The sequence below is a fragment of the Amycolatopsis sp. NPDC050768 genome, assembly GCF_040654155.1.
Lineage (GTDB): Bacteria > Actinomycetota > Actinomycetes > Mycobacteriales > Pseudonocardiaceae > Amycolatopsis.
In genome coordinates, this window is sequence record NZ_JBFAHL010000010.1 from 12,444 (window position 1) to 68,596 (window position 56,153).

The 56,153-nt window shown below is 71.7% G+C and carries 55 protein-coding genes and 1 pseudogene (1 of these 56 only partly in view); 39 read left to right on the forward strand and 17 right to left on the reverse strand.

Translation table 11 applies throughout. The features are described from left to right. Positions 1-192: 192 nt before the first annotated feature. Positions 193-426 carry a hypothetical protein gene (locus AB0H62_RS27615; RefSeq protein ID WP_360589079.1) on the reverse strand — a complete coding sequence of 78 codons (234 nt, stop codon included), beginning with the start codon at positions 424-426 and terminating at the stop codon, positions 193-195. A 35-nt stretch (positions 427-461) separates the two neighbouring features. On the opposite strand from AB0H62_RS27615, the gene AB0H62_RS27620 reads away from it, so the two are divergent. Further along, on the forward strand, positions 462-1,619 hold the full coding sequence (locus AB0H62_RS27620) for a M50 family metallopeptidase (protein ID WP_360589081.1): 1,158 nt from the start codon (positions 462-464) through the stop codon (positions 1,617-1,619). Positions 1,620-1,700: 81 nt separating this feature from the next. Continuing rightward, positions 1,701-2,531 (forward strand): tRNA (adenine-N1)-methyltransferase, encoded by an 831-nt coding sequence (locus AB0H62_RS27625; protein WP_220240789.1) that lies wholly within the window; start codon positions 1,701-1,703, stop codon positions 2,529-2,531. Between the two features lie 3 nt (positions 2,532-2,534). On the opposite strand, the gene AB0H62_RS27630 is transcribed toward AB0H62_RS27625, so the two are convergent. Together AB0H62_RS27630 and AB0H62_RS27635 are read right to left on the reverse strand one after the other, a co-directional pair. Continuing rightward, complete coding sequence (locus tag AB0H62_RS27630; RefSeq protein ID WP_360589083.1) at positions 2,535-2,987, reverse strand: hypothetical protein; 453 nt, start codon at positions 2,985-2,987, stop codon at positions 2,535-2,537. A 10-nt stretch (positions 2,988-2,997) separates the two neighbouring features. Next, positions 2,998-4,023 (reverse strand): hypothetical protein, encoded by a 1,026-nt coding sequence (locus AB0H62_RS27635; protein WP_360589085.1) that lies wholly within the window; start codon positions 4,021-4,023, stop codon positions 2,998-3,000. A 350-nt stretch (positions 4,024-4,373) separates the two neighbouring features. On the opposite strand from AB0H62_RS27635, the gene arc reads away from it, so the two are divergent. After that, complete coding sequence (gene arc, locus AB0H62_RS27640; protein WP_220240786.1) at positions 4,374-6,176, forward strand: proteasome ATPase; 1,803 nt, start codon at positions 4,374-4,376, stop codon at positions 6,174-6,176. Positions 6,177-6,233: 57 nt separating this feature from the next. On the opposite strand, the gene AB0H62_RS27645 is transcribed toward arc, so the two are convergent. Then, a complete protein-coding gene (locus tag AB0H62_RS27645) occupies positions 6,234-6,533 on the reverse strand; it encodes an EamA family transporter (RefSeq protein ID WP_266117901.1) in 300 nt (99 codons plus the stop codon). 239 nt (positions 6,534-6,772) lie between these two features. Between AB0H62_RS27645 and AB0H62_RS27650 the strand changes: the two genes are divergently transcribed. The 3 genes from AB0H62_RS27650 to AB0H62_RS27660 all read left to right on the forward strand — a co-directional run bounded on the left by AB0H62_RS27650 (position 6,773) and on the right by AB0H62_RS27660 (position 8,830). Next, positions 6,773-7,114, forward strand: coding sequence for a hypothetical protein (locus AB0H62_RS27650; RefSeq protein ID WP_360589087.1), 342 nt, complete (start codon positions 6,773-6,775; stop codon positions 7,112-7,114). A gap of 89 nt (positions 7,115-7,203) precedes the next feature. After that, on the forward strand, positions 7,204-8,127 hold the full coding sequence (locus AB0H62_RS27655; RefSeq protein ID WP_360589089.1) for an aldo/keto reductase: 924 nt from the start codon (positions 7,204-7,206) through the stop codon (positions 8,125-8,127). Between the two features lie 76 nt (positions 8,128-8,203). After that, complete coding sequence (locus AB0H62_RS27660) at positions 8,204-8,830, forward strand: hypothetical protein (RefSeq protein WP_360589090.1); 627 nt, start codon at positions 8,204-8,206, stop codon at positions 8,828-8,830. Here the strand turns inward: AB0H62_RS27660 and AB0H62_RS27665 are convergent. After that, positions 8,821-9,333, reverse strand: a complete 513-nt coding sequence (locus AB0H62_RS27665; protein WP_360589092.1) for an NUDIX domain-containing protein — start codon at positions 9,331-9,333, stop codon at positions 8,821-8,823. The two genes, AB0H62_RS27660 and AB0H62_RS27665, sit on opposite strands and share 10 nt — an antisense overlap. A 40-nt stretch (positions 9,334-9,373) precedes the next feature. Here AB0H62_RS27665 and dop point away from each other — a divergent pair, with 40 nt between their 5' ends. The 4 genes from dop to prcA all read left to right on the forward strand — a co-directional run bounded on the left by dop (position 9,374) and on the right by prcA (position 13,090). Next, on the forward strand, positions 9,374-10,876 hold the full coding sequence (gene dop, locus AB0H62_RS27670) for a depupylase/deamidase Dop (protein ID WP_220240780.1): 1,503 nt from the start codon (positions 9,374-9,376) through the stop codon (positions 10,874-10,876). Positions 10,877-10,975: 99 nt separating this feature from the next. Continuing rightward, complete coding sequence (locus AB0H62_RS27675; RefSeq protein ID WP_220240779.1) at positions 10,976-11,170, forward strand: ubiquitin-like protein Pup; 195 nt, start codon at positions 10,976-10,978, stop codon at positions 11,168-11,170. A gap of 208 nt (positions 11,171-11,378) precedes the next feature. Next, entirely contained in the window at positions 11,379-12,245 is an 867-nt protein-coding gene (gene prcB / locus AB0H62_RS27680; RefSeq protein ID WP_220240778.1) for a proteasome subunit beta, read from the forward strand. Between the two features lie 68 nt (positions 12,246-12,313). After that, on the forward strand, positions 12,314-13,090 hold the full coding sequence (gene prcA / locus AB0H62_RS27685) for a proteasome subunit alpha (RefSeq protein ID WP_220240777.1): 777 nt from the start codon (positions 12,314-12,316) through the stop codon (positions 13,088-13,090). Between the two features lie 64 nt (positions 13,091-13,154). Here the strand turns inward: prcA and AB0H62_RS27690 are convergent, their stop codons facing one another. Both AB0H62_RS27690 and AB0H62_RS27695 read right to left on the reverse strand, forming a co-directional pair. Further along, the gene (locus tag AB0H62_RS27690; protein ID WP_360589095.1) at positions 13,155-14,342 is read right to left on the reverse strand and encodes an alpha/beta hydrolase-fold protein; all 1,188 of its coding nucleotides are present in this window, start codon (positions 14,340-14,342) and stop codon (positions 13,155-13,157) included. Between the two features lie 154 nt (positions 14,343-14,496). Beyond that, a complete protein-coding gene (locus tag AB0H62_RS27695; RefSeq protein ID WP_360589097.1) occupies positions 14,497-15,996 on the reverse strand; it encodes a phosphatase PAP2 family protein in 1,500 nt (499 codons plus the stop codon). Positions 15,997-16,142: 146 nt separating this feature from the next. Between AB0H62_RS27695 and pafA the strand changes: the two genes are divergently transcribed. Both pafA and AB0H62_RS27705 read left to right on the forward strand, forming a co-directional pair. After that, positions 16,143-17,501, forward strand: a complete 1,359-nt coding sequence (gene pafA / locus AB0H62_RS27700) for a Pup--protein ligase (protein ID WP_220240774.1) — start codon at positions 16,143-16,145, stop codon at positions 17,499-17,501. 160 nt (positions 17,502-17,661) lie between these two features. Then, complete coding sequence (locus tag AB0H62_RS27705; RefSeq protein WP_360589493.1) at positions 17,662-18,696, forward strand: oxidoreductase; 1,035 nt, start codon at positions 17,662-17,664, stop codon at positions 18,694-18,696. Here AB0H62_RS27705 and AB0H62_RS27710 read toward each other — a convergent pair. Next, positions 18,693-19,312, reverse strand: a pseudogene (locus tag AB0H62_RS27710) (SDR family NAD(P)-dependent oxidoreductase). The gene AB0H62_RS27705 and the pseudogene AB0H62_RS27710 overlap by 4 nt on opposite strands. A gap of 75 nt (positions 19,313-19,387) precedes the next feature. Between AB0H62_RS27710 and AB0H62_RS27715 the strand changes: the two are divergent. The 11 genes from AB0H62_RS27715 to AB0H62_RS27765 all read left to right on the forward strand — a co-directional run bounded on the left by AB0H62_RS27715 (position 19,388) and on the right by AB0H62_RS27765 (position 30,800). Beyond that, entirely contained in the window at positions 19,388-20,380 is a 993-nt protein-coding gene (locus AB0H62_RS27715; protein ID WP_360589099.1) for a WYL domain-containing protein, read from the forward strand. Beyond that, positions 20,377-21,357 (forward strand): WYL domain-containing protein, encoded by a 981-nt coding sequence (locus tag AB0H62_RS27720; protein WP_220240771.1) that lies wholly within the window; start codon positions 20,377-20,379, stop codon positions 21,355-21,357. The genes AB0H62_RS27715 and AB0H62_RS27720 overlap by 4 nt, the downstream gene beginning before the upstream one ends. Positions 21,358-21,367: 10 nt before the next feature. Continuing rightward, positions 21,368-21,595: a bacteriophage holin gene (locus AB0H62_RS27725; RefSeq protein ID WP_220240770.1), complete on the forward strand. Its 228-nt coding sequence runs from the start codon at positions 21,368-21,370 to the stop codon at positions 21,593-21,595. Between the two features lie 21 nt (positions 21,596-21,616). Next, positions 21,617-21,913 (forward strand): Sec-independent protein translocase subunit TatA, encoded by a 297-nt coding sequence (tatA, locus tag AB0H62_RS27730; protein WP_220240769.1) that lies wholly within the window; start codon positions 21,617-21,619, stop codon positions 21,911-21,913. Between the two features lie 89 nt (positions 21,914-22,002). Continuing rightward, entirely contained in the window at positions 22,003-22,968 is a 966-nt protein-coding gene (tatC, locus tag AB0H62_RS27735; protein WP_220240768.1) for a twin-arginine translocase subunit TatC, read from the forward strand. Positions 22,969-22,978: 10 nt separating this feature from the next. Beyond that, positions 22,979-23,926 carry a YegS/Rv2252/BmrU family lipid kinase gene (locus AB0H62_RS27740; RefSeq protein WP_220240767.1) on the forward strand — a complete coding sequence of 316 codons (948 nt, stop codon included), beginning with the start codon at positions 22,979-22,981 and terminating at the stop codon, positions 23,924-23,926. 67 nt (positions 23,927-23,993) lie between these two features. Then, positions 23,994-26,759, forward strand: a complete 2,766-nt coding sequence (locus tag AB0H62_RS27745; RefSeq protein WP_220240766.1) for a DEAD/DEAH box helicase — start codon at positions 23,994-23,996, stop codon at positions 26,757-26,759. Between the two features lie 187 nt (positions 26,760-26,946). Beyond that, entirely contained in the window at positions 26,947-27,798 is an 852-nt protein-coding gene (locus AB0H62_RS27750; RefSeq protein WP_360589103.1) for a DUF4333 domain-containing protein, read from the forward strand. 80 nt (positions 27,799-27,878) lie between these two features. Then, the gene (locus AB0H62_RS27755) at positions 27,879-29,081 is read left to right on the forward strand and encodes a GNAT family N-acetyltransferase (protein WP_360589104.1); all 1,203 of its coding nucleotides are present in this window, start codon (positions 27,879-27,881) and stop codon (positions 29,079-29,081) included. 45 nt (positions 29,082-29,126) lie between these two features. After that, positions 29,127-29,528 (forward strand): DUF4333 domain-containing protein, encoded by a 402-nt coding sequence (locus AB0H62_RS27760; RefSeq protein WP_360589105.1) that lies wholly within the window; start codon positions 29,127-29,129, stop codon positions 29,526-29,528. 54 nt (positions 29,529-29,582) lie between these two features. Next, on the forward strand, positions 29,583-30,800 hold the full coding sequence (locus AB0H62_RS27765; protein WP_360589107.1) for a GNAT family N-acetyltransferase: 1,218 nt from the start codon (positions 29,583-29,585) through the stop codon (positions 30,798-30,800). A 7-nt stretch (positions 30,801-30,807) separates the two neighbouring features. Here AB0H62_RS27765 and AB0H62_RS27770 read toward each other — a convergent pair whose 3' ends face one another. Then, positions 30,808-31,758: a 5'-3' exonuclease gene (locus AB0H62_RS27770; protein ID WP_360589109.1), complete on the reverse strand. Its 951-nt coding sequence runs from the start codon at positions 31,756-31,758 to the stop codon at positions 30,808-30,810. 111 nt (positions 31,759-31,869) lie between these two features. Here AB0H62_RS27770 and AB0H62_RS27775 point away from each other — a divergent pair, with 111 nt between their 5' ends. The 4 genes from AB0H62_RS27775 to AB0H62_RS27790 are packed head-to-tail and all read left to right on the forward strand — an operon-like array spanning position 31,870 to position 34,996. Beyond that, the gene (locus AB0H62_RS27775) at positions 31,870-32,757 is read left to right on the forward strand and encodes an NAD(P)H-binding protein (RefSeq protein ID WP_360589111.1); all 888 of its coding nucleotides are present in this window, start codon (positions 31,870-31,872) and stop codon (positions 32,755-32,757) included. After that, complete coding sequence (locus tag AB0H62_RS27780; protein WP_360589113.1) at positions 32,757-33,368, forward strand: CPBP family intramembrane glutamic endopeptidase; 612 nt, start codon at positions 32,757-32,759, stop codon at positions 33,366-33,368. Before AB0H62_RS27775 ends, AB0H62_RS27780 begins: the two co-directional genes overlap by 1 nt. A gap of 36 nt (positions 33,369-33,404) precedes the next feature. Continuing rightward, the gene (locus AB0H62_RS27785; RefSeq protein WP_360589114.1) at positions 33,405-34,547 is read left to right on the forward strand and encodes a Xaa-Pro peptidase family protein; all 1,143 of its coding nucleotides are present in this window, start codon (positions 33,405-33,407) and stop codon (positions 34,545-34,547) included. Next, a complete protein-coding gene (locus tag AB0H62_RS27790; protein ID WP_009078207.1) occupies positions 34,544-34,996 on the forward strand; it encodes an Lrp/AsnC family transcriptional regulator in 453 nt (150 codons plus the stop codon). Before AB0H62_RS27785 ends, AB0H62_RS27790 begins: the two co-directional genes overlap by 4 nt. A 48-nt stretch (positions 34,997-35,044) precedes the next feature. On the opposite strand, the gene AB0H62_RS27795 is transcribed toward AB0H62_RS27790, so the two are convergent. Further along, positions 35,045-35,782, reverse strand: coding sequence for a hypothetical protein (locus AB0H62_RS27795; RefSeq protein WP_360589117.1), 738 nt, complete (start codon positions 35,780-35,782; stop codon positions 35,045-35,047). A gap of 272 nt (positions 35,783-36,054) precedes the next feature. Here AB0H62_RS27795 and AB0H62_RS27800 point away from each other — a divergent pair, with 272 nt between their 5' ends. Both AB0H62_RS27800 and AB0H62_RS27805 read left to right on the forward strand, forming a co-directional pair. Further along, on the forward strand, positions 36,055-36,282 hold the full coding sequence (locus AB0H62_RS27800; RefSeq protein ID WP_220240756.1) for a hypothetical protein: 228 nt from the start codon (positions 36,055-36,057) through the stop codon (positions 36,280-36,282). After that, the gene (locus tag AB0H62_RS27805) at positions 36,269-36,568 is read left to right on the forward strand and encodes a hypothetical protein (RefSeq protein ID WP_220240755.1); all 300 of its coding nucleotides are present in this window, start codon (positions 36,269-36,271) and stop codon (positions 36,566-36,568) included. Before AB0H62_RS27800 ends, AB0H62_RS27805 begins: the two co-directional genes overlap by 14 nt. 9 nt (positions 36,569-36,577) lie before the next feature. Here the strand turns inward: AB0H62_RS27805 and AB0H62_RS27810 are convergent, their stop codons facing one another. Next, positions 36,578-37,657, reverse strand: a complete 1,080-nt coding sequence (locus AB0H62_RS27810; protein WP_360589119.1) for a GDSL-type esterase/lipase family protein — start codon at positions 37,655-37,657, stop codon at positions 36,578-36,580. A 92-nt stretch (positions 37,658-37,749) separates the two neighbouring features. On the opposite strand from AB0H62_RS27810, the gene AB0H62_RS27815 reads away from it, so the two are divergent. The 3 genes from AB0H62_RS27815 (at position 37,750) to AB0H62_RS27825 (ending at position 38,638) form a co-directional block, all read left to right on the forward strand. Further along, entirely contained in the window at positions 37,750-37,872 is a 123-nt protein-coding gene (locus AB0H62_RS27815) for a hypothetical protein (protein WP_360589121.1), read from the forward strand. Positions 37,873-37,875: 3 nt separating this feature from the next. Next, positions 37,876-38,304 (forward strand): hypothetical protein, encoded by a 429-nt coding sequence (locus AB0H62_RS27820; protein WP_360589123.1) that lies wholly within the window; start codon positions 37,876-37,878, stop codon positions 38,302-38,304. A 142-nt stretch (positions 38,305-38,446) separates the two neighbouring features. Further along, positions 38,447-38,638, forward strand: a complete 192-nt coding sequence (locus tag AB0H62_RS27825) for a hypothetical protein (RefSeq protein ID WP_360589125.1) — start codon at positions 38,447-38,449, stop codon at positions 38,636-38,638. Positions 38,639-38,717: 79 nt separating this feature from the next. On the opposite strand, the gene AB0H62_RS27830 is transcribed toward AB0H62_RS27825, so the two are convergent. From AB0H62_RS27830 to AB0H62_RS27840, 3 genes are all read right to left on the reverse strand, one after another. Continuing rightward, positions 38,718-39,935 (reverse strand): RNA polymerase sigma factor, encoded by a 1,218-nt coding sequence (locus tag AB0H62_RS27830; protein ID WP_360589127.1) that lies wholly within the window; start codon positions 39,933-39,935, stop codon positions 38,718-38,720. A 2-nt stretch (positions 39,936-39,937) separates the two neighbouring features. Beyond that, positions 39,938-40,285: a YciI family protein gene (locus tag AB0H62_RS27835; protein ID WP_220240751.1), complete on the reverse strand. Its 348-nt coding sequence runs from the start codon at positions 40,283-40,285 to the stop codon at positions 39,938-39,940. Positions 40,286-40,426: 141 nt separating this feature from the next. Next, complete coding sequence (locus tag AB0H62_RS27840) at positions 40,427-42,535, reverse strand: hypothetical protein (protein WP_360589129.1); 2,109 nt, start codon at positions 42,533-42,535, stop codon at positions 40,427-40,429. Between the two features lie 232 nt (positions 42,536-42,767). On the opposite strand from AB0H62_RS27840, the gene AB0H62_RS27845 reads away from it, so the two are divergent. The 3 genes from AB0H62_RS27845 to AB0H62_RS27855 all read left to right on the forward strand — a co-directional run bounded on the left by AB0H62_RS27845 (position 42,768) and on the right by AB0H62_RS27855 (position 46,064). Continuing rightward, positions 42,768-43,997 (forward strand): S8 family serine peptidase, encoded by a 1,230-nt coding sequence (locus AB0H62_RS27845; RefSeq protein WP_360589131.1) that lies wholly within the window; start codon positions 42,768-42,770, stop codon positions 43,995-43,997. 107 nt (positions 43,998-44,104) lie between these two features. Beyond that, entirely contained in the window at positions 44,105-44,725 is a 621-nt protein-coding gene (locus tag AB0H62_RS27850) for a hypothetical protein (protein ID WP_360589133.1), read from the forward strand. Between the two features lie 181 nt (positions 44,726-44,906). After that, positions 44,907-46,064, forward strand: coding sequence for a serine hydrolase domain-containing protein (locus AB0H62_RS27855; RefSeq protein ID WP_360589135.1), 1,158 nt, complete (start codon positions 44,907-44,909; stop codon positions 46,062-46,064). A 292-nt stretch (positions 46,065-46,356) separates the two neighbouring features. Here the strand turns inward: AB0H62_RS27855 and helR are convergent, their stop codons facing one another. Continuing rightward, entirely contained in the window at positions 46,357-48,561 is a 2,205-nt protein-coding gene (gene helR, locus AB0H62_RS27860; RefSeq protein ID WP_360589137.1) for an RNA polymerase recycling motor ATPase HelR, read from the reverse strand. Between the two features lie 179 nt (positions 48,562-48,740). Here helR and AB0H62_RS27865 point away from each other — a divergent pair, with 179 nt between their 5' ends. Then, a complete protein-coding gene (locus tag AB0H62_RS27865; protein ID WP_360589139.1) occupies positions 48,741-49,544 on the forward strand; it encodes a hypothetical protein in 804 nt (267 codons plus the stop codon). Between the two features lie 73 nt (positions 49,545-49,617). Here AB0H62_RS27865 and AB0H62_RS27870 read toward each other — a convergent pair whose 3' ends face one another. Then, complete coding sequence (locus AB0H62_RS27870; protein ID WP_360589141.1) at positions 49,618-51,003, reverse strand: lysine 2,3-aminomutase; 1,386 nt, start codon at positions 51,001-51,003, stop codon at positions 49,618-49,620. Positions 51,004-51,137: 134 nt separating this feature from the next. Further along, a complete protein-coding gene (locus AB0H62_RS27875; RefSeq protein WP_360589143.1) occupies positions 51,138-52,556 on the reverse strand; it encodes an FAD-binding oxidoreductase in 1,419 nt (472 codons plus the stop codon). Between the two features lie 214 nt (positions 52,557-52,770). Here AB0H62_RS27875 and AB0H62_RS27880 point away from each other — a divergent pair, with 214 nt between their 5' ends. The 3 genes in view from AB0H62_RS27880 to AB0H62_RS27890 are tightly spaced (at most 23 nt apart) and all read left to right on the forward strand, a layout consistent with a single transcriptional unit that may run on beyond the window. Continuing rightward, a complete protein-coding gene (locus AB0H62_RS27880; RefSeq protein WP_360589145.1) occupies positions 52,771-54,387 on the forward strand; it encodes an amidohydrolase in 1,617 nt (538 codons plus the stop codon). 10 nt (positions 54,388-54,397) lie between these two features. Then, positions 54,398-56,023: an apolipoprotein N-acyltransferase gene (gene lnt, locus AB0H62_RS27885; RefSeq protein WP_360589147.1), complete on the forward strand. Its 1,626-nt coding sequence runs from the start codon at positions 54,398-54,400 to the stop codon at positions 56,021-56,023. Between the two features lie 23 nt (positions 56,024-56,046). Further along, positions 56,047-56,153: the 5' portion of a polyprenol monophosphomannose synthase gene (locus AB0H62_RS27890; protein ID WP_220240743.1), read on the forward strand. Its footprint extends 661 nt past the window's final position; only the first 107 of its 768 coding nucleotides appear in the window; the start codon lies at positions 56,047-56,049; its stop codon lies off the right edge, out of view.

The window sequence follows — 56,153 nt, forward strand, 5'->3', positions numbered from 1 at the left end:
CGCGCGGGGGCCCATTTCCTTTCTTCTGGGGTGTTCGGGGGGGGGGCGGCGGCCGCGGCGGGGCCCCGCCCCCCCCCCCCCATACAAACCCCCGACGCGATCTCGCTGGCGGGTCGGCTTCCGGGGTGGGGAATCGGCGTTCATGGTCGGGCGTGTCGGGGTGGCGGGGAGGGGAGGGGAGTTGCTGCTCGGTCAGTGGCCGAGTTCGGCAGGCTGCCAACCGCGCAGTGCCGCCCTCGTCACGCTGTCGAGGCGACCCACCAGCGAGATCGCGCCGGCGTTTCGATCGAGCGGTGCGATCGGCCCCCGGCCGATCAGACCGCTCGATCGAAACGCCGGCTCAAAGGCGATCTCGCACGCCTCGGCGGAGCCGAGGCAGACAACACAGCACGCCACGCCGTGGGCGGGGCAAAAGACACAGGTCACTCCCTTCCCACACCTTGACCCCTACTCTTGCCCGCATGGCCGCGACCCGACAGCACGGTGCCGGGCCGTCCCGGCGCGCCACGCCCGGCGACGGCGGGCTGCTGCTGTTCCGGGTGGCCGGGGTGCCGGTGCTGCTGGCGCCGTCGTGGTGGATCGGGTCGCTGATCATCGTGGTGCTGTACGCGCCGCTGGTGGGGCGGCTGCTGCCGGACGCGTCGACGCCCACGTCGTGGCTGCTGGCGGCCGCGTTCGCGGTGTTGCTGGGGCTGTCGGTGCTCGCGCACGAGCTGGGGCACTGCCTCGTGGCGCTGCGGTTGGGGATTCCCGTGCGCCGGCTGCGGCTGTTCTTGCTCGGTGGGCTGTCTGAGGTCGCGCGAACGCCGCGCCGGCCCGGGCAGGAAGGGCTGGTGGCCGCGGCCGGGCCGGCGGTCTCGCTGGTGCTGGGCGGGTTCTGTGCCCTGCTGATGCTCGCCGTTCCGCCGGACGGTGCGGTGTGGCTGCTGGTCGCGGAGTGCGCTGTGGCGAACTTCGCGGTGGGCGTGTTCAACCTGCTCCCCGGGCTGCCGCTCGACGGCGGCCGCCTTGTGCGGGCCGGCGTCTGGGCCGCGACGGGGATGCGCGCCAAGGGCACGCGCGCCGCAGTGGCCGGGGGCGCGGTGGTCGCGACGGGCCTGATCGTGTGGGCACTGTTGGGCCTGGCCACCCAGAGCGAGGACCGCTGGCTGCGGCTCGGCGTCTGCGTGGTCACGGCCTGGTTCGTGATCCTCGGCGCCCGTTCGGAGCTCGCGGCCGAAGCCCGGCGCAGCTGGCCCGACGGCCTCGAGCTGGCTGCGCTGGTCCGCCCCGTTCTGCAGCTGCCCGCGGAAAGCCCGGTGTCCGACGCGCTCGCCGCCTCGGCCGGCCGCGGGGTCGTCCTCGTGCGCGCCGACGGGGTCGCTGCGGGGCTGCTCGACGAGCAGGCCGCCGAACAGCTGGCCGGGACCCACCCGCACGCCCCGGCGGAGCTCGCGGCCGAGCCGATCCGTGCCGAAACGGTGCTGCTGGCCTCGGAGCCGGGGGAGGAGATCGCCGAGCGCGTGCGCGAAACCCCCGCGTGGCAGTTCCTCGTGGTCGACGACGAGGGCCGCCCCGCCGGCGTGCTGCGCCGCGAAGACCTCCGGGCCGCGCTCGTGCGCGGCCGCCACGCTCACTGAGAGTGCACCCGACCGGCGACCCGCGCGGACGACCTGCGAGGATCTGACGCCAGCGTTTCGCGTGTGAGGTGGAGGAAGAAGTTGTCGGTCAGCGGACCGTTTCGCGCAGGAGACCGGGTTCAGTTGACGGACTCGAAGGGCCGGCACTACACCCTCACGCTCGCCGAGGGCGGCGAGTACCACACGCACCGCGGTGCGCTCGCGCACGACGAGCTGATCGGGCTCCCTGAGGGCTCCGTGGTGACCTCGGCCGGCGGCAGCAACTACCTCGCGCTGCGGCCCCTGCTGCCGGACTACGTGCTGTCCATGCCGCGCGGCGCCCAGGTGATCTACCCCAAGGACGCGTCGCAGATCGTGATGTGGGGCGACATCTTCCCGGGTGCGCGCGTGCTCGAAGCCGGTGCCGGCTCGGGCGCGCTGACGCTCTCGCTGCTGCGCGCCGTCGGCCCGGCCGGGCACGTGTCCTCCTACGAGATCCGCGACGACCACGCGGAGCACGCCGAGCGCAACGTCGTGAAGTTCTTCGGCGAGAAGCCGGACAACTGGACGCTCACCGTCGCGGACCTGGCTACGCACGCCGGCGAGGTCGACCGGGTCGTGCTCGACATGCTCGCGCCGTGGGACCAGCTGCCGAACGTCGCCGCGCACCTCGTGCCGGGCGGTGTCCTCACGGTGTACGTGGCGACCGTCACACAGCTTTCCCGCGTGACGGAGTCGTTGCGGGAACAGCAGTGCTGGACCGAACCGGAGTCGTGGGAGACGCTGATGCGCCCGTGGCACGTCGTCGGCCTCGCGGTGCGGCCGGACCACCGGATGGTGGCGCACACGGCGTTCCTGCTCACCGCGCGCCGGCTCGCCGACGGCACGGTGTCCCCGCGCGTGTCGCGCCGGCCCGCGAAGGGCAAGGGCTGAGGCCTAGCCCGGCACGCACCATCGGCCGTTTTCCCGGTGCATCGGGAACGGCGTGTCCTTGCGCCCGCCCGCGCCTTCCACGTGCACGGTGACGCCGGCCGAGTCCCCGGCCACGTTCGGCGGCCCGGCGAGGGTGACGGTGAGCGGTCCCGCCGCGTCCCACTGGGACTGCAGTCGGGCCAGAGCCTGGGAAGTCTGCGGTTCGCACGTGAGCCGGCCGAACTCCGTGGCGTCGCCGCGCTTGATGGCGTCGACGATGGCGTTGGCGAGCACGTTCGTGGCGGCGACGTCCGCGTCGCTCGCGGGCAAGGAAAACGGGGGGACGCTCGCAGGCTGGGAAGGCGCCGCAGGCGGTGGCGGTGAGGGCCCGGCCGGTGCGACCAGCACCAGGCCGAGCACCGCGCCGGCCACCAGAGCGCCGAGCACGACGAGCCCGGCGGTGAGTCTGCCACTCACCGCCGGGGTCTCACTGCTTGTCCGCCTGGGCGTCGACCAGGCACCAGACGCCGGCCTCGCGCTTCGAGGTCATCGTCCCGTTCGCCGTTTTCGCGCCCTGCGTGGCCTTGTACCGCACGGACGCAGTGTTGCCGTTCTCCTGTGCGGCGCCCGTGAGCTGGATCTGGGTGGTCGGGATGTCCACGGCGCCACCGTTGTAGAGGCTGCGGCAGGCCAGTCCGGCGAGCGCGGCACCGTCGCCGCTGGTGAAGTCGTCCGCGGCGGCCTGGAACAGCTCCTGCGCGCTTTGTTTCCCGCCGGGTGCGGGCGAGTTGCTGCCGGAGGCCGACCCCGTCGACGGGGTCGAACCGGTGCTCGTGCTGGGTTGGGTCGGCGCGCCGGTGTTCGGCAGGCCCCCGCCCGGGCTGCTCACGGCCGGGGGCGCCGGCGGGGCCGCGGTGTCGGTTTTGTCCTTGTCGTCACCCGAAAGCCCGATGACGAGACCGATCGCGGCACCCACCACGACCACCACGCCGACGGCGATCCCGACGATCAGGCCGGTCTTCTTTTTCTTCGGAGGCTGCTCGTTGTAGCCGCCGAAGGACTGATAACCACCCAGTTGGCCGTACTGATCGCCGAAACCGCCCTGCTGGTGGCCCTCCGGCTGCCCGAACTGCTGCGTTCCACCCTGCTGGTACGGATCTTGCTGCCCGTACTGCTGGGGCCCGCCGTGCGGCTGGTAGGGATCTTGCTGCCCGTACTGCGGCGGCTGGGAGTACGGATCTTGCTGCCCGAAGGGCGGGGGCTGCTGAGCCGGGTAGCCCGGCTGCTGCTGCGGACCGGACTGCGGGTACCCGCCCTGCGGGGGCCAGGTGCCCGGCTGCTGCTGCCCGCCGTGGGGCTGCCCGCCGGGGTAGCCGGGCTGCGGCTGAGGGCCGGACGGGGGCTGACCTGGGCCCTGCTGGGACTGTCCGTAGGGATTCGGCTGCTGCCCGTAACCTCCGTAGCCACCGCCCTGCTGGCCGTGACCACCGGGCTGCTGCGGCGGGTAGGTCATGTGTGGTGCCCCCTAGTGTTCCTTCGCGTGCCGACCTGGCCACCGGGTGAGGTGAACCCCGGGGGATGCTAGCCAGGCCGCCCGGGATCCGTGCGCTCAGGCCGGAATCCGGCGAAACCGGGGTTGCCGGCGGGGCCGAGGGGTACCTGCACCGTGCTCGCTTTCGCCTGGTGGAACACGGCGTGACGGCCTCCGGTGTCCGGGCACCGAATCGGCCGCTTGCGCATCCGTGACGACCGTGCTGAGCGGGTGCGGAAATCGCGACGCGCCGATCTTGTGATGCGGAAAGGCCTTTTATTGTCGGTGATCGCCGGTACCGTGGAATGAAAAGCACTCCGAGGAGGTGCCCGATGCATCATGACCTTCCCGGAGGTCGGCGCGAGGAGGCCGACCCTTCAGCAACAGGCGGAGCTGGGCAGACGGCGGAACAACAAGCCCGGCAGATCCGTTTTCTCGAGGAGGAAGTGGCGCTGTTGCGTCGCAAACTCACCGATTCGCCGCGGCAGAACCGAGTTCTCGAACAGCGCCTCGCCGAGGCGTCCGAACGGGTGAGCCAGCTCACCGAGCGCAACACGAAACTGGTCGAGACCCTGCGCGAGGCGCGTGGTCAGCTGCTTGCCCTCCGCGAAGAGGTCGACAGGCTGGCCCAGCCGCCGAGCGGCTATGGGGTCTTCGTCACCTCGTACGAGGACAACACGGTGGACGTCTTCACCGCGGGCCGCAAGATGCGGGTCTCGGTGTCGCCGGCCGTGGAGATCTCGTCGCTGCGCCGTGGTCAGGCGCTGCGTCTCAACGAGGCACTCACCGTCGTCGAAGGCGGCGATTTCGAGCGCACCGGTGAGGTGTGCGCACTGCGTGAGGTGCTCGCACCCGAGGACGAGGGCGGCGTGCCCCGTGCTCTCGTGGTGGGGCACGCGGACGAGGAGCGGGTTGTCCTGATCTCCGAACCGCTGGCCGAGCAGCCGCTCAAGCCTGGCGACTCGCTGCTCGTGGACACGAAGGTCGGGTACGCGTACGAGCGCGTGCCGAAGGCCGAGGTCGAGGACCTGGTGCTGGAGGAGGTGCCCGACGTCCGCTACGAGGACATCGGTGGCCTGAGCAGGCAGATCGAGCAGATCCGCGACGCGGTGGAGCTGCCGTTCCTGCACGCCGATCTCTACCAGGAATACCAGCTGCGGCCGCCGAAGGGTGTGCTGCTCTACGGGCCTCCGGGCTGCGGGAAGACACTCATCGCCAAGGCGGTGGCCAACTCCCTGGCCAAGAAGGTCGCGCAGGCGCGGGGCGACAAGGAGGACGGGAAGTCCTACTTCCTGAACATCAAGGGCCCCGAGCTGCTCAACAAGTTCGTCGGTGAGACCGAGCGGTCCATCCGCCTGATCTTCCAGCGGGCTCGGGAGAAGGCCTCCGAGGGCACTCCCGTCATCGTGTTCTTCGACGAGATGGATTCCATCTTCCGCACCCGTGGTTCGGGCGTGTCCTCCGACGTGGAGACCACGATCGTGCCGCAGCTGCTGTCGGAGATCGACGGTGTGGAAGGGCTGGAGAACGTCATCGTCATCGGCGCCTCCAACCGTGAGGACATGATCGACCCGGCGATCCTGCGGCCGGGCCGGCTCGACGTGAAGATCAAGATCGAGCGTCCGGACGCCGAAGGCGCGAAGGACATCTTCTCCAAGTACCTGGCCGAAGGCCTGCCGATCCACGCCGACGACCTGGCGGAGTTCGGCGGGGACCAGAAGGCCACGTTCGACGCGATGATCCAGCACACGGTCGAGCGCATGTACGAGGAGAGCGACGAAAACCGGTTCCTCGAGGTGACCTACGCCAACGGGGACAAGGAAGTCCTGTACTTCCGCGACTTCAACTCGGGCGCGATGATCCAGAACATCGTGGACCGGGCGAAGAAATCGGCCATCAAGTCGGTGCTGGAGACCCAGCAGCCCGGCTTGCGCGTGCAGCACCTGCTGGACGCGATCGTCGACGAGTTCGCAGAGAACGAGGATCTGCCGAACACCACGAACCCGGACGACTGGGCCCGGATCTCCGGCAAGAAGGGCGAGCGGATCGTCTACATCCGCACGCTCGTCACCGGCAAGAACCAGGACTCGGGGCGGGCGATCGACACCGCCACGAACACGGGTCAGTACCTGTAGAAAACGCAGTACCCCGACGTGGGGCCGCCGGTTCGCCGGCGGCCCCACGCCTGCGTTTCACACCTTTCCGGCCACGCTCGCGGTCTGCCGTCGACGAAGCGAGAGTTTCCCGTGCGACGCGAGGATTCCGAGCACCACGCCCACCCCGGGTGTGAGGTAAGTCACCGACGATGCGTGTGCCGCGCCCCAGGCCGCTACTACGCGTGTGTTCCACACGTACGCGATCCTCGTTCCCAGCACGCTCAGCGTGAGCATGCTGACCACCACGGCGGCGCTGAGGTGCATCGGCTGGGTCGCCACCAGGGGGGCCAGCAGTAAGAGCAGCACGGTCGCGAAGCCGACCTGCCCGAACGCCACTGTGTTGTCTGCCCCGGCTCCGCCCTGCCGGAGGCGGGGCAGACAACTCAGAACAGGAAACTCGCGCCCCACACCACTGCCAGCGCGACGAATCGCGCACTGATACCGAACTGCCCGGTCATGCCCCTCCTGATCGACTGCCACACTCGTGGCCAGTCAACGGCTCGCCACGCCGCGAGACCAGCGGTTATCGGCCATCTCATCCAAGTCTGGTGTATAACGACCTATACTTCACGGCTGTGAGCACCGACGACACGCCGCGCCCGCGCGCCCCGATCACCGAAACCGACGTCCTGACCTGGCTGGAGACGACCGCGGCCGCCGTCCAGGCGGGGGAGCTGAACGCCAACGACCTCATCGACCTGCTGGGGGAGTTGCGCCGCGCGTCCGCCGCCTGTGCCGACGCGTCCGACTGGGCCCTGCTCGCCGCCCGCGAGGAAGGCGCCAGCCTCCGCCAGATCGCCCCGGTCTTCGGCAAGGGCTACGTCCGGGCGCCCGCCGCCCGGCTGGAAAAACTCCACCGCCAAGCCCAGAACTCCGGACAATGGCTCGCCATCCTCCGACACAAACAAACTGTATAACGACCTATACATCTGGCCTGGGTCGCAAAAACCGTGGCCAGCAACGCATTCGTGTCACCACCCCGAACCAGCACAGACAAGGACACCGAATGGAGCGCATCGCGGTCGGGCTAGCCGCTCTCGGCCGGCCCGCGTACATCAACCTGGGCCGGGAGCTGCCGGGGACACGGGACGTGCCGGCGATGCGCGCCGCGACCCACGAGGTGCTCGACGCGGCCTACGCGGCGGGCGTGCGCTGGGTAGACGTCGCGCGTTCCTACGGGCTGGCCGAGGACTTCCTCGCGAGCTGGCTCGCGGAGACCGGCCACACCGACGTGACCGTGTCGAGCAAGTGGGGCTACCGCTACGTCGGCGAGTGGCGGCTCGACGCGCCGGTGCACGAGGTCAAGGAGCACTCGGCGGCGCGGTTCGCCGAGCAGTGGGCCGAGACGCGGGCCTTGCTGGCCGACCACGTGAGTCTGTACCAGGTGCATTCGCTCACTGTGGACAGTCCGTTGTTCTCCGACGCGGCGCTGATCGACGCGCTGGCAGGATTGTCCGATCAGGGCGTCGAGGTCGGGTTCTCCACGTCCGGGCCGGCGCAGGCGGACGCGGTGCGGCGCGCGTTCGAGCTGGAAGCGGCGGGGCGGCCCGTGTTCTCGTCGGTGCAGTCCACTTGGAACGTTCTGGAGCCGTCGGTCGGCGGGGCGCTCGCCCAGGCGCGCGCGGCGGGGAAACGGGTGCTGGTCAAGGAGACGCTGGCCAACGGCCGCCTGGTCGTGGAGGCGCCCGAGCCGCTCGCGCGCATCGCCGCCGCGCACGGGGTGGGTCCGGACGCGGTCGCGGTGGCCGCGGTCCTGGCGAACGACTGGGTTTCTGCGGCGCTGGTGGGTCCGTCGAGCACTGCGCAGCTGGCCGCGAACCTGGCCGCCACGCGGGTTTCGCTGACCGCGGACGAGGTGGCCGAGCTGGCGGGTCTGGCGGAGACGCCGGAGGAGTACTGGCGGCACCGGTCCCACCTCGGGTGGGACTGAGGGGCTGCATTACCCTCTCTGCAGCGCGCGCCCGGCGGGTGGGCCGCGGTTCTCGGCTCTTCCGGAGGGGCGGCAGGTGCGTCATCGGCAGGTGCTCGCGGTGGCGGCGGTAGCGCTGGTGGGGCTCACGACCGCGTGCGGCAACCGGCCCAACGATCTCGAGACGTACTACGACGATCCGACGCCGGTGAACGACGCGACGACGTCCGCGCCGGTGACTCCGCCGCCTGCCGCGCCGCCGAGTTCTCCCACGTCCGCCGCGCCCGATCCTCGGATTCTGGCCGCTGCGGCGGCTTCGGCCGCGTTGCTGTCCGATGAGGACGTTGCGGAGGAGGGCGTTTCGCCCGGGCCGGGCAAGGCGTCGGGGTGCTTGTCGGGGTTGGCTCAGGGGGAGCGGCGGTCGGCGAGCTGGGTGTACCCGAGTGGTTCGGGGATCACGCACGAAGTCACGGCGTACGCGAGTGGGTCGGGTGCCGACGTGGTGTCCGCTGCGGACTGTGCCGGTCAGGTGCTCGCGATCGCGCCGCAGCCGGGTGTTGCGCAGCAGCGGGCGTGGTGCGACGGGTCGACCTGCACGGTGCTGCTGGCGAAGGGTGAGCTGGTTTCGGCGTTGAGCGTGGTGGCGAGCACGCCGGCGCGGGCGGCGGACGCGGCGAAGCGGTTGCTGCCGAAGGTCGTGGCGAAGCTGGTTGCTCAGCTGTAGCGGCGGAACCACTCCTGCACGCCTTCGCGGCCGTCGGGGATGAAGGGGCTTTCGGGGTCGTCGACCCAGGCGCGCAGTTCGGTCAGGGGGAGCCAGCGGCCTTCGGCGATCTCTTCGGCCTGGTGGTGGATGGGGCCGTCCCAGCGGACTTCGTAGGCGAAGTTGTGGCAGTGGACGGTGCCCTGGTCGTAGATCTTGGTGAACAGGGGTTCCGGTTCCACTCCGTGGACGCCGAGTTCTTCGGCGAGCTCGCGGCGGGCGCAGTCGGCGGGGGTTTCGCCCGCGGCGACGACACCGCCGGCCCAGCAGTCCCAGGTGGACGGGAAGATGTCCTTGTCCGCGGTGCGGAGGTGGACGTACACGGATTCGCCGTCGCCCGAACGGACGAGCACCACGCCGGCGGCGTGCCACAGACCTTGGGCTCGGACGCGGGAGCGGGGTGCCTGGCCGACGACGTGGCCGGCGTGGTCATAGAGGGCAACGAGTTCGTCACTGCCTGGCATGGGGGCATCGTCGCACGGCCTTACCCCGTAGGGTGGTGGTATGCGTCGGATCATGGGAACCGAAGTCGAGTACGGCATCGCCGTGCCTGGGGACGCCACGGCGAACCCGGTGCTCACCTCGACTCAGGTGGTGCTCGCCTACGCGGCGGCTGCTGACATTCCGCGGGCTCGCCGGGCCCGGTGGGACTACGAGGTGGAGTCGCCGTTGCGCGACGCGCGCGGGTTCGACTTGACGGGTCCTGGTGGGCCGGGGCACGACCCGGACGTGGAGGATCTGGGCGCCGCGAACGTCATTCTGACCAACGGCGCGCGCCTGTATGTGGACCACGCGCACCCGGAGTATTCGGCGCCTGAGGTCACGAACGCGCGGGACGCGGTGATCTGGGACAAGGCCGGCGAGCGGGTGATGGAGGAGGCGGCGCTGAAGGCGGCGTCCGTGCCGGGTCAGCCGCCGTTGCAGCTGTACAAGAACAACGTGGACGGCAAGGGTGCGAGTTACGGCACGCACGAGAACTACCTGTGTTCGCGGTCGACGCCGTTCACCGCGATCATCGCCGGGTTGACGCCGTTCTTCGTGTCGCGGCAGGTGGTGACGGGCTCGGGGCGGGTCGGGATCGGCCAGCAGAGCGAAGAGGCCGGTTTTCAGCTGTCGCAGCGGTCGGACTACATCGAGGTCGAGGTCGGCCTGGAGACGACGCTGAAGCGCGGGATCATCAACACGCGCGACGAGCCGCACGCGGATGCGGACAAGTACCGGCGGCTGCACGTCATCATCGGTGACGCGAACCTGTCGGAGTACTCGACCTACCTGAAGGTGGGTACGACGGCGCTGATCCTGGACCTCATCGAGTCGGGGATCCGGTTCGACGAGCTGAAGCTGGACGAGCCGGTGCGGGCCGTGCACAAGATCAGTCACGACCCGACGTTGAAGACGAAGGTCGAACTGGCGAACGGGAAGAAGTTCTCGGGGCTGGACCTGCAGTTCGCCTACCACGAGATCGCGTCGGCGAACCTCGAGCGCACGGGTGCGGACGAGGCGTCGAAGGAGGTCCTGCGGGTCTGGGGCGAGGTGCTGGACGCGCTGACGCGGGATCCGCAGGAGTGCGCGGATCGGCTGGACTGGCCGGCGAAGCTGCGGCTGCTGGAGGGGTACCGAGAGCGGGACCAGCTGGCGTGGGGTGCGCCGCGGTTGCGGCTGGTGGACTTGCAGTACTCGGACGTGCGGCTGGCGAAGGGCCTGTACAACCGGTTGGTCACGCGTGGGTCGATGAAGCGGCTGGTCACGGAGGAGGAGGTCCAGGCGGCGATCACGACTCCGCCGTCGGACACCCGGGCGTACTTCCGGGGCCGAGCTCTGGAGAAGTACGCGACGTCGATCGCGGCCGCGTCGTGGGATTCGGTCATCTTCGACGTGGGCAAGGAGTCGCTGGTGCGGATCCCGACGCTGGAGCCGCTGCGGGGCACGAAGGCGCACGTCGGGAAGCTGCTGGACGCGGCGGCGACGGCCGAGGAGCTGGTCGAGGCGATCACCGGTTCGGACTAGTCCGAACCGGCACAGGGCCGCGGATCGGGATCACGGCGTTGCCCCGAATGTCGGGGCCGCTGGGTAGGCTAGGAATCATCGGCCACACCGGGAGGCGATATGGCGCAGGAGAAGATCGAGAAGCACGGCGGTGGAGACTCCGACGAGGAGTTCGAAGCCACCGGAGCGGCGGGCCAGGAACGGCGCGAGAAGCTCGGCGAGGACGTCGACACGATCCTCGACGAGATCGACGACGTGCTGGAGGAGAACGCCGAGGACTTCGTTCGCGCCTACGTGCAGAAGGGCGGCGAGTAGTCGTTCGCGGCCGGTAGCCGCCCTCGGGTTTCCGGGGGCGGTTGTCGGTTGGCGTGCCGCTGCACGACTTCGGCGGTGCGGGCGACATACTGCGCGGCGACGGGTTGCGCGGCAGAGTTCGTCTCGGCACTGTGTCGGGTTGCACGGCTTCGGCGCGCGGCCTCAGCGTTGTTTCTTCAGCCGATACAGATGGGAACCAAGAGCACGTATGGACAACACCTTCCCTCGGGCGGGTTTTTCGGGACCCGGCCTGCCTGCTTCGTACTTCTCGCCGGCTTCGTCGTCGTTCGCGGACTTCGTGCGGGCGCAGGCGCCTGAGCTGTTGCCGGCGCGGCGGGTGCCGTCGTCCGGGGCGGGTGAGCTGGCGGTGCCGCACGGGACCACGATCGTGGCGCTGACGTTCGCCGGGGGTGTGCTGATCGCGGGTGACCGGCGGGCGACGTCGGGGAATCTGATCGCGAGCCGGGACATCGAGAAGGTGCACGTCACGGACGAGTACTCGGCGGTGGGGATCGCGGGTACCGCGGGCCTGGCCGTGGAGATGGTCCGGTTGTACGCGGTGGAGCTGGCGCACTACGAGAAGATCGAGGGTGTGTCGCTGTCGCTGGACGGCAAGACGAACAAGCTGGCCGGGATGGTGAAGGCCAACCTGGAGATGGCGATGGCGGGCCTGGCGGTGGTGCCGATGTTCGTGGGCTATGACCTGGAGGCCGAGGACGCGAAGCGCGCCGGCCGGATCATCTCGTACGACGCCGCCGGTGGGCGCTACGAGGAGAACGCCGGGTACGCGGGTGTCGGTTCGGGTTCGCTGTTCGCGAAGTCGGCGCTGAAGAAGCTGTATGACCCCGACGCGGATGTCGACGCCGCAGTGCGCGCGGCCGTGGAGTCGTTGTACGACGCCGCGGACGACGACACGGCGAGTGGCGGGCCGGACCTGGTGCGGCGCATCTTCCCGAGCGTTGTCACGATCACCGCCGAGACCGGTGCGGTGCAGCTGCCGTCGGAGCAGACGGCGGCGGTGGCGGAGGCCGTGGTGGCCGGCCGCGCCGAGCGCACGCACCACCGGCCGAGCTGATCGCCGGTGACTTTCCCGAACGCAGAACCTTCGACCGCCGGTACACCGGAGAACGTGGAGCCGACACCGTGACGATGCCGTTGTATGCCTCTCCCGAGCAGCTGATGCGGGAGCGTTCCGAGCTGGCGCGCAAGGGCATCGCGCGCGGCCGGAGCGTGGTGGTGCTGAAGTACTCCGGCGGGGTGCTGTTCGTGGCGGAGAACCCGTCGGCGACCTTGCACAAGGTGTCGGAGATCTACGACCGGATCGGGTTCGCCGCGGTGGGCCGCTACTCGGAGTTCGAGAACCTGCGGGTGGCGGGGATCCGGCACGCGGACCTGAAGGGCTACCAGTACGACCGGCGTGACGTGAGCGCCCGGGCGCTGGCGAACGCGTATGCCGCGACGCTGGGCAGCATCTTCACCGAGCAGCTGAAGCCGTTCGAGGTGGAGGTGTGTGTCGCCGAGGTCGGGGCGAACCAGTCGGAGGACCAGCTGTACCGGCTGACCTACGACGGGTCGATCTTCGACGAGTCACCGTTCGTGGTGATGGGTGGCCAGACCGAGCCGATCAGCACGAAGCTGAAGGACACCGTCGACCCGGAGCACGATCTGGCGACGGCGCTGGCGACGGCGATCGAGGGCCTGCGGGCGACCGCTTCGACGGCGAACGGCAACAACGGTGCGGTTGCCGAGCCGGACCAGATCAAGCTCGAGGTCGCGGTGCTGGACCGGGCGCGGCCGCGGCGGGCGTTCCGCCGGCTGACGGGGGCGGCGCTGGACGCGCTGCTGCCCGAGCCGCCGGCGAAGGACGACGCCGAGAAGCCGGCCGAGGGTGACTCGAACGGTGACTCCGCCAAGGAGTGAAGTAGTCGTGCGAGAGTGGGCCGTCCGGGTTTCCGGGCGGCCCACTCGGCGTTTCAGGACTGGTTCAGGACGCCGGCGTGGGGCTGCGGAAGTTCTGGTCGGCGAAGGCCAGGAGGTAGGGCAGCGTCGCGCGGGCGGTGTGCCAGGTGTGGTTGAAGCCGTGTTCGGTGTGGACGACGGCTTCCTGGCCGCGGCGGTGCAGCGCGTCGGCGATGCGGTGGGCCGTGGTGACGTCGGTGGGGGCGCCGGTGCCGGCCGCGAGGAGCACGGAGATCGGTGCGGTGAACGTCATCGTCGGCAGGTAGTGGCGTGGCGTGTTCGCGGCGATGGCTGAGGGATGGCCGTCGAGGACGCCGATGGAGTCGTTGAGGTCGTCGTAGGGCAGGGCGATCACGAGGGTGGCGAACTCGTCGAGGTGGTGCAGGCCGGTGTTGAGGGCGGCGAAGCCGCCGCCGGACATGCCGCCGAGTGCGCGGTGGCGGCGGTCGGCGAGGGTCCGGTAGTGGTGGTCGACGCCGGTGACGACGGTTTTGGCGAGGTAGGTCTCGAGTTGCGGGCCGCCGGGGACGTCGAGGCCTTCCCAGTCCTTGCTGGGCATGCCGGCCGTGAGGTCGACGCTGACCACGATCATCGGGGCGATCACGTGGTCGGCTTCGAGGTTTCTCAGCGCGTCGGGCGCGGCGCCGGAGGTGAGCCAGTCGCGCGGGCCGCCGTAGGGGTAGCCGTGGATCAGGTAGACGACGGGGTAGCGGTGGTCGGCGTTGGCCGGGTCGTCGTAGCCGGGCGGCAGGATCACGTAGTTCTCGCCCGAGGGCACGGCGTCGGCGGGGTCGGGCAGGCTGAGCACGTCGACGCGTTGCCCGGTGCTCACCACCGTGGGGTGGTGCTGCGCGGTGGCGGCGGTGTCGGCCGGCGCATCGGGTTCGTCGGCGCCGTCGTCGAGCAGCATCCCCACGGCGTCGGCCGCGCCGGAGCCGCGTTCGAAGAGCCGGCCGAGGTCGCCGGGGGTGCGGACGTAGCCGACGTAGTTGTTCACGGCGGTCACGGCCGCGAGGAGGAAGAGCACCACCGCGCCGCCGGTTCCCCAGCGGCGGGCGCGCCGGTGGTGCCCGAGCACGATGGTCACGGCGAGCACGGCGACGGCCGCGCCGGCGGCGGTCAGCCAGATCGCCGGTGACTCGAGCGGGCCGAGGTCACGCGCCTGCGCCGTGATGTCGGGCGGCAGTACCGGGTCGACCGCGGCCTGTGGCATCACGACCGCACCGCCGGGCGCGTGGCATCGCATGAGGAAAAACGCACGAGGGGGTTCCCTGCCGTGAACGGAAGCGGGCAGGGTCGCCCGCACCTGACGTGATCACGCTAGGGACGAGGCGCTGTGGATTCACTGTGAGCGGGTAAAGCGCTGGTCAAGCCCGGTTGTCGGGGTTGCGGTAGATCGTCAGGGCGCTGGGGCGGGCGCGGAAGGTGAACTCGTTGCCGAGTGGCCCGACCTCGCCGTCGGTGGCGACGCGGCGGTTGCCGCCGAGCAGCTTCACGCGCAGCTCCGGCAGGTCCAGTTGCTGGTAGACGTGGCTGGCGTTGAGGCTGTTGGTCACCATCGCGAGCAGGAACCGGGCGCGGGAGTACGGCACGTCGGCGCGCAGGTAGCGCACGTCGAGCAGGCCGGTGTCGAGGGCCGGGCGGCGCGACGGCGCGAAGCCCTTGGGGGAGTAGGTGCCGTTGCCGACGAAGATCAGCCAGACGTCGGCGGGTTCGTCGTTGAGCAGGATGGGCAGGGGTTTCGCGCGGCGCAGCACGCGGGCGAGTGCCAGCGCGGCCGCAGGCCATTTCGGGTGCTTCTGCTGCAGCTTCTCGCGCAGCCGGACCATCTCGGGGTAGCCGCCGAGGCTCGCGGTGTTCACGAACCAGCGGTGCTCCGGCTCGCCCGCGCCGTGGACCTCGACCTCGCCGAGGTCGATGCCGACGGCGTTGCCGGCTTCGGTGGCCGCGTCGGCGTCGGGCATCGAGCGCACGCCGACGTCACGGGCGAAGTGGTTGAGCGTGCCCGCGGGGATGAGCGCGAGCGGCAGGCCGCGTTCGGCGGCCACGGACGCGACCGCGGCGACCGTGCCGTCACCACCGGCCACGCCCAGCGCGCGCACGGTGCCGCCGCGGGCGTCGATCTCGGCTGCGAGCTGGTCGCGCAGGTCCTGCTGCGGGTCGGGGTAGAGGAGCGTGGCCTTGGGCCAGGCGTAGCGCACGTCCTCGGTCGGGTCCTGGCCGTCGACGCCGGAGTGCGGGTTGACCAGGGCCAGCATGTCCTCGCCGTCGCGCATTTCCGGCGCTTCGGCCGTGTGCGCGGTGCGGGCGGGCACGTCGGGGTGCAGCGGCCACCAGTGCCTCGTCAGGGCGGCGACCCCGACGCCGATCACCAGGCCGGCGCCGACGTCGCTGGGCCAGTGGACGCCGGTGTGCACCCGCGAGTACGCCACCGCGCCCGCCAGCGGTGCGACGACGAGCCCGGCCTTCGGTGACTCCATCGCGACGGCCGTGGCGAACGCGGCGGCCGAGGCGGCGTGGCCGGACGGGAACGACGAGGACGTGGGCCGCTTGCGCAGCCGCCGGTGCTCGGGCACCTCGTCCTCGGCCGGGCGCCGCCGGGGGAACAGCGGCTTGCCGAGCAGGTTCGCGGCCGCGCTCGCCCCGGCGATGGCGACCATTCCGCGCAGCGCTCCCCGGCGCGCCGCACCCTTGCGGGCGGCCAGCGCGGCGGCCACGACCCACCACAGGCGCGACTTGTTGGCGGATTTGGAAAGCCAGCCGAGAACATCGTCGGCGCGGGTCCTCGGCAGGGCCGCACTGTGGCGGATCAGAGCCCGATCGGTGCGCCCGACCTTCCGGAACGGGCGGCTGAGCTGGTGCAACACCGTTGTCGACCTCTTCTCCGTCCGGCGTGGGTCGCGCTGCTCCGTCGCCGGATTCGCGCGATTTCTCACCCCACGCAACGTACCGACCGCGTGTCGCCGCCCGAACGGCGCACCGCTCAAGGGGGTGCAGCGCCTACTCTGGTGAGATGCAGCGGCGGATCTTTGGCATCGAGACCGAGTTCGGGGTCACGTGCACCTTCCACGGTCAGCGCAGGCTCTCGCCCGACGAGGTCGCGCGGTATCTCTTCCGGCGGGTCGTGTCCTGGGGACGCTCGTCGAACGTCTTCCTGTCCAACGGCTCCCGGCTCTACCTCGACGTGGGCTCGCACCCCGAGTACGCGACGGCCGAGTGCGACGACCTCACGCAACTGGTCACGCACGACAAGGCCGGTGAGCGGATCCTCGAGGACCTGCTGGTCGACGCCGAGCGCCGGCTGGCCGACGAGGGCATCGGCGGCGACATCTTCCTGTTCAAGAACAACACCGACTCCGCGGGCAATTCCTACGGCTGTCACGAGAACTACCTCGTGACGCGCGCCGGCGAGTTCTCCCGGATCGCCGACGTGCTGCTGCCCTTCCTCGTCACCCGCCAGCTCATCTGCGGCGCGGGCAAGGTCCTGCAGACCCCGCGCGGCGCTGTGTACTGCCTCTCTCAGCGCGCGGAGCACATCTGGGAGGGCGTCTCCAGCGCCACCACGCGCTCGCGTCCCATCATCAACACCCGCGACGAGCCCCACGCCGACGCCGAGCGCTACCGGCGCCTGCACGTGATCGTGGGCGACTCGAACATGGCCGAGCCCACCACGATGCTCAAGATCGGGTCGGCGAACCTGGTGCTCGAGATGATCGAGGCCGGCGTCCAGTTCCGCGACTTCACCCTCGACAACCCGATCCGGGCGATCCGCGAGATCAGCCACGACCTCACCGGCCGCCGCCAGGTCCGCCTCGCCGGCGGCCGCGAGGCGTCGGCGCTCGACATCCAGCGCGAGTACCACGCGCGCGCCGTGCAGCACCTCAAGGAAAACGGCTCCACCCCCGCCAACGAGCGCGTGGTCGAGCTGTGGGGCCGCGCGCTGGAGGCCGTCGAGCAGCAGGACTTCGCCAAGATCGACACCGAGATCGACTGGGCCATCAAGCACCGCCTCGTCGAGCGCTACCGCGCGAAGCACGACCTGGACCTCTCCAGCCCCCGCATCGCCCAGCTCGACCTCGCCTACCACGACATCCGCCGCGGCCGGGGCATCTTCGACCTGCTGCAGCGCAAGGGCCTGGTCAAGCGCGTCACCGACGACGGCGAGATCGAAGCCGCGAAGGACACCCCGCCCCAGACCACCCGCGCGAAGCTCCGCGGCGACTTCATCGCCGCCGCCCAGGCCGCCGGCCGCGACTTCACCGTCGACTGGGTCCACCTCAAGCTCAACGACCAGGCCCAGCGCACCGTGCTGTGCAAGGACCCGTTCCGCTCGGTGGACGAGCGAGTCGAACGCCTGATCAGCTCGCTGTAACCCGCCAGGACCGCAGCCGTCGAGGGTCGCCCCGCACCACGCGGGGCGACCCTCGGGCATTTCCGGTGCACTCGGCTCGGGCCTGTAGGGCGGTCGGCAGATCCGGCGTTCCCGACGAAAGTCGCCGTCCGGGTGCGGCAAGATCGGCCGCATGCGGGTCGTGCGTGCGTTGGTGGTTCTGCTGGGTGCGGTGCTGCCGCTGGTCGCCGGCGGGTTGGCGGGCGCGGCTGAGCGGCTGCCGTCGTGGCGGCTGACGCCGACCGGGGTCACGGCGCAGTTCCGGGGGCTTTCGGCCGTCAGCGGGCGCGTGGCGTGGGTCAGCGGCACGCAGGGGACCGTCTTACGCACCACCGACGGCGGCCGTACCTGGAGCCCCGTCGGGCCGCCCGGCACGGAGACGCTGGAGTTCCGCGACATCGAGGCCTTCGACGCCGACCACGCCGTGGTGCTCTCCATCGGCCCCGGGGAGGACTCGCGCGTCTACCGCACCGACGACGCCGGCCGGCACTGGCGCCAGACGTTCGCCAACCCCGACCCGAAAGCGTTCTACGACTGCCTCGCCTTCTTCGACCCCTGGCGCGGTCTCGCGATGAGCGACCCCGTCGACGGGAAGTTCCGCGTGCAGGCCACCGCGGACGGCGGCCGTACCTGGCGGCAGATCCCCGACAGCGCGTTCCCGCCCGCCCTGCCCGGCGAAGCGGGCTTCGCGGCGGGCGGCCAGTGCGTGGCCACCTCCGGGCCGTTCGACGCGTGGCTCGCGATGGGCGGCGGGGACCGCGCCCGCGTGCTGCACACCGGCGACGCCGGGCGCCACTGGACCGTCGCAGACACCCCCCTGCCCAGCAGCGCGTCCGCCGGCGTGTTCGCGCTCGCGTTCCGCACGCCGTGGCAAGGCGTCGCGATCGGCGGGGACTTCGCGAACCCCACGGCGCCCGGCCCGGCCGTCGCGCTCAGCGCCGACCGCGGCCGTACGTGGCGCACGCCGGCGCACTACCCCGCGGGCTACCGCTCCGGGCTCGCGTGGCTCGGCGGCTCCGTCATCGCCGTCGGCCCGAGCGGTAGCGACCTCAGCCCCGACGGCGGCCGCCACTGGACGCGGTTCGACAGCGGCAGCTTCGACACCGTCGACTGCGTGCCCGCGGGCAGCTGCTGGGCGAGTGGCACCGGCGGCCGCGTCGCCCTTCTGCAGCGTTAAAGGACCTGCCCGGTCGGGCGGACCATGATCTCGTTGACGTCCACCGTCGGCGGCTGCTCCAGGGCGTAGAGCACCGCGCGGGCGACGTCGTCGGCCTCGAGCTTCGGCTTGCGCCGCTGCTCGTCGGTCAGGATGTCGGTGTCGGTGATGCCGGGCTGCACCAGCGTCACCCGCACGCCGGTGCCCACGGCCTCCTCCCGGATCCCCGCCGCCAGCCCGCTCACCGCCCACTTCGTCGCCGAGTACAGGCTCCCCTTGCGCGGGTAACGGCCGGCGACCGAACCGGTCAGCACGAGATGACCGCTCGTGTCCGCCAACGCCGGCAGCACGGCACGGGCCGTGAGCGCGGGACCGTAGACGTTCGTCAGCACCAGTTCCCGCCACTGTTCGGGTTCCGCGCCGCCGTCGCCGAAGAACGACACGCCCATGCCGATCCCGGCATTCGCGAAAGCCGCGTCCAGCCGCCCGAACCGCGCCAGCGTCGCCTCGACCGCGCCACGGCCTCGGCTTTCCGGGCCACGAGCGCCACCCGGAACCCCGCCGCCACGGCGCGCCTGGCCGTCGCCGCCCCGATCCCTCGCGACGCTCCGGTCACCAGCAGTACACGTTCAGCCATGGTTCCAGGCTAGGGCCGCGACGCGTTCGGGGAACCTCACGATCGGGGAGGACGAGGAGAGCTAGGGTTGTAGGGGTGTCCACCGCACGCGCCGAACGGCTGGTCAACCTCGTGCTCGCCCTGCTGTCCACCCGGCAGTACCTCACCGCCGAGCGGATTCGCGGAATCGTGCCCGGGTACGCCGACGCGGCCAGCGACGAGGCCTTCTTCCGCACGTTCGAACGCGACAAAACGGAGCTGCGGGAGCTCGGCATCCCGCTGGAGACCGGCCGCAACTCCGCCTTCGACCCCGTCGAGGGCTACCGCATCGCCCGCCGCGACTACGAGCTCGGCGAGATCGATCTGGCCCCCGACGAAGCGGCCGCCGTCGGCCTCGCCGTGCGCCTGTGGGACTCGCCCGAGCTGACCGGGCAGGCCCAGGGCGCGCTCGTGAAGCTGCGCGCCGCCGGCGTCGAGGTCGACGACCAGGCACCCACCGTGATCGAACCCCGCGTGCGCGCCGAGCCGGCGTTCGGGCCGCTGCTCGCCGCCGTGCAGAGCGGCCAGGCCGTGCGCTTCGAGTACCGCCGCGTCGGCTCCCCGGAACGCCGCATGCGTGAGCTCGAACCGTGGGGAGTCGTGTCCTGGCGCGCCCGCTGGTATGTCGTCGGGCACGACCGCGACCGCGGCGCGACCCGCTGCTTCCGGCTTTCCCGCGTCACCGGCAAAGTGACCCCGATCGGCGAGCCGGGGGCAGTGACTCGGCCCGAGGGTGTGAACCTGCTGCAGCTCGTGTCCGTCACCGGCGGCGGCGAGGAATCCAGCCCTGTCACCACCGCCCGCCTCTGGGTCGCGGACGGGCGGGCCGCCGGCGTGCGCCGCCGCGCCGAGGTCGTCGGCCGCGACACGATCGACGGCGAAGAGGGCGACCTCATCGAGATCGGCCTGTTCTTCCCCGAGTCGGCCGCCGACTGGATCGCCGCTCAGGGACCCGACGTGCTCGTGCTCGAACCTGACGTGCTCGCCAAATCCGTGCAGCACCGCCTCGAAGCCGTCCTCGCCCGTGCCGAGCAGGGGAGCGGCCGATGAGCGGCTCCACCGAACGCATGCCGCGCCTGCTCGCGCTCGTGCCCTACCTGCTCGCGCGCCCCGGCGTGCGCGTCGACGAGGCCGCCCACGACTTCGACGTCACGCCGCGCCAGCTGCGCAAGGACCTCGAACTGCTGTGGATGTGCGGCCTGCCCGGCTACGGCCCGGGCGACCTGATCGACCTGTCCTTCGAAGGCGACACCATCGTCGTCACCCACGACGCCGGCATGAGCCGCCCCCTGCGCCTCACCGGCGGCGAGGCCACCGCCCTCCTCGTGGCCCTGCGCGCGCTCGCCGACACCCCCGGCGTGGTCGACGGCGACGCCGTGCGCCGCTCGATCGCCAAGATCGAGGACGCCGCGGGCCAGGCCCAGCCGGCCGGTGTCGTGGTCGGCGGCGGCGTGCGCGAGGGCAAACGCGCCGCGAAGACCCGCGAGGAGGTCGCGGCCGCGCTGCAGGCCGGGCGCGCCCTGCGGATGCGCTACTACACCGCGTCCAAGGACCAGATCACCGAACGCACCGTGGACCCGATGCGGCTGCTCATCGTGCAGGCCGTCGGCTACCTCGAAGCCTGGTGCCGCCGCGTCGAGGACGTCCGGCTGTTCCGGCTCGACCGCATCGACGAGCTGACCGTGCTCGACGAACCCGCCGCGCCCCCGGCCCACGCGCGCCCAACCGACCTGTCCGACGGCGTGTTCTCCGCCCGGCCCGACCAGTGCGAGGCCGAGCTCGTGCTCGACCCCGACGCGCGCTGGGTCGCGGAGTACTACCCGTGTGAAGAACTCGCCGAACTCGACGGTGGGCGGCTGCGCATCCGGATGCGCTATGCGGACGAGTCCTGGATGGTCCGTTTGGTCCTCGGACTCGCCGGAGACGCGCAGGTGGAGAGCCCGGTCACACTGGCTGACGCGGTTCGACGACGAGCGGCCGACGCGGTGGCCCGATCCCGTCACCTACCGTCAACCTACGGCCGTTAAGGTAACCCACGTGTCGTACTGGCCCACTTACGTAGTGCTCGCGGCGGGCGTGCTCGTCCTGATTGTCCTGGCAGTACGGACGATCAGAGTCTTGCGCCAGTTCCGCCGCACCCTGAGCATGGTGGCTACGAACACCCAGGACCGGACCGGACTCCTCCGCGCCCGGTCCGCAGCACTTCGCGTGGCCGTGGCTCAGCGCCGCGACGCACCGGAAACCAGTAACATCGGCAACGACTAAAGAAACAAGGAGGCCACCGCCATGAACGCGCTGCAGCCGTGGCACATCATCATTCTGGTGCTCGTCGTGGTTCTGCTGTTCGGGGCCAAGAGGCTTCCGGACGCCGCCCGCTCCATCGGCAAGTCCATGAAGATCTTCAAGGCCGAGACCAAGGACCTCACGGGCGAGCAGAAGGACGAGGCCGAGCAGGTCGAGACCCGCCAGCTCCCGCAGGCTACCGCCCCGGCCCAGGACCAGCAGGTCGCCGACCTCCAGCGCCAGCTCGACGAGCTGAAGAAGCAGCAGGCGGCCGAGCAGCCGCAAAAGAACGCCAGCTGAGGCCCGACCACCCCACCCGGTCCCCGGTCCGCGGAGCGCGCTGAACACCCAGCGCGCTCCGGCGGGCTACGACGAGAACGGAACGACCAGTGGCGGAAGCCGCCAACGGCACAGGCGCGCGCCCCAGCAATCGGCGCAGGCGCAGCCGCCGGAGAAACCCCGACGGCACGATGACACTCATCGAGCACGTCTATGAGTTCCGGCGCCGGCTCGGGTTCGCCCTGCTGTTCATCGTCATCGGCGGCATCTTCGGCTGGATCTGGTTCGAACAGCACCTCGGCCCGATCCCGTCGCTCGGCCAGATCATGAACGGGCCGTACTGCGCCATCCCGGCCTCGCAGCGGCTGGGTGGTGACCAGACCGGCTGCCGGCTGCTGGCCACACAGCCGTTCGAGATCTTCATGGTCCGCCTGAAGGTCGGCGTCGCCGCGGGCGCTGTGCTCCTCTCGCCGTTCTGGTTGTACCAGTTCTGGGCCTTCATCGCCCCCGGGCTGTACTCGAAGGAGCGCAAGTACGCGCTCACCTTCGTAGGCTTCGCATCGTTGCTGTTCGCCGCCGGTGCCGTGCTGGCCTACTTCCTCGTGCCGCACGCGCTGGCCTTGCTCGCCGGCTTCGGCCAGGACCAGTTCGTCACCGCGCTGACGGCCGACAAGTACATCTCGTTCATCCTGTCGCTGCTGATCATCTTCGGCGTCAGCTTCGAGCTCCCGCTCATCGTGGTGATGCTCAACCTCGTCGGCGTCGTCAAGTACCAGCAGCTTAAGCGCTGGCGCCGCGGCATCCTGTTCGCGCTGTTCGTGTTCGCCGCGTTCGCGACGCCGGGCTCCGACCCGTTCTCCATGCTCGGTCTCGCCGCCGCGCTCACCGTGCTGTTCGAGATCGCCATCCAGATCACGCGTTTCAACGACCGCAAGCGCGACAAGATCCGCGAAGACGAGGGCTGGGACAAGCTCGACGACGACGAAGCCGCGCCGTTCGACTACACGCCGAGCACCGTCGAGGAAGACGAGCCCGTAACCTCGCCGCGCAGCCAGTCGACCGACGACATCACGTAACCACCACCGCATGGGGCTCACCGCGGCACTCGCCGTCCACCCGGCCTCCGGCCACGGCGCCGCGGCCCGGATCGCGGACGCCGTGGCCGCCCGGCTGCGCCCCGCCGTCGAACGGCTCGACGTCCTCACCGCCACCAGCGTCGAGGAATCACGAGCCCTCATGCGATCCGCGCACGCCGAAGGCCTCGACGTGCTCATCGTCCTCGGCGGTGACGGCGCCGCACATCAAGGCGTGCAGTTCTGCGCCGACCACGACGTCGCCCTCGGCCTCGTGCCGTCAGGCACCGGCAACGACTTCGCCCGCGCCCTCGGTACCCCACCCGACGCCCTCACGGCTGCCGGCAAGCTCGCCGAAGCCCTGCGCGCCGGCACCCGCCGCACCCTCGACCTCGGCCGCCTCGGCGGCGCGGAAGGCAGTGCGGAAGGCGGCGGCGACGGGGAGCACGGCGCCTGGTTCGCCACCGTCCTGTGCTCCGGCTTCGACGCCGCCGTCAACGCCCGCGCCAACAGCCTCCGCTGGCCTTCCGGACCCCGCCGCTACGACGTCGCCATCCTCGCCGAGCTCGCCGCCTTCCGCCCCAGCCCCGTCACCCTCCACACCGACGAAGGCACCCTCGAGCTCGACGCCACCCTGGTCGCCGTCGGCAACACCCCCTACTACGGCGGCGGCGTCCCCATCTGCCCCCAGGCCACGCCGGACGACGGGCTTTTCGACGTCACCGTGATCGGCGCCGCCGGCCGCCTGCAGCTGCTGCGCCTGTTGCCCGGCCTGCGCACCGGCGCCCACCTCGACCACCCCGCCGTCCGCACCCTGCGCACCCGGACACTGAGCATCGAAACCGGCAGCAACACCGGAACCGGCCCCGGCTGGCCCGCCTACGCCGACGGTGAATCCCAGGGCACCACCCCCGTCACCGCCACCTGCGTGCCCGGCGCGCTCACCGTCGTCGCCCCGTAACCGCACGGCCACACACCGGTCGGCACTCCGCGTGCGGACTGTCGGTGCCGTGTGGAACCCTGACGGGGTGGCCACTAGCCCTTCACCTTCCCCGGCCGAGGCCTATGCGGTCTCACGCCGCCGCGCCAAGTACCCCCAGCTGACGCGTTTCGCCGGCGAGGTGTCGTTCGAGTTCGACGACTTCCAGGTCCGCGGCTGCGAGGCTCTCGAAGACGGCCACGGCGTGCTCGTGTGCGCGCCCACCGGCGCCGGCAAGACCGTGGTCGGCGAGTTCGCCGTGCACCTGGCGCTCGCCGAAGGCCGCAAATGCTTCTACACCACGCCCATCAAGGCGCTGTCCAACCAGAAGTACGCCGACCTCGTCGCCCGCTACGGCAACGACGCCGTCGGCCTGCTCACCGGCGACACCTCCATCAACGGCAACGCACAGGTGGTCGTGATGACCACCGAGGTGCTGCGCAACATGCTCTACGCCGGCAGCTCCGCGATCCCCGAGCTCGGCTACGTCGTGATGGACGAGGTCCACTACCTCGCCGACCGCTTCCGCGGCGCCGTGTGGGAGGAAGTGATCCTCCACCTGCCCGAACACGTCCGCGTCGTCGGGCTCTCGGCCACCGTGAGCAACGCCGAGGAGTTCGGCGAATGGCTCGTCGAGGTCCGCGGCGACACCACCGTCGTCGTCGACGAGCACCGGCCCGTGCCGCTGTGGCAGCACATGCTCATCGGCAACCGCCTGATGGACCTGTTCGCCGGCCAGGACGAAGGCGACCCGAACGCCGAGCTGAGCATCAACCCCGGCCTGCTGCGCCGCGCCGAAGAGCTCGGCCGCTTCGCCCCCGCCTCGATGCGCGGCAACCGCGGTGGCCGCCGCGGCGCGCCCCGCCCGCAACGGTTCCGCCCGCCTTCGCGCGTCGACGTCGTGGAGCGCCTCGACACGGCCGGGCTGCTGCCCGCGATCGTGTTCATCTTCTCCCGCGCCGGCTGCGACGCCGCCGTCGCGCAGTGCGTGCGCTCCGGGCTGCGGCTCAACGGGCCCGAGCAGGTCGAGGAAATCCGCCGCATCGTCGCCGAGCGCACCGCCGACCTGCCCGAGGGCGACCTGAGCGTCCTCGGTTTCTGGGAGTGGCGCGAAGCGCTGGAACGCGGCTTCGCCGGCCACCACGCGGGCCTGCTGCCCGCGTTCAAGGAGACCGTCGAGGAACTGTTCCTGCGCGGCCTGGTCAAGGCCGTGTTCGCCACCGAGACCCTCGCGCTGGGCATCAACATGCCCGCCCGCACCGTGGTGCTCGAACGCCTGGTCAAGTACAACGGCGAAGCCCACGTCGACCTCACCCCGGGCGAGTACACGCAGCTGACCGGCCGCGCCGGGCGCCGCGGCATCGACGTCGAAGGCCACGCCGTCGTCGCGTGGCAGCCCGGCGTCGACCCGAAGCAGGTCGCCGGCCTCGCCTCCACCCGTACGTATCCGCTGCGCTCGTCGTTCCGGCCCGGCTACAACATGGCCGTGAACCTCGTCGCCCAGGTCGGCGCCGACTCCGCACGCGAGCTGCTGGAACAGTCGTTCGCCCAGTTCCAGGCCGACCGGTCCGTGGTCGGCACCTCCCGGCGCATCGACCGCAACAAGGAAGCCCTCGTCGGCTACGCCCGCGCGGTCACCGGCGAGTTCGACGAGATGCTCGAATACGTCGAGCTGCGCGCCAAGATCTCCGCCCGCGAGAAGACCCTCTCCCGGCAGAACACCGCCACCCGCCGCGCCGGCACCGCGGAATCGCTGGAGAAGCTGCGCAAGGGCGACGTCATCGCCGTGCCCGCCGGGCGCCGCGCCGGTCTGGCCGTGGTCGTCGACCCGGGCCTGGATCCGATCCGCGAGCCGCGGCCCGTGGTCGTCACCGAGGACCGCTGGTCCGGCCCACTGTCGGTCGCCGACTTCCCGTCCCCGGTCGAGCCGCTCGGCCACATCCGCCTGCCCAAGCACATCGAGCTGCGCTCACCCAAGACCCGCCGTGACATCGCCTCGGCCCTGCGTGACTCCGGCATCTCCCTGCCCGGGCGCCAGCGGCGACGCACGAGCCAGGGCGACGACGCGGAGCTCAACACCCTGCAGCGCGCCCTGCGCGCCCACCCCTGCCACGGTCTGGCCGAACGTGAGGCCAACCTGCGCTGGGTCGAGCGCTACCAGCGCCTGCAGGCCGAAACCGAGCAGCTCGAACGCAAGGTCGCCGCCACCACCCACTCGCTGGCCCGCGCGTTCGACCGGATCCTCGCGCTGCTCGGCGAACGCGGCTACCTCGGCCCCGGCACCGGCGAAGACCGCGTCACCGAACACGGCCACCGCCTCGCCCGTCTCTACAGCGAGTCCGACCTGCTGGCCGCCGAGTGCATCCGCCACGGCGTGTGGGAAGGCCTCGGCGCGGCCGAGCTCGCCGCCGTCGTGTCCACGCTCGTGTTCGAGGCCCGCCGCGACACGGCGGGGGAGCCGCGCCTGCCCGGTGGCTCCGTGCCCAAGGCCTGGGAAGAGACCACCAAGCTGTGGGTCGACCTCACCGAGGACGAACGCCGCCACCACCTCGACCGCACCCGCGAACCCGACGCCGGCTTCGCGTGGCCGGTCTACCGGTGGGCCCGCGGCGAATCGCTCGAGAAGGTCCTCACCGCCGCCGAGACCAACGGCCAGGAACTGTCCGCCGGCGACTTCGTCCGCTGGTCACGCCAGGTGATCGACCTGCTCGACCAGATCCGCGACGTCCTCGGCAAAGCCGACCCGGTCGGCGCCGCCGCCGCGGAAGCCGTGCGCGCCCTGCGCCGCGGCGTCGTCGCGGCCGGCGCGGCGTGACTGTTTTGCCTGAAGCGCGCGCCTCGGCCGCAGGGCGTTCGCGGGCAGGTCGAGGTCACCGCTCGGACAGGGTGCGCGTGGGCGCGTGTGCTCGGCCCCGACCTGTGGTTGGATCGCGCTCGACACCGTGGGCAGCGACCCCTCCCGAGGAGGTCACTGCCGCAGGCAATCAAGGCGGAGGCGAACGATGAGCACGCCGTATGGCGGCAACGACCCGCAGCAGCAGCCCCAGTACGGGCAGCAGCCGCAATACGGGCAACAGCCGGGCGGCGCCTACCCGCCGAGCGGGCCGCAGGAGCAGCAACAGCAGCCCTACAACCCGCAGCAGTACGGCCAGCAGCCCCAGCAGCCCTACGACTCGCAGCCGACGCAGTGGGTCCAGCCGCAGCAGCAGCCCCAGTACGGCCAGCAGCCCGGCGGCTACCCGCAGCAGCAGCCCCCGCAGTCGCCCCAGCAACCGCAGTGGGGCCAGCAGCCGCCCCCGCAGCAGTACGGCCAGCCTTACGACCCGAACCGGCAGCAGCCGCCCCAGCAGTACGGGCAGCAGCCCGGCGGCGGGTACCCGCAGAGCGGCCCGCAGCAGCAGCCGCTGTACGGCCAGCCGCAGACCGGCCCGCAGGCTCAGCAGCCCTATGGCCAGCCCGCGGGCAACCAGTACGACTACGGCCAGGCGACCGCTCTCACACAGACCGTCGGCGACGCCGGTGACGAACCGAAGTCGAAGCGCGGCCTGTTCATCGGCATCGGGGCGCTCATCGTCGTGGTGGCCGTGGTCGCGATCCTCGGGTTCGTCGCCCCCGGCTTCTTCAAGACCGAGGTCTTCAACAACACCCAGATGCAGACCGACGTCGCGAAGCTGCTCACCGACACCTACAAGATCGAAGGCGTCACCGGCGTCACCTGCCCGGCCGAGCAGAAGGTCGAGGACGGTGCCAAGTTCGACTGCACCGCGACCATCAACGGCAAGCCGCAGCAGGTGCCGATCACTGTCAAGGGCAGCGACGGCAACTACGAGGTTTCGCCGCCCGCCGCCCAATGATCACCGCAGTAATCCACCCTGAAAAGTGAAGCCGGGTAATTCGGTGGCCCGCACCCTGCGGGCCACAGGATGATCGCGGCATGAGCGACCACACCGTACGACTCCTGTCCTCCGCCGACGAGCAGCGCGCGGCCTGGAACCTGTTCCGGGCGGCGCTGCACGTCAAGGCCGGCAGCGACGAGGAGTGGGAGCGGATCGGCGAAGCTCTGCAGGAGTCGCGCGTGTTCGCCGCGTTCGACCCGGAGCTGATCGGCACCGTGCGCGCCGCCGACCACGAGGTCGTCCTCCCCGGCGGCGCGCGCGTGCCGCTCGCGGCCGTGACCGGCGTCGGCGTGCGCGCCGGCCGCACCCGCCGCGGCGTGCTCAGCGCCCTGCAAGCCGCGCAGCTGCAGGACTTCGCCGAACGCGACGTGGTGCTGGCGTCCCTGCATGCCACCGAAGGCGCGATCTACGGCCGGTACGGCTACGGCGTCGCCACCCTCAGCCGCAACCTCGTCGTCGACCGCCGCCACGCGCGGCTGCGCCCGGAAGCGCCGGCCGGCGGCGAGGTCAGCGTGTTCGGCCTCGAGCAGGCCCTGCTGCACTGGCCCGACCTCTACGCCGCCACCGGCACCGCCCGGCCCGGCATGATCACGCGGCCCGCGCACTACTGGCCCATGAACGAGAACCAGGCCCGCCGCTCGGACAGCCCCGTCGAGACCGCGGTGCACCGCGGCCCGGACGGCGTCGACGGCTACCTCGTCTACCACGTCGAACGCGGCGACGGTGACCGGCAGAAACTCACGGTCTTCGAGTTCCACTACACCAACCCCGCCGCGTTCGCCGGCCTGTGGCGGTTCCTGCTGTCGGTGGACCTCGTCGACGACATCTCCGTGATCGCCCGCCCCGTCGACGAACCCGTCGAACTGCTCTTCACCGACCCGCGCGCGGTCAAGGTCAAGGCCGTCGAAGACGAAACGTGGCTGCGCGTGATCGACGCGCCCGCCGTACTCGCCGCCCGCACCTACGGCGAGGCCGAACCGGTCGTCCTCGAAGTGGCCGACCCGCTGCTGCCCGCCAACGACGGCCGCTACCGCATCAGCCCCGACGGCGCCGAACGCACCGACGCCGCCCCGGCCCTGCGCCTCGACGTCACTTCGCTCGCGATGCTCTACTTCGGAGCGTGGCGCGCCTCGGCCCTGGCCGACACCGGCCGTATCGAAGTCCTCGACGACACCGCGGTGTCGCACGTGGACACCTTGTTCGGCACGCGCCGCGCGTCGTGGTGCGGTACTTTCTTCTGACCTTGACCAAGGGCCCTGAACCGGGCATCGGGGACAGGAGCGGGAATGCGCGCCGTGCTGGTGCTGGGTCTGTGCGGCCTCGGAATGCTGCTCGCCACCGGCTGTACGACCAAAGCCGACCCGGCGGCGCCCGTCAAGACCGTCACGGTCACGCCGTCCGCAACCACGCCTTCAGAGACGTCGGCGGGAAGTTCGGGCGCGACGCCGGCGTCGGCCACCGGGCCCGGGCGCGTGTTCGACGCGAAAGCCATGGACGCCGCCGTCGCCAAGATCCTCGCCGACACCTACCAGCTCGACGGTGTCGGCGAGGTCAGCTGCCCCGACCGCCAGGCCGTGACCGACGGCTCCACGTTCCAGTGCGTGGTGGACATCGCGGGCGAGGAGAAACACGTGCCCATCACGGTCACCGGCACCGCGGGCGACTACCGCGTCGACGCCCCGAAGTAGCCGGCCGAAGGAAAACGCGTGGCACCCGCGCCGCGGGCTTGGTTGGATCGCGGCATGACCGACTTCGTGGTACGCCCGATCACCGACGACGAGCGCCGGCCCACCTTCGACCTGCTCGGGCAAGCACTGCACAGCCCCCTGGTCTCGGACGAGACGTGGGCGCAGATCGGCGATTCCTGGGCCGCGCCCGGCAAGTTCGCCGCGTTCGCCGACGACCGTCCGATCGGGATCACCAGCGGTTTCGCCACCACGATCGCCGTCCCCGGCGGCGCGCTCCTGCCCGCGACGGCGGTCGACGGTGTCGGCGTGCGCGCCGACTGGACGCGCCGCGGCGTCGTCACCGCGTTGATGAGCGCGCAGCTGAACGACCTCGCCGAACGCGGCACCACGCTGGCGTGCCTGCACGCCAGCGAAGCCGTGATCTACGGCCGCTTCGGCTACGGCATCGCCACCTTCGGCGCCACCGTCCGCGTCGACCACCCCGCGCGGCTGCGTGAGGGCGCCGAAGCCGGCGGCGCCGTCCGGCTGCTCGACACCGACGAGGCCCGCGCGCAGCTTCCCGCGCTGTACCAACAGATCGGGCTCCACCGGCCGGGCATGATCGCGCGCCCCGACGTCTGGTGGCCCGTCGCGCTCAACCGCCGCCTCAGCCGTGAGGGCGGGTATCGCGTGGCTGTCCACACCGGACCGAACGGTGAGGACGACGCGTTCGCGATGTTCACGAGCGTGGACCAGTCCACCGTCGCCGAACCCGAACGCGGCCCGCTGCTGGAGGTCCGCGACCTGCACGGCACGAACCCGGAGGCGATCGCCGCGCTGTGGCGGTTCCTGCTCTCGATCGACCTCATCGCCACCGTGAGCTCCCGCTTCCGCCCGCTCGACGAACCCCTCTCCGTGCTGCTCACCGACCCGCGCCGCGCCCGCACCACCGAGGTGGAAGACGACCTGTGGCTGCGGCTGGTCGACGTCGCCGGCGCGCTCGCCGCTCGCACCTACGGGCAGGGCGAACCCGTCGTGTTCGAAGTGGACGATCGGCTGCTGCCGGCCAACCGCGGCCGCTACCGCGTCGGCCCCGACGGCGCCGAACGCACCGACGCCGATGCGGACCTGCGCCTCGACGCCGACAGCCTCGCCATGCTCTACCTCGGCGAGTGGCGCGCCTCGACGCTCGCGCAAGCCGGCCGGATCACCGCGGTCGACCCGGCGGCGCTCGGCCGTGCCGACACCCTGTTCGCCACCGACACACGGCCGTGGTGCGGCACGTACTTCTGAGCCGCGCTTACGCCTTCGGCAGCGCCGCCAGGAGCCGTTCGACCGAGCGGCCCAGGTTCCACCGCTCGGCCAGCTCCGCGACCCGATCCGGGTCCGCGGGGCTCGTCGGCACGGCGTCCGGCCCGGACTGCACCACCGGCGCGTCGACGGCGACCCGCACCACGGTGGGGGCCACGGCGAGGTAGTCGGCCGCGTCCTTGAGCCGCAGCCGGGTCTTCAGCGGCAGCCGCGAGTCCCCCGACTGCGAGGCCGAGATCAGCTCCTCCAGCGACCCGAACTGCGTGATGAGCTTCGCCGCGGTCTTCTCACCGATACCGGCCACGCCGGGCAGCCCGTCGGACGGGTCACCTCGCAACGCGGACATGTCGGCGTAGGCGGGACCCGCGTGGCCGGCCGGCACGCCGTAGCGCTCGGCGATCTCGGCCTGCCCCAGCACCTCGGCCTTCGCCCAGCCCTTGCCCACGTACACGACCGAGGTCGGCGTCGGCGTCGCGCGCACGAGCTGGAACAGGTCGCGGTCGCCGGTGATGACCTCGACGGGCGAGTCCTGCTCGTGGGTGGCCAGCGCGCCGATCACGTCGTCGGCCTCGTAGCCCGCCGCCTCGGCCGTGGCGAACCCGAACGCGGCCAGCACGTCGAGGATCACCGGCACCTGCGGTGTGAGCGTGTCGGGCACCTCCTCCACGTCGGCCTCGCCCTCGCCGTGCCCCGGCACGGCGACCCGGTGCGCCTTGTAGCTGGGCAGCAGGTCGGTGCGGAACTTCGGCCGCCAGTCCGCGTCGAGGCACGCCACCAGCCGTGACGGGCGCCGGTCGGTGAGGATGCGCGCCAGCGTGTCGGTGAAACCGCGCACGGCGTTGACCGGCGTCCCGTCGGGCGCGGTCATCGAGTCGGGCAGCGCGTAGTACGAGCGGAAGTACAGGCTCGCGGAGTCGAGGAGGGCGAGTGGTCCGGTCACGCGCCCAGCCTGCCACGTCTGCCCGCGCAGTACCCCGCCTGACGCGCCGCCCGGTTTCCACCGCCCCGTCCCGGGTACCCCTGATCGACACCGTGAGAAAGGGGAGTGGGAGTGCGCGTACTGGTCACCGGGGCGTCCGGTTTCGTCGGGAGCCGCGTCGCCGAGGCACTGGCCGCCGACGGGCACGACGTGCTCGCGATGACCCGCAACCCGGCCGCATACACGGGCGCGGGCACCGCGGTGCACGGTGACGTCGAGGACTCCCGCTCGCTCGACAACGCGTTGCGGGGCACCGACGCCGCCTACTACCTCGTGCACGCCCTCGACGCTCGTGACTTCGAACGCCGGGACGCCGCCGCGGCCCGCGCGTTCGCCCTCGCCGCGCGCACCGCCGGGACCGGCCGCATCGTCTACCTCGGCGGCCTCGGCGACGACTCCGACGACCTGTCCGCCCACCTGCGCAGCCGCCGCCAGGTCGAGTACCTGCTCGCCGGCACCGGCGTGCCCGTGACCGTGCTGCGCGCCGGCATCGTGATCGGCCACGGCGGCATCTCGTGGGAGATCACCCGCCAGCTCGTGGAGCACCTGCCCGCGATGGTCACCCCGCGCTGGGCCGCCACCCGCGCCCAGCCGATCGCGATCGCCGACGTCGTGCGCTACCTCGTGGGTGTGCTCGACTCGCAGGCCGCGGAAGGCCGGACGTTCGAGATCGGCGGCAGCGAACAGCTGGCCTACCTGGACATGCTGAGGCGGCTGGCCCGGATCGAGGGCCGCAGCCCGCTGATCGTGCCCGTGCCGCTGCTCTCGCCGCGGCTGTCGTCGTACTGGCTCGCGCTGGTGACCGACGTCGACGTGGCCACCGGCCGCACGCTCATCGACTCCATGGCCAACGAGGTGGTCGTGCGCGACCCCGCGATCCGCGACGTCGTACCGTTCGAACCCATGGACTACGACTCCGCGGCCCTGGCTGCGCTGGCCGAGCGCGTGCGGGCGGCGTGATGCGGCGCTCGCTGCTCGGGCTGGTCACCGCGGCCGGCACCGGACTGCTCGGCTGGTCGCTCTCGACGCCTCCCGGTTCGGCCCGCTTCCACGGGCGCACGGGTGCCGTCGCCGCCACCTGGGTCGCGGGCGGGCTCGCCGCGGGACCGCCGCCGCGGGGCACCTCACGCCACCCCGTCGCGGGACCGGTGACGGTCGCCGCCGGCGCGTTCGGCGTGTTCTACGGCTGTGCACTGGTGGCCCGCCGCATCCCGCCGTTGTCGCGGGCGATCGCGGGCGTGCTCGCCTACGCCGACCGCGGCTCGGGTCCGGCCGTCTACGCGACGACACTGATCACCGGCGCCGCCGAGGAAGTCTTCTTCCGCGGCGCCATGCAAGGCTCGGTGACGCGCGCGCCGGTGGTGACCTCGACAGCGGTCTACGCACTGTCCACCGTGGCCACTCGCAACCCGGCGCTCGTGCTGGCGTCGATCGTGATGGGGACGCTGTTCGGGCTGCAACGCCGTGCCACGGGCGGCATTCAGGCGCCGCTGCTGACCCATGTGGTCTGGTCCGCGTTGATGCTCACGGCGTTGCCGCCGCTGTTCGAAACTCCGGCCCCGCCCGGGTGACGGGCGCCCTCGCGCGCCGGTACTAGGCTCAGCCGCATGTCGCGCCGATCCCTCCACACGCCCGCCCCGGACGCCGCCGCGCTCCGCGCCCGCCTCGACCGCGCAGCGAAAGCGGCCGCCGCCGCGGACACCGACGCCCTGCTCATCGCCCCCGGCTCCGATCTGCGCTACCTGCTCGGCCAGGCGGGCGGCTCGTTCGAGCGCCTCACCACGCTCGTGGTGCCCGCCGACGGCGTGCCCGCGCTCGTCGTGCCCAAGCTGGAGGCCCCCGGCTACGCCGACGTACCCACCGCCGAGCTCGGCGTCGAGGTCCTCACCTGGGTCGACGGCGACGACGCCTACCGGCTGGTGGCCGGCCGGCTCGGCAAGGCCCGCCGCGTCGCCGTCAGCGACTTCACCCCGGCCCTGCACGTGCTCGCCCTGCGCGCCGCCCTCGGCGACGCCGAGCAGACCCTGGCCGGTCCCGTCGTGCGCGAGCTGCGGATGCGCAAGGACGCCGCCGAGATCGCCGCGCTGCGCGCCGCGGGTGCCGCCATCGACCGCGTGCACGCCCGCGTGGGCGAGTGGCTGCGCGCCGGGCGCACCGAGGCCGAGGTGGGCGCCGACATCGCCGCCGCCATCGTCGAGGAGGGCCACACGGTGGCCGACTTCGTGATCGTCGGCTCCGGCCCCAACGGCGCCAGCCCCCACCACGATGTCTCCGACCGCGTGATCGAGCGCGGCGACGTGGTCGTCGTCGACATCGGCGGCCCGCTGCCCGAGGGCTACAACTCCGACTCCACCCGCACCTACGCAGTCGGCGAACCGCGCGACGCCGACGTCGCCTCGACCTACGCCGTGCTGCAGCAGGCCCAGCAGGCCGCGGTCGACGCCGTGCGCCCCGGCGCCACGGCCGAGTCCATCGACGCCGCCGCGCGCGACGTGATCGACGCCGCCGGCTTCGGCGAGTTCTTCATCCACCGCACCGGCCACGGCATCGGCCTCGACGTGCACGAGGAGCCCTACATCATCGCGGGCAACACGCTGCCGCTGGAGCCGGGCATGGCGTTCAGCGTCGAGCCGGGCATCTACCAGCCGGGCCGCTGGGGCGCCCGCATCGAGGACATCGTCGTGGTCACCGAGGCCGGCGTCGAGGCCGTGAACACGCGGCCGCACGACCTCGTCGTGCTCGAAGCATGAGCGGCCCCCTCGAGCCGCTCGACCAGGCCATCGTGCAGGAGCTCGCCGCCGACGGCCGGCGCAGCTTCACCGACCTCGCCGAACGCGTGGGGCTGTCGGTGTCGGCTGTGCACCAGCGCGTACGGAGGCTGGAACAGCGCGGCGTGATCCTCGGCTACACCGCCCGCCTGGACGGCGAGCAGATCGGCCTCCCGCTCACCGCTCTGATCTCGCTGACCCCCAACGACCCGGCCGCCCCCGACGACTACCCACAGCGCATCCAGCACATCACGGAGATCGAGTCCTGCTACTCGGTCGCCGGCGACGAGTCGTACATCCTGCTGGTGCGCGTCGCTTCGCCGCTGGGGCTGGAGGACCTGCTGCGACGGATCCGGGAAGCGGCGAAGGTGTCGACCCGGACGACGGTGGTGCTGTCGACGCCGTTCGAAGGGCGTTCGCCGACGTTGTGACTGCCGGTGGTGGTGCTTTCCCCGTGGGCAGAGCACCACCACCGGCCGCTACACCACGGTCGAGCGCACCGTCGCCGGCAACCGTTCGGGGTGCGTGTCGCCGAGCCGGTCGAGAATCCGGCCGGCCTCGGCATCGGGATCGCCCAGGGGATCGCGGCCGAACTGGAGGTAGTGCCGGCCCCCGGGGCCGACGACGGAGATCTCCACCTCGCCGTCGTCCCCGATCATCCAGCCCCGCCCGCCGAGCAACCCGAACCCCCACTGCCCGAGAACCCCGGGCCGGTCGTCCAGCACCGACACCACGCGCCGCGCCACCCGCCTCGGCACGTCCTCCCACCACCGGTCGACGTCCGCGCGGATCAGCTCCTCGAAGTACTGCCCGGGATCGAACCGCGCCGCCTCCGGCGGCGTCAGCCCTTCCCACCGCTGGACCTGCCAGTCTGCCCACACCACCGCGTCGTGCGGCGCGCCCCAGCCCGCGTTCTCCCGCTCGACCCGCACGGAGATCGCCACCGGATCCTCGGCCCGCGAGCCCCGCCACAGCGGCGCCCGCGGCCGTTCGTCGAACAGCTCCAGGCCCACGTCGGGTGGACGCAGCGGGCTGCGCCGCCCGAGCAGCACATCCGGATCCGTTCCCCGGCCGTAGTCACCGCGCACCGCGTGCGCTTCCACGCCGAGCCCGAGGATCCGCCCGTCCACCAGTGGCACCACCTGCGGCGTCCGGACCCCGTCGACCTCGTCGACCCGCACCTCCAGCCGCAGCCGCGCGTATCCCGTGTCCGTCATCCGCGCCAGCATGGCAGGCCGCGAACCCGCTCACCGGCCGGCGAGTACCGCCACACCGGATCGGGCGACTTCCGGAGCCGGCCCGGGCCGCGAACCCGCGCCGAACTCCTGGACCTCGTCAGCGCCGCGGGTCTACGCGTGGCCGGCCGCATCGACACGACACCGCGGCACCCGAAGGCGGCTGCCACCGAAGACCCCCTTCACGCCGCCCGTGCCGGGGAGGTGACGTCGCTGTGGCGCCTCCAAGCCCGACCGCTGGTACGATAAAAGGTATGGCAACACGTAAGGTCACCCTTTCTCTCGACAGTGGTGCGCTCGAGTTCGCCGAACGAGCTGCGAAAGCGCACGGGATCTCGGTCTCGTCCTGGTTGTCCAAGGCGGCCCGGCGGGAGGCGGTGCGCACGGGCTACACCCCGCAGCAGGCGCCGATCGCGCCGGCGGCCGAGGCGGACGAGGTGGAACGGACCGCGGCGGAAAAGGACATGCGTGCGCAGGGGTGAAGTCTGGACGTACCATCCGCCGACCGAACCGGCCCGGGAACGCACCGTGGTGCTCCTGTCGTCGGACGGGGTGAACGAGTCCGAGCGACCCTGGCTGCTCGGCACCGAACTGCTCGACCGTGACCCGCAGGACATTCTGGGCGTCGCGGTCGACGCGCGGTACTGGGTGTCCACGCTCAACCTGACCCGGCTGTACCGGCCGTGGTTCGACGAGCGCATCGCCGAGATCGACCAGGAAGTGCAGGAACAGATCGACGTCGCACTGCGGGCTGCGCTCGACCTCTAGTGCCGCCGCTCAGCGGTTGGCGACCTCGGGCACGGCGTGGAGCTTGCCGTCGGGCCCGGAAAGGCAGGCGGCGAGCTCGTCACGCCCGGCGAGGAACTCCGAGAGGCAGTCGGCGATCGCGGCGTGCCCCGCGGCGTTGGGGTGGAACGACTCCTGCAGCGCGTGCTGCGCCCGGTCCGCTTGGCCCAGATCGCTCAGGTGCAGCGTCAGGCGCGTGAACCACTCCGAAGCCGGGTTCGCCCCGCCGCTGCACGCCTCGTGGTGCTCACCCGCGCGCGAAAGGTCCAGGAACCGCGCGCCGGACTGCACGGCGGCCTGCTTCAGGCCCGCCGAGAGCGTGGTGATGCCCGTGGTCGAGATCCACTGCAGGTCGTCGGTGCGAAACGGGCAGCCGTCGAGGTTCTGCAACCCAAGCGGAACGTCCGTGGCGACGGGCGTGGCGTAGGACTGCACCACGAGCTGGTAGTCGGCCGGCACGTAACCCGCCTGGGCCAGCACCTTCTTCACATCGCCGACGGCGTTGACCACCTTCGGCACCATCGCGTCCACTTTGGACTGCCACGTCTTCTGCAGCGCCACGTTGCACGACGGCGCGCTCACCGAGAACCACGCCTTGAAGCACTCGGACACCTGCGTGGAGAACTTCGGGTCGTCATTGGCGCCGATCGCGATCACCACGGCGGCCACTCGGTGGTTTTTCACCACCGCGGCCAGCTGCTGCGCCTGTGACGGCTCACCCCACTGCTTCACGCCGCCCAGCGACACCTGCTCCGCCGGCGCGCCCGAACACGCCAGGTTCACCCGCGCCGTGACGTCCGGAATGCGGACCTTCTGCACGAACGCGTTGGCCGAGCGATGGCACCAGTCGCCGTTGCGGCCGTCGGTGTCGGGGGTGTAGTCGCCGGCGCCCTCACCGGACACGGTGCTGTCACCGATCGCCACGACCGTCAGCGGGCCTGTGCCGGGCGGCCCTTTGCGCGGCAGCGGCTGGCCGGGTTTGAGCCCGGGGCCGGAGAACGCGAAGAAGCCCGCGAGCACAGCCACGCAGGCGAGGACGAGGGCTCCCCACCACCACCGGAATCGTCGCATCGCCGCCCGAGTCTAGCGAGTGCGCCCGGCTCTGGGGTTTTCCCCGGTCCCGCGCTGGGACATTGGTCACCACCCGGAAGGGAGCGGATGCCATGAACGGGCACGAGAAGGACGGACAGCGGCCGCACGAGGCCTTGACCCGCGACGCGGACAAGCGCGCCCGGTCCGCGGCCGACACCTACTTCCAGGAGTCGCTCGAGCACCTGCGCACCTGACCGGTGACGTCGGACGCTTCGCGAGCGCCCACGGGCTGCTGCTGCTCAAACCCGACGCGATCGCCGCCCGCCGCATCATGTCCACAATGGACTGGCTGGTGGAACACGGCCACTCCGCAGCTGCGCCGCATCGCCGACCACTGCGCCGGCTGCACCGACTCGCTGCTGCTGGTCGTCGCCCCCGCCGGGGACCAGGGCCTGCTCGCGGACCTGCTCGTGCCGGTCCGCCTCGCCGAGCTCGTCGGCCCCAGCGACCCCGCCGCGCGCGAACCGGGGCGGCTGCGCACCGAACTCGGCCGCTACGCGCTGCTCAACCTCGTCCACCCCGCCGACGTGGTGCGCGACCTCGGCATCTACTGCACCCCCGACGCCCGCGCGGAGCTCGTCGAACAGGTCCTCGCCGGCGCCGACCGCCAGGCCCTCGTGCGTTGACCTCGCCCGCGACGTCAACGCCGACAGCCCCGCCCACGACCTCTCCGTCCCCGCCGCGAAAACCCGCCTGCGCCGCGAAGCCGAGCGCCTCCTCGCCGGCCACACCCTCACGCCCGCGGCGCACGCGTCCCTCGCTCCGGCTTTGACGACCGGCGGTGACGAGGCCATCCGCACCATCGTCGAGGCCACCTGGGCCCACCAGCTCGCTTTGCCGGCGTGGGACGCCGCGGCCGACCTGTACCCGATGACGGTGCCGGGCGCCCGCCCGCTCGTGGCCCCGATGACGGCGGCGGCCTGGCGCCGAGCCGCCCTGCACGCGGTCCGCCACGCGTAGCGCTCGGTGCGCCGGGGCTCGCGGCCGCCCCGAAGCCAGTCATTCGCCTCGTACTCGCCGGCGATCGGCCGCGGTCCGCCTAGGTGTCGGCGAGGGCGGCACGCTTGCGTTCCAGCAGGGCTCGTTCGGCGGCGTTCTCCGCGAGCTCCACCGCCCGGTCGTACGCGGCCACCGCCTTGCTGCGTCGGCCGGCGCGCGCCAGCAGGTCGGCCCGCACGGCGTGCAGCAGGTGGTAACCGTCCAGATCCAAGGGGTCCACCAGCGCCAACGCCGCGCCCGGCCCGTCGACCTCAGCAACGGCCACCGCACGGTGCAGCGCGACCACCGGCGTCGGCGTCAGAAGCAGCAAGTGGTCGTACAACTGCACGATCTGCCGCCAGTCGGTTTCCCCGGCGGTGGCAGCGTCGCTGTGGACGGCGTTGATGGCGGCCTGCAGCTGGTACGGCCCGGGCCGGTCGCGGCGCAGGCAGCGGCGGACGAGGTCCTGCCCTTCGGAAACCAGGGCACGATCCCAAAGACCGCGGTCCTGGTCGGGCAGCAGCACCACCGCACCGCCGGGACCCGTGCGAGCCGGACGGCGTGACTCGACCAGCAGCATCAGCGCCAGCAATCCCAGCACCTCGGGCTCGTCGGGCATCAGCGAAGCCAGCACCCGTCCCAGCCGGATCGCCTCCGCCGCGAGGTCGGGGCGGCCCAGCGAGGCTCCCGACGTCGCCGTGTGGCCCTCGGTGAAGATCAGGTACACCACGGCCAGTACGGCGGCGAGGCGGTCGGGTAGGTCGGCGTCGGCGGGGACGCGGTAGGGGATGCCGGCGTCGCGGATCTTGGCCTTGGCGCGGGAGACGCGCTGCGCCATCGTGGGCTCCGGCACGAGGAACGCGTGGGCGATCTCGCCTGTCGTCAGGCCGCCCAGCAGCCGCAGGGTGAGCGCGACCCGGGCGTGCGGGGCGAGCGCCGGGTGGCAGCAGGTGAAGATGAGGCGGAGCCGTTCGTCACGCACCGGGCCCTCCTCGACCGGTTCCGTGCCGGCATGCAGGAGAGCGGCCTGCGCGTGCCGGTCGGAGCGCGAGGACTCGCGGCGCAAACGATCCAGAGCCCGGCGACGAGCGGTGGTCACGAGCCATCCGGCGGGGCTCGGTGGCAGTCCGTCGGCCGGCCAGCGGCCCGCCGCCACCGCGAACGCCTCTTGCACCGCTTCCTCGGCGACGTCGACGTCCCCGAACACCTTCACCAGCACCGCCACGGTCCGCCCGTACTCGGCGCGGAACACCCGATCCAGAGCGTCCACAGTGGACACGCTCAGGCCTCGCCCTGGAACGGCCGGACCTCCACCGGCAGCGTGGTGATCTCGGCGATCCGCCCGGCCCAGCCGAGTGCGGCGTCGAGGTCCGGCGCGCGCACGATCGTGAACCCGCCCAGGTGCTCCTTGCCCTCGGTGAACGGGCCGTCGGTCGTGAGCAGATCACCGTCCTCGGCCCGCACGACCGTCGCCGAACCGGGCGCGTGCAGGCCACCGGAGAACACCCACGCGCCGGCGTCCTTCATCTCGGCGTTGAGCGCGTCCAGCCGGTCCACGATCGTGTCGAGCTGTTTCGCCGACGGCGTGGGTCCGTCGGGCTGGTAGACGCTGAGCAGGTACTGCTTCATGGCTCGATCCTTCCCTCTCGTCACCCGTTACACGAACAGCCGAAGGGCACTTCGACACTCGCCGGAACTTCCACGAACAACAAGAGGGCTCTTCGCCGGAGCGACGCCGGCGAAGAGCCCTCTTGTACCCGTCGCGCGCCGCTACGGGTAGCTGACCACGTTCACCGGCGCCGTGCCAGACGGTGTCGCCGCGCCGGTGTCGTTGACGACGTGCGTGATGCTGCCGCGGGTGTTCAGCGACACCGTGAGCAGGCTGTGCAACCGCACGCCGGGCGTGTTCGGCACTTCGAACGCGTGGTAGCTCGACACGGCGGGGTTGGTGTCGAAGAAGCAGTAGCTGCCCAGACCCCACGCCTCGTGGGAGGTCACGTTCGCCCCGACCTTGTAGGCCGCGTACCCGGCGACGCCCGAGGGCGCGTTCCACGACGCCTGGTCCGGCACGTCGTAGGGCATCTCGTTCTGGAAGAAGATCGTCCGCCCGCGCTGGCCGTTCCAGATCACCTGGTACTTCTGGTAGTGCTCCACGAACAGGCCGGTCGCGAGCACGTCGTCGCCGTTGACCAGCACCCCGGTGTCGGCGGTGTTGGTGGTCCAGCCGACCGTGCCGGGGTTGCCGTGGTCGGCCCGCCACGCCCAGGTGTGGTCGATGATCGTGTCGTCGCTGTTCACGACCAGGCTCGTGGTGGCCTTGCCCGCGAGCTCACCGCCGACGCGGAAGAACACGTCCTGCAGCGTCGTCGGGTCCGCCGCGTGGTCGACGTGTGACCCGGCCGTGCCGACGGTCAGCAGCGACTGCGAGTTCGTGGTGCCGGCGTCGAAGAGCAGGCCCTTCACCCGGACGCCGTCGACGTCCGCGACGTGCATGGCGTCGACGCCGTTGTCGGGCACCAGGGTCGGGTAGCCGATGCCGAGCACGACGGTGTCGGCGCGCGTGACGTTCAACGTCTGGTCGAGGTGGTACACGCCGGGGGTGAAGAACAGGTTGCAGCCCGCGGCCAGCGAGCTGTTGATCGACGCCGCGGTGTCACCGGGCTTGACCACGCGGAACTGGCTCATCGGCAGCGACGTCCCCGGGGTGGAGCCGGCGGCCCAGCTCGGGCCCGACGCGTTGGTGCGCAGGGCAGGCAGGAACACGCGGTAGTTCGCGCCGTCGAGGTAGAGGTAGGGCACGTCGCGCGAGACGGGCGTGGTGGCCAGCGTCGTCTCGGGCGGGTTCGGGAAGGTGTTCGCCGGCGCGCCGGTGGTGCCGGAGAAGACCATGTTCCACACACCGCCATCCCAGCTGCCGAAGGCCGAGTCGCGCGTGTACCACTGCTGCTGCGAGATCGACGCGGTCTGCCCGGACACGCGGGTGTCGGCGACGTAGCCGCCGCTGGCGAAGCCGAAGCTGGCCGGGTAGAGCTGCAGCCCGCCGCGGATGTCCATCCGGCGGAACGGCGCGGCCTGCGCCACGGCCCACCGGTCGTTGCCGCTGGCAGGGTTCACGGCCATGTTCTCGGCCGAGCGCCAGAAGTTCTGCAGCGCCACGCCCTGGTCGGAGGCGTTGAACGCGTCGACGGTGATGTCACCGTTGATCGTCACGTCGTCGGGGTTGCGCCCGAGGCCCGCGACGGAGGTGTAGAAGCCGACGTCGTCGTGCACGGCGTAGGTGCCGGGCTTGAACAGGTGCGCCACGCGACGGTCGGCGAACTGCGCGGTCTGCGTGTCCTTCTGCGCGTTGAAGTCGGCGTCGAGCTGCGCCTGGATCGTGGCGGCGGGCATGTTCGGGTCGAAGATCCGCACGTTCGGACCGAAGTCCGGCACGTCGGGCTGTGCCGGGCAGCCGGCCTGCGTGCCGCCGCCCTGGGTGAACGTGAAGTGCGGGGTGTCGAACTGCGGCCCGTTCTTCTCGTAGGTGAACCAGTAGTCGAGCACGCTGCCGCTGCCGAGCCCGCCGACGGTGGTGTGCCAGGTGCCGCCGCCCTCGGTCATGCGCACGTTCTGCTGCCCTACGCCGGGCACGACCGTGTAGTGCACATCGACGTAGCGCGCCGGGCCGGCGGGGGTGAAGGTGAGCTGCACCTGCTGCGCGCCGGCCGCCGCGGCGGCCTGGGTGTAGTCGCCGGCAGCCGAGGCCGGGGGAGCGGCGACCAGCCCGGCCCCCGCCAGGAGCGCGGCCGTGGCGAGCGCCCTCCGCCATCGCGCGCCGTCGGATCGGGAACTTCGGGATCGGGAGCTGCGGTCCAAGGTCCGGTCCAAGGTCCGGTTCACGCCGTGGCACCTCCGTCGGTGATTCACAGACACGGATTTGTTGTAAGTCACAACAAAGTAGCCGCCGGTCGGCGGCCTGCGCGTCACGCCTTGGTAACAGTTGTCTGGACCAATACTGGTGGAGGTGGGCCAACCCGGAACGGAGGTGTGGAACTTTCCCTCATTCGGACGGGTGACCCGGAACGAGTTACATGCGACCATTCGCTGTCTCAGCGTGATCAAGGAGGCCGCAGTGTCGCGACTCAAGAACCTGGCTCGTGTGCTCGTGGCGGTGACGCTGGCCGTTCCCCTGGCGGCTGCCACCACAACCACGGCGAACGCCGCGCCGCTGCTGGGCGGCGGCCTGGTCGACTTCGGGTGCGCGCAGGCCCGCCTGCACTGCCTGGGCAAGGCGATCAAATCGCCGGACGGGCCGGGACCGTTGGTCGCGGCGACGCCGGTCGGCTACGGACCGGCTGAGATCCAGGCCGCCTACGGCCTCGGCGGCCGGCACGCGAACGGCCGCACCGTCGCGATCGTCGACGCCATGGACGCCCCGACCGCCGAGAGCGACCTCGCGACCTACCGCGCCGCGCGGGGGCTGGCGCCGTGCACATCGGCCGACGGCTGCTTCCGCAAGGTCAACCAGCACGGCGCGGCGAGCCCGCTGCCGGCACCGGACTACGGCTGGGCGGAGGAGATCAGCCTCGACCTCGACGCCGTGTCCGCGACCTGCCCCGACTGCCGCATCCTGTTGGTGGAAGCCGATTCCCCGGACACCGACCCGCTGATGACGGCCGTCGACACGGCCGCAGCGACCCCGGGGGTCGTGGCGATCTCCAACAGCTACGGCGGCGACGAGGACCCGACGATCACCGCCGCCGACACCCACCTCGACCACCCCGGCATCGCCATCACCGCGTCGTCCGGCGACGCCGGCTACGGCGTGAGCTGGCCCGCGTCGTCGCCCTACGTGACGGCGGTCGGCGGCACGACACTGAAGAAGGCCGCCGGCACCTCGCGCGGCTGGGCGGAGACGACGTGGTCGGGCAGCGGCAGCGGGTGCTCCGCGCTCGAGCCGAAACCCGCGTGGCAGCACGACACCGCGTGTGCGAAGCGAACTGTCGCCGACGTGGCCGCGGTGGCCGACCCGAAGACCGGGCTCGGCGTGTACGACACGTACAACAGTTGCGGCGGCGGGGCGTTGTGCGACCTGCTGCTGACGCTCGGGCTCGCGCAGGGCGCCGACGGCTGGGTGCAGGTCGGTGGCACGAGCCTGTCGTCGCCGGTCGTCGCGTCGGTGTACGCGCTGGCCGGGAACTCCGTCACGGCCGCGGCGCAGCCGTACGCGCACCCTGATGGCCTGTTCGACGTGACCTCCGGCAGCAACGGCTCCTGTGGTGGTTCGTACCTGTGCACCGCCGGCGCGGGCTACGACGGCCCGACCGGTCTCGGCACGCCGAACGGTATCGCCGCGTTCTGACCCGGGCACCGTGAAATTCGGGGCGTTGTGACCCGCCGCGCCCGGGGGGAGGGTGAGGGGACCGGTGGCGTCACCGGGGCGCCGCCACGACCGCCGGGAGGTGGATCGTGTTCGCTCGCAGCACGACGATCCAGCTGAAGCCGGCGTCGCAGGACGACGCGGTCGCCTACGTGCGCGACACCGTCATGCCCGCGGCGCTGGCCACCGAGGGGAACGTGGGACTGTCGATGCTTCTCGGCCGAAAGGACAGCCGCACCATCGTGACCACGGCGTGGCGCTCGGCCGAGTTCATGCATGAGAGCGCGCAGGCGATGACCGTGCTGCGGCAGCAGGTCGCCGACATGTTCGGCGGACCACCGCAGGTGGAGGAGTGGGAGATCGCGCTGCTGCACCGTGATCACCATTCCGGTGCCGGTGCGGCGGTGCGGGGAACGTGGCTGAAGGTGGCGCCCGAGCAAGTGGACGCCGTCGTCGACGTGTTCAAGATGACCACGCTGCCGGCGCTCGCCGAGTTCGACGGGTTCTGCAGTGCGAGCCTGCTGCTCGACCGCACGAGCGGCCGGTGCGTGGCCTCGATCGGCTACGACAGCGCCGAGGCACTGGGCCGCACCGCCCAGAAGGCCAACTCGCTGCGCGCGGCCACCCTGCGGGAAGCCGGCGCCGAACGGCTCGACGTCCGCGAGTTCGACCTCGCCATCGCGCACCTGAACGTGCCCGAGATGGCGTGAGCGGTGTCCGGGCCGCCGGTGCGCGGGGAAGCGCACCGCCGGCCCGGCCCGTAATTCACCGCCGGGTGCGTGAACGCGCGGAATGCGCACCGGGGGAATAGGGAACGATTCTCCGTCGTGACGATTTCCGGGCGACGAAGAAACGTCAGGGCTGCGCATTTCCCGCGGCTACCGTGGTGCGATGGTGATGTCTCGGCGCGCGATTCTCGCCCAAGCCACGTTCGCCGCCGCGGGCGGTCTCGTGTGGACGGCCGCCCCGGCCACGGCCACCGGGCGCCCGCGCGTGGAGGACTCGCTGCGCGCGGCGATCCGGCGGCTGCACGAGAGCCCGCACGGCCCGCCGGCGGTCGTCGTCGCGATCGGCCGCGGGTCGGGAACTTCCCTCTACACGGCGGGAGTTCCCCGGCTCGGTACCCACCGCTCCCCGCGCGCGGACCACCGCATGCGGGTGGCGAGCGTGGCCAAGGCGTTCAGCGGCGCGACGGCGCTCTCCCTCGTGAGCAGCGGCGGGCTGTCGCTCGACACCACGGTGGGCCGGACGGTGCGCGGGATGCCGCGGGAGTGGTCGGCCGTGACGGTGCGCCAGCTGCTCGGCCACACGAGCGGCATCCCCGATTTCAGCGACGCCACCGAGTTCCGCGACGCGTTGGTCGCGAGCCTGCGCGACCCGCCACCGCCGCGGGAATTGCTGTCGTACACCACCGATCCCGAACTGCTGTTCCGCCCCGGCAGCCGCTACGCGTATTCGAATTCCGACAACATCCTCGTCGCGCTGATGTGCGAGTCGGTCACCGGCCGGCGGTACGAGGACGTGCTCCGCCAGCGCGTGCTGCAGCCGCTGGGGCTGGGCGACACGAGCCTCCCGCGTGGTCCGGACCTGCCGGAACCGGCGCTGCACGGCTACGACACCACTGTCGCAGGCCCGCCCGAAGACGTGACGACCACCGTCGCCGCCGGCTGGAGCTGGGCCTCCGGCGGCGTGGTGTCCACACCGGCCGACCTGGTGCGCTTCATCCGCGGCTACGTCGGCGGCGCCCTGATCGACCGCAAGACCCGCGACGCCCAGCTCCGGTTCCTGGCGGGCGGGTCCGAACCACCCGGCCCGGGCACGAACGCGGCCGGCCTGGCCCTCTTCCGCTACGACACCCGCTACGGCCGCGTCTACGGCCACACCGGCAACACCCTCGGCTACACCCAGTTCACCGCCGCCACACCCGACGGCCGCGGCGGCGTCGCGGTGTCCATCACGGCGCAGATCACCCCGACGAGCGGGCCGCCACTGTTCGGGCAGCTGCGGGAGGTTTTCGAGCTGGCGGTCGGGGTGTTGCTCTCGAGCTGACGACCCGCCGCGCGCCGCGCGAATATTGGCTGCCATCTGGCCTGCTGGTGGCACGCCGGCAGGCCAGATGGTCTAGAACAGACGCCATGGTCGCGCCCGCGTTCGACGCCTACGGCTACGCGGGGTCAGGTTCCTTCTGCACAGGAGACCGGCCTTTCGGTCTGGGTGAGGCGAGGTCGTCGACCGCCAAGAGGCTGGTGGGCCGTACCGGTGACGGTGTGGTGCACCAGCCCCTTGGCAGTGCTTGGCACAGGCCTCGCATTTCCGCGTCAGACTTTTCGAACATCCACCGTTAGCGCCCGGCCGTCGCGGGCGCCGCTGTCTCGGTGAGCCCCATCAGCGCCACCGGCAACGGGCCGCGGTGCAGGACACCGAGGCGCTGCGTCGCGCGCGTCAGTGCCACATACAGTTCGGCAGCGCCGCGAGGACCGTCCTCGAGGATGCGGTCCGGGTCCACAACCAGCACGGAGTCGAACTCCAGCCCCTTGGTCTCCGCGGCCGGCACGGCGCCGGGCACGTCCGGGGGCCCGATGACGACGCTGGTGCCTTCGCGTCCGGCTTCCTCGCGCACGAACTCCTCCACCGCGGCGGGCAGTTCGGCCTCGGTGACGTGCCGCGACCACGGCTGGACCCCGTTGGCGCGGACCGAGTCCGGCGGGCGGATCCCCGGGGCGAACCCGGCCAGCACGGCGGCCGCGACGCTCATGATCTCCGCCGGCGTGCGGTAGTTGACCGTGAGGGAGCGGTACGCCCAGCGGTCGCTCACGTAGCGGTCCAGCATCGAGGCCCACGACGTCGCCCCGGCTGCCGACCGGCGTTGCGCGAGGTCGCCGACGACGGTGAAGGAGCGGCCCGGGCAGCGGCGCATCAGTACGCGCCAGTCCATTTCGGACAGTTCCTGGGCCTCGTCGACCACTACGTGCCGGTAGGTCCAGCCGCGGTCGGAGGTGGCGCGTTCGACGAGGTCGCGGGTGTCGCGCGCCACGAACCGGTCGGCGAGGTCCTCGGCGTAGAGCAGGTCCTTGGCGAGCAGGCCGACGTCGTCGTTGAGGTCCTCGCGTTCGATGAGCGAGTCGAGCACGTCGGCGGCGTAGGCGGCCTGGGCCTTGCGCTCCCGCTCGGCCGCCTGCTCGGCCCGGGCGTCGGCGGCCTTGTCGCGGCCCAGCAGGTCGACGAGCTCGTCGAGCAGCGGCACGTCCGACACCGTCCACGCTTCGCCGTCTTCGCGCAGCAGTACCGCGTCGGCGCCTGCCGCGCGCAGCCGTTCCGGTGACTCGTAGAGCGACGCGAGCAGGCCCTGCGGAGTGAGGATGGGCCACAGCTTGTCGACGGCGGCGACGAACCGCGGGTTGCCGGCGAGTTCCTTGAGGAGGGTGCGCTTGAGGTCGTCGCGTTCCTCGCGGTTGTCGCGGCCCAGCCAGCCGCGGCCGATGCGGTTGATCGCGCGCTCGGTGAGCACGTAGGTGACGATCTCGGTGAACACGTCGCGCGCCTCGTTGTGCGGCAGCCCGCTCGCGCGCGCCTCCTCGATGGCCCATTGCGCGGTCTCGGCGTCGATCCGCACGATGACGTCGCCGACCGTGACCGGCACCGGCTCCTCCGGCATCCGCTGCCGGTCGGCGATCGCGGCCGCGAGCACGTCGAGGATCTTCAGCTCGCCCTTCAGCCGCGCCGCCTCCGGCCCGTCCTCGGCGGTCACGTGCAGGCCGGGCACGAAACCGCCGGTGGTCGTGAACACCACGTCGGTCTCGCCCAGCGACGGCAGCACGCGCCCGATGTGCTGCAGGAACGCCGGGTTCGGCCCGACGACAAGCGCGCCATGACGTTCCATCCGCTCCCGCTGCGTGTAGAGCAGGTAGGCGACGCGATGCAACGCCACCACGGTCTTCCCTGTGCCCGGGCCGCCTTCGATCACCAGCACGCCCGGGTGGTCGAGCCGGATGATCTCGTCCTGCTCGGCCTGGATCGTCGCCACGATGTCGCGCATGCCCTCACCGCGCGGCGCGTTGGCGGCCGCCAGCAGCGCCGCGTCGGCGTCACCGTGCTCGCCGGTGGTGGGCCGGCCGAGCACCTCGTCGGTGAACTCGCGGACCCGCCGCCCGCGCGTGTGGAACTGGCGGCGCCGGCGCACGTTCTCCGGGTGCGCCCCGGTCGCGGTGTAGAACGGGCGCGCCGCCGGCGCCCGCCAGTCCAGCAGCACGGGCCGGTACTCGTCCTCCTCGTCGAACAACCCGATGCGGCCGATGTAGGACACGTCGTCGTCGAGCGTGTCCAGGCGGCCGAAACACAGGCCGTTGTCCACCACGTCCAGCCGCCGCACCTCCCTGCCCAGCGCACGCACGCGCACGTCGCGCTCCATGGGCGTCCCGCCGTTTTCCCCCAGCGCCGCCTCGTACTCGCCCTTCACCCGCGCGCGTTCGCCGTCGAGGCGCGTGTAAAGCCCGGCGACGTAGGCGCGCTCGGACCGCAATTCCTGTTCGTACCCCTCAGCTGACACAGATCCCCTTCACCACTCTCGCCGCCACCGCGTTTTCGCAGGTCGCGGCTTCAGGGTGGTGATTGTGCGGCATCACCCGGGTCTTGCCACAAGCCCCGGGGTGCGTTATACGTTGATAGTGGCGGGGGAGCGTGTGCTTTCTTCCCGCCTGTTCCCGGCCTCGAGAACCCCTCGAGCAGATGAGTCGGATCTTCCTCTTCATGTTCACGCCGTGTTCGCGCATACCGGCGGCAGTTCTACAAGGCCCGGCCGCGCTCGATATCCTCCCCGACGGCGGCTGGACCTCGGTGTACGTGCAGGTGCGCAACGCCGGGACCGCGGCAGCGTCCGGGGTGCGGTTCAGCGTGACGCTGCCGCACGAGCTGCAGGAGACCGGCAGCATGACCACGAACCAGTGGGACTGCTCGGGTGAGGGGCGCACCACCACGTGTGCGTTCGTCGGCGACCTCGCCGCCGGTGCGGAGCCTTACGGGCTGAGCCTGACCGCGGGGGTGTCCGGCGCGACCGCGGGCGGGGCGTCCGACGTCACGGCGGAGGCGTCGACGACGTCACCCGACGCGAACGCGGCGAACGACACCGACCGGCAGACGCTGACCTACGTCGGCAAGGGGATCGTCAAGACGCAGTTCTGGAACGACCTCAACGCCGACGGGCTGCGGCAGCCGGGCGAGCCCGCGGTGGACCCGGGCGGCATCAGCGTCCGTTCGGTGGGCGACGACGACCTGTACGGCGCGGCGAAAACCTTCGACGGGAAGTACTCCGAGCAGGTCCCGGCGAAGGAGTACTACGCGGAGGTCGAGGTCCAGACCAGCCGGTGGCTCTTCACCACGCCGGACGCCGGGGACGACCGCGTCGACTCGGACTTCACGCCGAACGGCGAGAACCAGTACTTCCAGACCGCTCGCACCGAGCCGTTCACGGTCACCGACGGCGGCACGGTGCAGGTCGACGTCGGCGTGGTCGCCGTGGCCGCGGGCAGCTGACTTCCGGTAGCGGCCGGACGGTGGTGGGCGTCGCGCGGAACCCGTCGCGACGCCCACCACCGCGTCGCGCGCCTCAGCCGTTCTGCTCGGCCCACCACTTCCGCCCGCTCTCCGGCAGCGTCGAAATCGGGTCGTAGTACGGGTACCGCCGCCGCAAGGCCTCCGGGTCCGCGTGCTCGATGCCGGTGCGGTAGTTCTTCGTCCAGTAGGAGATGCCGCGGTCGCGGTCGTAGTCGGCGAGCTGGTGGACCCAGCGCTTGCCGACGTAGGGGACGTCGCACACGATGCGGGGGGTGGCGTAGCCCGGGAGGTAGCCCATGATGGCGTGCTGCAGGTCCTGGGCTTCCCACACGGCGACGCGCCAGTGTTCGGCGTTGGGGATCATGTCGCACATGTAGAAGTAGTACGGCAGGATGTTCGCCTCGCCCTGCAACGCGAAGCACAGGTCCAGCAGTGCGGCGGGGGTGGCGTTGACGCCGCGCATGAGCACGCCCTGGTTGCGCACGTCGCGCACACCCACCTCGAGCGCGGTGCGCGCGGCTTCGGCGACCAGGGGCGTGACGGACTGCGCGTGGTTGACGTGCGTGTGGATGGCGAGGTTCACGCCGCGCCGCTGGGCTGTGACGGCGACGCGCTCGAGGCCCTCGGTCACCTTCGGCTGCAGCCAGTGCTGCGGCAGCGCGGCCAGCGCCTTGGTGGCGAGGCGGATGTCGCGGATGGTCTCGATGTCCATGAGGCGCATGAGGAACGACTCGAGCTGCGGCCACGGCACGTTGGCGACATCGCCGCCGGACACCACGACGTCGCGCACGCCCGGGGTGCGCTTGAGGTAGTCGATCATCGCGTCCTGGCGGTCGACTGGCTTGAGCGTGAGCTTGTGCTTCTCGACCTGCTCCGTCGAGTTCCCGACGAGGTCCATGCGCGTGCAGTGCCCGCAGTACTGGGGGCACGTCGAGATCATCTCCGCGAGCACCTTGGTCGGGTACCGGTGCGTGAGACCCTCGACGACCCACATCTCGGCCTCGTGCAGCGAGTCGCGCTCCGAGTGCGGGTGGCTGGGCCACGCGAGGTCGCGGTCGCTGCGCACGGGCAGCATGTAGCGGCGGATCGGGTCGGCGTAGAACGCCTTGGTGACCTTCGCCGGGTCGCTGCCGGCGGACGGGGCCATCGTGTTGAGCATCTGCGGGGGCAGCAGCATCGACATCGTGGCCATTTCCTGCTGGTCCGCGAGCAGGTCCTCGTAGAACCGCTCCTCCAGCAGATCACCCATCAGCGCGCGCAGCTGCTTGACGTTGCGGACGCAGTGCACCCGCTGCCACTGCGCGTCGCGCCACTCGGCGTCGGTCACGTGGTGCCAGCCGGGGAAGCGGCGCCAGTCCGGTTCCACCAGCTCGGTGCGCGCGTAGTCGTACGGCTGGTCGTGGGCGGGAGGCGGCACGGGTTCCTGGATCGCAGTCATCTGTACTCCAGTCATTCGTGCTTCAAGTCGTCGGTAACGCGTTAAATTATCCTGCCATAACGTTCTCACGACGTAAATCTTCTTGCACGGTGACTGTGCGTGCCGCAGCGGTAAGACCGCTGCGGCACGCGTTCTCAAGCTGCCGGACGGATGTTGTGGTTCACGCGGAAGAGGTTGCCCGGGTCGTAGACGTGCTTCACCGCGGCGAGCCGGTCGTAGCGCTCCGGCCCGTAGATCGCGCGCACCGCGGCGGCCGACGAGCCCTCGTCGGCCGAGAGGAAGTTCGGCGACTGCCGCTCGGCCGACCACGGCTCCAGCGCGCCGACAACGGTGTCGAGGGCAGCGCGCAGCTCCTCGGCGCGCTCGGGACCGCCGACGCCGAGGGCGAACACCAGGAACGGCACGCCGCGCACAGGGACCGCGTTCGGCACCGCGGGCTCGCGGTCGAGCGCGCCGCCGAGGGCGCGCAGCTCCACGCCCAGCAGCGGGCAGTCCGAGTCCGGCCCGGTGAGCTCGACGAGCGCGTCGATCGTCTCGGCGGTGATCTCGCGCAGGCTGGTGGTGCGGTCGTAGTACGGGAGCGGGTCGGCCGGGTCGAGGTGGATCTCGCCGATCGAGCTGAACGGCTTGTCTTCCACCAGGTCCAGGAGCACCGGGGCGACGTCGCGCAGTGGCGCGAGGAGCCGTTCGGCGGCCTCGGGCGAGCCGAGGTGGGCGAAGCGCAGGTGCACCACGAACGCGCCGCGCAGCACATCGGGCAGCTCGGGTGCCGGCGGCAGCCGTTGCACCATCACCGAGGTCGTGGCTTCCTCTGGCAGCAGCGGCACCCACTGGCGCCACGCGTGCAGCACCACGGCCAGGTCCTCGCCCGCGTAGTAGAGGCCGCCGCCGTAGAAGCGGGTGACGGGGAACAGGTCGAACTCGAGCGCGGTGACCACGCCGAAGTTGCCCTTGCCGCCGCGCAGCGCCCAGAACAGGTCGCGCTCGGTCTCGGCCGTCACGGTCCGGTGCGCGCCGTCGGCGGTCACGACCTCGATGAGCCGCACGTGGTCGGCGGCGTAGCCGCGGGTCCGCCCGATCACGGGGCTGAGGCCGCCGCCGAGCGTGTAGCCGACGACGCCGACGCCCGGCGCGGACCCGGCCAGCGGCGCCAGCCCGTGCTCGGCCGCCGCGTCGAGGACCTGCTGCCAACGGGCGCCGGCCTCGACCCGCGCGGTGCGCCGCCGCGGGTCCACGGTCACGCCGGTCATGCGGCTCGTGGTGATCAGCACCGCGTCCCGCGCCTGGGCCACGACCTGGTGAGCCGTGGCCTTGATCGCTACGGGCAGTGATCGGCGCCGCGCGAACCGGACGGCGTTCTGCACGTCGGCGGACGAGGCCGCGGCGACGACGAGCGCGGGTTCGAGCGGGTTGTTGAAGTTGAAGGCGGCGCACTCGGCGGCATATCCGGGCTCGCCCGGCAGCAGCACCTCGCCTTCGGTCACAGCGACGAGGTCGGTGATGTCTTCGGCCTGGATGAGCCCGGTCACCGGGCTCGCGACGATCTGGTGCATCGAAGTCCCCTGTCTCCCGCCCGGCCGGTCACCCGCACCGCGCGTCCCCTTCGGCGGCCACCTGGCGGCGGCGCTCCCTCACGGACCAAGCACGTGCCGACCGGCCCGACCCGTTCAGGTGACCTGGCTCACAGGGGTGAACTCGTGTTCACACGGAGTGAGGAAAACCGACCCCGGGCGGTCGGCGCGCGCGACGCGGGGGAGACTCGACACCGTGACGAACGACAGCACGACGCTCCTGCTCGGCGGCAGGATCTACACCCCGTCTTCCCCCGACGCGACGGCGCTGGCCGTGTCCGGCGGCACCGTGGTCTGGGTCGGCCAGGACGCCCCCGCCCGCGCGCTGCACCCGGACGCGACGGTGGTCGATCTCGACGGCGCGTTCGTCGCCCCCGCGTTTGTCGACGCCCACGTGCACGCCACCGCCACCGGCCTGCACCTGACCGGCCTCGACCTCACGCGCGTGCGTGGCGCCGGCGAGCTGCTGGCCGCGGTCCGTTCCGCCGTCGCCGCCGCGCCGGGTCAGGTGCTGCTCGCGCACGGCTGGGACGAGTCGGCCTGGACCGACCCGCGCCTGCCCAGCCGCGCCGAGCTCGACGACGCCGCCGGCACCACGCCCGTCTACCTCAGCCGCGTCGACGTGCACTCCGCGCTCGTGTCCACCGCGCTGATCGACCTCGCGCCCGAGGCCCGCGTCGGCGAAGGCTTCTCCGCCGACGGACCGCTCACCCGCGACGCCCACCACAAGGTCCGCGCGGCCGCGCGCGCCGCGATCAGCCCGCAGCAGCGCACCGCGGCGCAGCGCGCGTTCCTCGCCGAGGCCGCCGCGCGCGGGATCGTCGGCGTGCACGAGTGCGGCGGCCCGGACATCGGCGGCGAGGACGACTTCACGGGCCTGCTCGCCCTCGCCGCCGAACCCGGCCTGCCCGAGGTCGTCGGCTACTGGGGTGAGCTCGGCGGTCTCGACACCGCCCGCGCCCTCGGTGCCCACGGCGTGGCGGGCGACCTGTTCGTCGACGGCGCGCTCGGCTCCCGCACCGCCGCGCTGAGCAGCCCGTACGCCGATGAGCCGGGCACATCCGGTGCCCTCTACGCCGACGCAGCCGGCATCGGCGAGCACCTCGCCTCGTGCACCGAGGCCGGGCTACAGGCCGGGTTCCACGTGATCGGCGACGCGGCCGTCGCGGAGGTCGTCGAAGGCTTCCGGCTGGCTGAGAAGGAGGTGGGCCAGCGCGCGCTCGCCGCCCGCCACCACCGGCTCGAGCACCTGGAGATGGTCACCGCCGACCAGGCCCGCGCCCTCGCCGGCTGGGGTGTCGTCGCCTCGGTGCAGCCGCTGTTCGACGACGCGTGGGGCGGCGACGCCGGCATGTACGCCGAGCGCCTCGGCGCCGACCGCGCCGCCGGGCTCAACCCGTTCGCCACGCTCGCCGCGGAGGGCGTGGTGCTCGCCTTCGGCTCCGACTCCCCGGTGACGGCGCTCGACCCATGGGCCGCCGTCCGCGCGGCCGTGCACCACCACACCCCGGCCGCCCGGCTCTCCGCGCGCGCCGCCTTCACCGCCCACACCCGCGCGGGCCACCGCGCCGCCGGCGTCAACGACGGCGTGACCGGCAGCCTCGTGCCCGGCGCACCGGCGCACTACGCGATCTGGGACGCGACCGACCTCGTCGTCGCCACGGCCGACACCCGCGTGCAGCGCTGGTCCACCGATCCGCGCTCCGGCGTGCCGCCGCTGCCGCGCCTCGACCCGGGTGCGCCGCTGCCGAAATGCCTGCGGACGGTGCGCGCAGGCACGGTCATCTACGACCAGTTCACCTCCGCCTCCTAGAGTTCGGGGCGTGGCAGTGACTGTCGTGGACCCCGAACCGGGCGCTCCGCACGAAACGACCTCCAAGCGGCGGAAACGACCGCGGTTCACGCGTGCGTGGCTGGTGCGGCTCGTCGCCGCCGGCGCCACGGGCTACCTGTACTACCTCAGCTTCGCGCCGAGACCGCTGTGGTGGCTCGCGCCGATCGCGTTCGCCGGGTTCGCGCTCGTCCTTCGTGGACGGTCGCTGCGCGGCGCGTTCGGCTACGGCTTCGTCTACGGCGTCGTGTTCTTCCTGGCGTTGCTGGTGTGGCTGCAGGACTTCCTCGGCCGGGAGTTCGGGCCGTGGCCGTGGCTGGGGCTGTCGTGCGCGCTGTCGCTCTACTTCGGACTCGCCGGGGTGCTGATCCGGGTCGTGTCCCGGTTGCCGCTGGCGCCGCTGTGGGGGGCGCTGGTGTTCGTCGCGCTGGAGACGCCGAGGGCGTGGTTCCCGCTCGGCGGCTTCCCGTGGGGCCGCGTCGCGTTCAGTCAGCCCGAAGGCGCGTACCTGTCGCTGGCGTCCGTCGGCGGCGCGCCGCTCGTCGGGCTCGCCGTGGTACTCAGCGGCTTCGGCCTCGCCGCGCTGGCCGCGCGGTGGAGGGAACAGCGCAAGCTGCGCGACCGCCGGCTCATCGCGCCCCTGGTGCTCACGTTCCTGCCGGTCGTCGCCGGGCTGGCCGTGTGGCCGACAGTCGGCACCGACGCACAGGACGGCTCGCTCACCGTCGCCGCTGTGCAGGGCAACGCGCCCGACATCGGCATCGCGCTCGAAGGCCAGCGCGACGTGCTGCGCCAGAACCACCTCGAGGAGAGCGCGAAGCTCCTCGCGCAGATCGAGGCGGGCAAGGTGCCCAAACCCGATCTGCTCGTGTGGCCCGAGACCGCCACCGCGGTCGACGGCGACGACCCGGCGGTGGACCAGATGGTGAACTCCTACGGCGTGCCCGCCATCATCGGCGCGCTCTACCGCCTGCCCGACGGGACCGCCCAGAACTCCGCGATCGTGTGGGACCCGAAGACCGGGCAGGGCCAGCGCTACGCCAAGCAGCAGCTGGTGCCCTTCGGGGAGTACGTGCCCGCCCGGGACATCGCGCGGCTGGTCACCCCGTTCGTCGACGACACCGCCGACATGCGCACGGGCGACGGCAGCAACGCGGCCCTGTCGGTCGCGGGCACCAAGGTCGGCGTGTTCATCTGCTACGAGACCGCGTTCGACTACCCCGCCCGCGAAGCGACCGACGACGGTGGCGAGCTGCTCGTCGTGCCGACCAACAATGCGTGGTACGGACCGGGGGAGATGAGCTACCAGCAGCTGGCGATGTCGCGGCTGCGCGCGGTCGAACACGGGCGCGCCGTGGTGGTCTCGGCGACGTCCGGAGTGAGCGCCCTGGTGGCCCCGGACGGGACGATCACCAGCTCAACCGGCCTTTTCACGGCAGACGCCCTGGTCGGCCGCATGCCGCTGCGGACGCAGACTACGCTGTCGGATCGACTCGGTGCGTGGACGGAGTACGGACTGCTGGCACTGGCGATCGCCGGTGTCGCCGGCGGGTTCGTACTCCGTTTTCGCACCCGGCGCACTCGCGCCGGCACGACAGCAGGGGACGCGGCGGGCTGAACCGCCGGATTCGGAGGAGACGGATGGCGCAGGCGCCGCGGGGGGCCGAAGGAATCGAGCCGGTGCTGGTGGTGATCCCGACCTACAACGAGCGGGAGAACCTGGGCCCGGTTCTGGACCGGCTCCACAA

What these genes read in the sequence shown, in the direction of transcription:
- AB0H62_RS27620 (WP_360589081.1), top strand. Translation starts at nt 462, where the DNA reads ATGGCCGCGACCCGACAGCACGGTGCCGGGCCGTCCCGGCGCGCCACG.
- AB0H62_RS27635 (WP_360589085.1), bottom strand. Translation starts at nt 4,023, where the DNA reads ATGACCTACCCGCCGCAGCAGCCCGGTGGTCACGGCCAGCAGGGCGGT.
- arc (WP_220240786.1), top strand. Translation starts at nt 4,374, where the DNA reads ATGCATCATGACCTTCCCGGAGGTCGGCGCGAGGAGGCCGACCCTTCA.
- AB0H62_RS27655 (WP_360589089.1), top strand. Translation starts at nt 7,204, where the DNA reads ATGGAGCGCATCGCGGTCGGGCTAGCCGCTCTCGGCCGGCCCGCGTAC.
- AB0H62_RS27665 (WP_360589092.1), bottom strand. Translation starts at nt 9,333, where the DNA reads ATGCCAGGCAGTGACGAACTCGTTGCCCTCTATGACCACGCCGGCCAC.
- dop (WP_220240780.1), top strand. Translation starts at nt 9,374, where the DNA reads ATGCGTCGGATCATGGGAACCGAAGTCGAGTACGGCATCGCCGTGCCT.
- AB0H62_RS27675 (WP_220240779.1), top strand. Translation starts at nt 10,976, where the DNA reads ATGGCGCAGGAGAAGATCGAGAAGCACGGCGGTGGAGACTCCGACGAG.
- prcB (WP_220240778.1), top strand. Translation starts at nt 11,379, where the DNA reads ATGGACAACACCTTCCCTCGGGCGGGTTTTTCGGGACCCGGCCTGCCT.
- AB0H62_RS27690 (WP_360589095.1), bottom strand. Translation starts at nt 14,342, where the DNA reads ATGCCACAGGCCGCGGTCGACCCGGTACTGCCGCCCGACATCACGGCG.
- pafA (WP_220240774.1), top strand. Translation starts at nt 16,143, where the DNA reads ATGCAGCGGCGGATCTTTGGCATCGAGACCGAGTTCGGGGTCACGTGC.
- AB0H62_RS27720 (WP_220240771.1), top strand. Translation starts at nt 20,377, where the DNA reads ATGAGCGGCTCCACCGAACGCATGCCGCGCCTGCTCGCGCTCGTGCCC.
- tatA (WP_220240769.1), top strand. Translation starts at nt 21,617, where the DNA reads ATGAACGCGCTGCAGCCGTGGCACATCATCATTCTGGTGCTCGTCGTG.
- AB0H62_RS27740 (WP_220240767.1), top strand. Translation starts at nt 22,979, where the DNA reads ATGGGGCTCACCGCGGCACTCGCCGTCCACCCGGCCTCCGGCCACGGC.
- AB0H62_RS27750 (WP_360589103.1), top strand. Translation starts at nt 26,947, where the DNA reads ATGAGCACGCCGTATGGCGGCAACGACCCGCAGCAGCAGCCCCAGTAC.
- AB0H62_RS27755 (WP_360589104.1), top strand. Translation starts at nt 27,879, where the DNA reads ATGAGCGACCACACCGTACGACTCCTGTCCTCCGCCGACGAGCAGCGC.
- AB0H62_RS27760 (WP_360589105.1), top strand. Translation starts at nt 29,127, where the DNA reads ATGCGCGCCGTGCTGGTGCTGGGTCTGTGCGGCCTCGGAATGCTGCTC.
- AB0H62_RS27765 (WP_360589107.1), top strand. Translation starts at nt 29,583, where the DNA reads ATGACCGACTTCGTGGTACGCCCGATCACCGACGACGAGCGCCGGCCC.
- AB0H62_RS27780 (WP_360589113.1), top strand. Translation starts at nt 32,757, where the DNA reads ATGCGGCGCTCGCTGCTCGGGCTGGTCACCGCGGCCGGCACCGGACTG.
- AB0H62_RS27785 (WP_360589114.1), top strand. Translation starts at nt 33,405, where the DNA reads ATGTCGCGCCGATCCCTCCACACGCCCGCCCCGGACGCCGCCGCGCTC.
- AB0H62_RS27790 (WP_009078207.1), top strand. Translation starts at nt 34,544, where the DNA reads ATGAGCGGCCCCCTCGAGCCGCTCGACCAGGCCATCGTGCAGGAGCTC.
- AB0H62_RS27795 (WP_360589117.1), bottom strand. Translation starts at nt 35,782, where the DNA reads ATGACGGACACGGGATACGCGCGGCTGCGGCTGGAGGTGCGGGTCGAC.
- AB0H62_RS27800 (WP_220240756.1), top strand. Translation starts at nt 36,055, where the DNA reads ATGGCAACACGTAAGGTCACCCTTTCTCTCGACAGTGGTGCGCTCGAG.
- AB0H62_RS27810 (WP_360589119.1), bottom strand. Translation starts at nt 37,657, where the DNA reads ATGCGACGATTCCGGTGGTGGTGGGGAGCCCTCGTCCTCGCCTGCGTG.
- AB0H62_RS27815 (WP_360589121.1), top strand. Translation starts at nt 37,750, where the DNA reads ATGAACGGGCACGAGAAGGACGGACAGCGGCCGCACGAGGCCTTGACC.
- AB0H62_RS27835 (WP_220240751.1), bottom strand. Translation starts at nt 40,285, where the DNA reads ATGAAGCAGTACCTGCTCAGCGTCTACCAGCCCGACGGACCCACGCCG.
- AB0H62_RS27855 (WP_360589135.1), top strand. Translation starts at nt 44,907, where the DNA reads ATGGTGATGTCTCGGCGCGCGATTCTCGCCCAAGCCACGTTCGCCGCC.
- AB0H62_RS27865 (WP_360589139.1), top strand. Translation starts at nt 48,741, where the DNA reads ATGAGTCGGATCTTCCTCTTCATGTTCACGCCGTGTTCGCGCATACCG.
- AB0H62_RS27870 (WP_360589141.1), bottom strand. Translation starts at nt 51,003, where the DNA reads ATGACTGCGATCCAGGAACCCGTGCCGCCTCCCGCCCACGACCAGCCG.
- AB0H62_RS27875 (WP_360589143.1), bottom strand. Translation starts at nt 52,556, where the DNA reads ATGCACCAGATCGTCGCGAGCCCGGTGACCGGGCTCATCCAGGCCGAA.